This window comes from Marinimicrobium sp. C2-29 (genome assembly GCF_038419845.1).
Taxonomy (GTDB): Bacteria; Pseudomonadota; Gammaproteobacteria; order Pseudomonadales; family Cellvibrionaceae; genus Marinimicrobium.
In genome coordinates this window covers 1-57,671 of the sequence record NZ_JBCAQT010000020.1, presented here as the reverse complement: position 1 = coordinate 57,671, position 57,671 = coordinate 1, and the positions used below count along the sequence as shown (strand labels likewise).

Sequence of the window (57,671 nt, the reverse complement as noted above, 5' to 3'; positions counted from 1 at the left end):
TTCGATGATGATGGTCTGTTTCTGGCGTACGACCTCCTGGTGCTCGGTCGTCCGGAGGTTGCCGGCCTCGTAGGCGCGCTGGCGCAGGTCCTGCACGGTGGCCAGAACGGCGGCCTCGTCATAGAGAAACGCCTCCCCCAGTGACTGGGTCCAGTCCAGGTCTTCGGCCATGCGCTCCAGCAGGTCCGGAAAGGCCACCAGGGCCTTGACGCTCGGATCCCAGTTCTTGTGATCCACCGCGTTGACGGCGTCGTCTCCCTCCCTGTGAGTGTTCTGGCTGGCCCAGCGTTCGGCCTGGACCACTTCCAGCGGGTAGGTGCTGGCGATCAGCAGGTGAGAGAGCACCGTGTCCGGATAGAGTGCGACGGGGGCCAGCATCTGGTTGAGCTCGGCCTGGCTCAGGTTGTCATCGGCCTGAGAGTGGGCCCCCAGTAGCAGGGTCAGGGTGGCCATAATGGCGATCAGTGTTTTCATGGGCGTATCTCCCCGGGATGGCGACCCATTATGGGCCTTTGATCCCGTTATACCCTCGGCCAGCTTAACCGAAGCTGAATACTGAGACCCGGTTGCCGGGCCCGGGTTCAGCTTGCGTGCGCGGAGCCGGTCGCCCCGCCCTTTTAGTATGAGTGTAGATGAATGGTTTTCGGGTTGAGCCTGAACAATTTGCGTGGAAGCGCTGTGGTTGAATGGTGTACAATCCGGGCCTGTTTTTTAACCCCGGCGGGCTGGGTATCGTGGCCTGTCGCCCTTCTCAGGATGTGTTCATGTTTGATAAATCTCAGACGATTGCCGATTTTGACCCCGAAATCTGGGCCTCCATCCAGAACGAAAGCCGTCGCCAGGAAGACCATATAGAGCTGATTGCCTCGGAGAACTACACCAGTCCGCTGGTGATGGCGGCTCAGGGCACAAAGCTGACCAACAAGTACGCCGAAGGTTATCCGGGCAAGCGCTATTATGGTGGCTGTGAGTATGTGGACCAGAGCGAAGATCTGGCCATTGACCGCGCCAAGCAGTTGTTTGGCGCCGATTACGCCAATGTTCAGCCCCACTCCGGCTCCCAGGCCAACTCAGCGGTCTATGCCGCGCTGTGCAAGCCGGGCGACACCATTCTGGGCATGAGCCTGGACGCCGGTGGTCACCTGACCCACGGCGCCAAGCCCAATTTTTCCGGCAAGATCTACAACGCCGTTCAGTACGGTCTGAACAATGAGACCGGCGAGCTGGACTATGACGAAGTGGCCCGCCTGGCGCGCGAGCACAAGCCGCGCATGATCGTGGCGGGTTTCTCGGCCTATTCCCAGATTGTGGATTGGCAGAAGTTTCGCGATATCGCTGACGAAGTGGGCGCTTACTTACTGGTTGACATGGCTCACGTGGCCGGTCTGGTGGCCGCTGGGGTTTACCCGAGCCCGGTCCAGATTGCCGATGTGACCACTTCGACCACCCACAAGACGCTGCGCGGCCCCCGGGGCGGCATCATTCTGGCCAAGGCCAACCCCGAGATCGAGAAGAAGCTCAATTCCGCGGTATTCCCGGGCGGGCAGGGCGGCCCCCTGATGCACGTTATCGCAGCCAAGGCCATCAGCTTCAAAGAGGCCATGAGCCCCGAGTACAAGACCTATCAGCAGCAGGTGGTGAAAAACGCCAAGGCCATGGCCACCACCTTTATTGAGCGGGGCATCAAGATTGTCTCCGGTGGCACCGAAAACCACCTGATGCTGGTGGACCTGATCGGCAAGGAATACACCGGTAAAGAGGCGGATGAAGCCCTGGGTCGCGCCAATATCACCGTGAACAAGAACGCCGTGCCCAACGATCCGCGTTCTCCCTTTATCACCTCCGGCCTGCGGGTGGGCACGCCCGCCATCACCACGCGTGGCTTTGGTGAGGAAGAGAGCCGGCAGCTGGCGCACTGGATGTGCGACATTCTGGAAGCGCTGCAGGACGGCAACGCCGATGCCGTGATCGAAGAAGTGAAAGGCAAGGTATTGGATGTTTGCGGCAAGTTTCCGGTTTATGGTGATTGATGGGGTGACGGCGGATGCGCTTACAGCTTATCCGCCCTACAGATAGCACGGTGCTTCACGTAGGGCGGATAAGCGTCAAGCGCATCCGCCACAAAGATCACCAAACTGTGCAAAAAGCGCGCAATCCGGCTTGCAACCCCCCGCCAAACTCCCTAGAATAGCCGCCCCTAACCGGCCCGAGCCATTTGGCTTGGGCCTCTCCTTGTCTCACCCGGCACCAAACAGGTACTGAGGGAGGCTTTAACCCGTAAGGAGCTACAATGCGTCATTACGAAATTGTTTTCATGGTCCATCCCGACCAGAGCGAACAAGTGCCCGGCATGATCGAGCGCTACACCGCCTCTGTTAAGAACAGCGGTGGCCAGGTTCACCGCCTGGAAGACTGGGGTCGCCGTCAAATGGCTTACTCCATCAACAAAATCCACAAGGCTCACTATGTACTCATGAACGTTGAGTGCACCGATGAAGCCCTGGAAGAGTTGACCACCAACTTCCGCTACAACGATGCGGTTCTGCGTAACCTCGTGCTGCGCGAAGACGAAGCCATCACCGAAGATTCTCCCATCCTCAAGGCGGACAAAGACGCCCGTGAGCGTACGGCCAAGCAGGCTCCGCGCCCCGCACGCCGTGAAGAGGGTGATGCCAAAGACTCCTCAGACGGCGAAAAGTCTGAGAAAGAGTCTGAAGCCAAGGCTGAAACCGAAACCGATAAGCAGGGGGAATAAGAGATGGCACGTTTTTTCCGTCGTCGTAAGTTCTGCCGTTTCACCGCCGAAGGCGTGAAGCGTATTGACTATAAAGATCTGGAAACCCTGAAGGCCTACATTACCGAAACCGGTAAGATTGTGCCCAGCCGCATTACCGGCACCAAGGCCAAGTACCAGCGTCAGCTGTCCACTGCCATCAAGCGTGCGCGCTACCTGGCACTGATTCCGTACACTGACAGCCACGAGTAACATCGGGGTACTGGTCCGTTTGAAGGAGTCCTGACGTGCGGGCGGTGGCTGAGTTTACGATGCGCGGCCGTCTCCAGGCGGCCATCGTTGCCCTGATCGGCAACTGGGTGCCGTTACTCACCCCCGCTGCCGTGGCTCTGGTCACGCTCCGAGCCGGTTGGCACAACGGTGTGTTGATCTCGCTCTGGGGTGTGCTGCCGGCGGTATTGATGCTGGGTTTCAGCCAGATCGACCCGCTGGTTCCCATTGTTGTGGTCAATGGAGTGGTGCTGACATTTCTGTTGGCACTGGTGCTGGGAAGTACCGGTTCCTGGGCCCGCAGCCTGATGGCGGCGGTCGCCCTGGCCACCCTGATGGCACTGGGGCAGTTGAGCTTCATGCCGGAGACGGTGGAGGTTGTAATCGACAACCTCGCGCGCATGACAGAACAAATGCAAACGGACGAGGCAGACAATGCGCTGGCCCCGTTGGGGAAAGCGTTTGCTGTGGGGCTTATAGCCTATGTTATCGCCTTCAGCAGCACCCTGGGTCTGATTGTTGGCCGCTGGTGGCAGGCACTGTTGTACAACCCCGGCGGTTTCGCCGAGGAGTTCCGGACGCTGAAGCTTTCGGCTCCGCAAGCGGTGGTCTGTATGGCCGCCGGGATTTACAGTCTGTTTCAGGGGCCGGATTACAGTATCTGGTCGGCGCTGTTCACTCTGCCATTGTTGTTCGCCGGTCTGGCGATTGTGCACAGAGTGGTCGCGCTAAAGAAATTGGGTGTTCAGTGGCTGGTGCTGTTTTACATCGCACTGTTTGTACTGGACCCCGTCAGCCAGCTGCTGGTGGTGCTGGCATTTTTGGATACATGGCTGGATGTTCGTGGGCGGGTACAACCCAAGGCCTAGAACGGTAGCCCCGCAGAGATTAAACAACTTAGAGGGTAAACGAGATGGACGTAATTCTTCTTGAGAAAGTCGGTAAATTGGGCACTATCGGTGACCAGGTTGCCGTAAAAGCCGGTTTCGGTCGCAACTTCCTGCTGCCCCAGGGCAAGGCCATCCCGGCCACCAAGGAAAACGTTGCCCAGTTTGAAGCGCGTCGCGCGGAGCTTGAAGCCGCCGCCGCCGAGAAACTGGCCGAAGCTGAAGCGCGCGCCGCCAAGCTGGCCGAAGTCAGTGTCACCATCGGCGCCAACGCCGGTGACGAAGGCAAGCTGTTCGGCTCCATTGGCACCCGCGATATCGCCGATGCGATCACCGCGGCTGGCGTGGAAGTGAGCAAGGCTGAAGTGAAGCTGCCCGAAGGCGCTATCCGCGAAGTGGGCGAGTTCGAAATCGACGTGCAGGTGCACGCCGAAGTGACTCAGACCATCAAGCTGAGCGTTGTCGCTGAGTAAGTAGCCTCACCGGCGTTAACCGGCCTCGCCCTCGCGCTGGGCCGGTGACAAGTTCGACGAATTCGGGCACTATCGATCCTTATGGGTACCTCGATAGTGCCCGTTTTTGTGTCTATGGAAGTCGTTAAAGCCGCTGAAGTCGTAAAGAGCCCCTATGCCTGAATTACCCCTGGACGAGCTGCCGGAAGAAACTTCTACCGGCCATATGCCGCCGCCCCACTCGGTCGAGGCCGAGCAGGCGGTGCTGGGCGGCCTGATGCTGGACAACCTGCGCCTGGAAGCGGTGCGGGAAGTGCTGACCGAGCGCGATTTTTTCCGGGACGATCACCGGCAGATCTTCCGCATGATGTGCCACCTCTCGGAAGAATCCGAGCCGCTGGATGTCATCACCCTGTCCGAGGAGCTGCACCGGCACGATGAGCTGGAGCGGGTCGGTGGCCTGGGCTACCTTACCGAACTGGCCGCCAACACCCCGAGCGCCGCCAACATCCTCGCCTACGCCAATATCGTGCGCGAGCGCTCCACCCTGCGCCAGCTCATCAGTGTGGCCCAGGAAATCAGCAAATCCGGTTACAACCCTCTGGGCCTGGATGCCGACGATCTGCTCCAGATTGCCGAGAAGCGGGTGGCGGAAATCGCCGAAGATCGCCCCAAGGAGGGCGGTCTGCTGGAGCTCAATTCGCTGCTCAAGGATACGGTTCAGCGCATTGATGAGCTGTTCCGCTCGGGCAGCGATCTGACCGGTGTCAGCTCGGGTCTGGAGGATCTGGACCAGCGCACCTCCGGCTGGCAGTCGGGCGAGCTGGTGATCCTGGCGGCGCGTCCCTCCATGGGCAAGACCGCTCTGGCGCTCAACTTTGTGGAAGCGTCCATCTTCTCCCAGACCCGTCCCACCCTGGTGTTCAGCATGGAAATGCCCTCGGCCTCGCTCGTGATGCGGATGATGTCCTCGGTGGGGCGCATCGATCAGGGCAAAATCCGCAACGGTAAGCTCACCGAAGAGGACTGGCCCAAGCTCTCGGCCGCGGTCAGCAAGCTCAAAGACAAGCCCCTGTTTATCGACGATACCCCGGGCCTGTCGCCCACCGAGCTGCGGGCGCGTGTGCGCCGCATCGCCCGCGAGCACGGCAACCCCGCCATGATCATGGTCGACTACCTGCAGTTGATGCAGCTGTCCGGCCCGACCGAGGGGCGCACCCAGGAGATCTCCGAGATCTCCCGCTCGCTCAAGGCCCTGGCCAAAGAGTTCGACTGCCCGGTCATCGCCCTGTCCCAGCTCAACCGGGGCGTGGAGCAGCGCCCCAACAAGCGGCCGATGAACTCGGATCTGCGTGAATCGGGCGCGATTGAGCAGGATGCCGACGTCATTTTGTTTATTTACCGGGATGACTACTACAATGAGGACAGCCCGGATAAAGGCGTTGCCGAGCTGATTCTGGGCAAGCAGCGTAACGGCGAGGTGGGCACCTGCCGGGCCGCATTCATCGGTAAATACACCCGCTTTGAGAATCTCGCGCCCGAGTACATGCAGGACAACTATTGATGGTGGCAACGACGACCTCAGGGGCGCGTTGCACAAAGATTGTACATATTTGGGGTGAGCGTGTATTATCCGGGCCCCATTTGGGGTAAAAAGGTAACACTGCGAGCCGAGAGCCAGCCCTGTCATGCATGTTTTTCACCAGATTCATTCGCTGCGCGAAGCGCTGGCCGAGGAGCGCCGGCAGGGCAAACGCATCGGTTTTGTGCCCACCATGGGCAATCTGCACTCGGCGCATCTGGCCCTGGTGGAGCGGGCGCGCGAAGAGTGCGACTGTGTGGTGACCAGCATTTTCGTCAACCCGCTGCAGTTCGGCCTGAACGAAGACTGGGACAAATACCCCCGGACGCTCGCGGCCGACACCGCCAAGCTGGAATCGGTCGACTGTGATTACCTGTTCTGCCCGGATGAGAAGGAAATCTACCCCAACGGCATGGCGGAACAGACCCGGGTGATCGTGCCCAGCATGACCGATGTGCTCTGTGGCGCCAGTCGCCCGGGCCACTTTGAAGGCGTCACCACGGTGGTGACCAAGCTGTTCAACATCGTTCAGCCGGATATGGCGGTATTTGGCGCCAAGGATTTCCAGCAGCTGGCGGTGATCCGGCGCATGGTCGAAGACCTGTGCCTGCCGGTGGAAATACGCGCCGGCGATATCGTGCGCGAACCCGACGGCCTGGCCCTCAGTTCGCGCAACAGTTTTATCGGTGATGATGAGCGCCCGGCGGTGTCCCAGTTATACCGGAGCCTGTGCTGGATCCGGGACGAAATCCAGGCGGGGCACCGTGACTTTCTGGGCCTGGCGAACCAGGCCGCCGAACAGATCCGCGAGGCGGGCTTCCGGGTCGATTACGTGAGCGTGTGCAACAGCCACACGCTGGAGCCCGCCGCGCACGATGACGCTGAAATCACCATCCTGGGGGCCATGTACACCCGGGGCGCGCGTCTGATTGACAATGTATCGCTAGTGTTGGACGCTTGACCCGGCACTGAACACTGGACCCCAGCACTGAACAACCGGGGGAAGCTTATGCTCTCTACCATGCTGAAAGGCAAATTACATATGGCCACCGTCACCCAGGCCGAGCTCTGGTACGACGGCTCCTGCGCCATCGACAGCGACCTGGTGAAACTGGCTGGGTTGCGTGAGTTTGAACAGATCGATATCTACGACGTCAACAACGGCGAGCGTTTCACCACCTATGTGATTCTGGCCGAGGCCGGCTCCGGCACCATCTCCATGAACGGCGCCGCCGCGCGCAAGGTGCAGGTGGGCGACCGGGTGATCATCGCCGCCTATGGCCAACTGACCGAGGCTGAGATGCTCAACCACAAGCCGCGCCTGGTCTATCTGGACCAGCAGAACAACGTCGAACGCACCTCCAATACCATCCCCACACAAGTCGCGTAATACCCCGACTGCTCTCTATTCAGTCTCCGGGACGGCTCTCGTCGTCCCGGAGGCGGCGCTGTTTAGCCAATTCCCCGAACTGCTGTTAAGCTTACTCAACAGAGTCAAGCGCACTGTCTTCATGTTTTCGTTATAAGAACCGGCAGAGACATCAGTAAGAGAGGAATCTTCATGTCAGAGCATCACATCCATCCCGTTCCCGAGGCGTTCAAAAAGCACGCCGCCATTGACGCTGACCGCTACCGGGCGCTCTACAAGCAGTCGGTGGAAGATCCGGACGCTTTCTGGGCCGAGCAGGCCGAGGCCTTTCTCACCTGGGACAAAAAGTGGGACAGCGTGTGCAAAAGCGATCTGCCCAAAGGGGAAGTGGCCTGGTTCTCGGGCGGCAAGCTCAATGTCAGTGCCAACTGTGTGGACCGCCACCTGGAGCAGCGCGCCGATCAGGTCGCCATTATCTGGGAGGGGGACGATCCCGCCGAAGATCAACTAATCACTTATCGGGAGTTGCACGAGGAAGTCTGTCGGCTGGCCAACCTGCTGCGCGAGCGCGGGGTGAAAAAGGGTGACCGGGTGTGCATCTACATGCCCATGATTCCCGAAGCGGCCTACGCCATGCTGGCCTGTGCCCGTGTGGGAGCGGTCCACTCGGTGGTCTTTGGCGGTTTCTCGCCGGGAGCGCTGAAGGACCGTATTCTGGATTCGGACTGCCGGCTGGTGATTACCGCCGACGAAGGCGTGCGCGGCGGCAAAAAAGTCCCGCTGAAAAAGAACACCGATCAGGCCCTGGCCGACTGCCCCGATGTGCACACCTGCCTGGTGGTCAAACGCACCGGCGGCGATATCGGCTGGCAGGAGGATCGCGACCTCTGGTACCGCGAGGCGGTCGAACAGCAGTCCACCGACTGCGAGCCGGAAACGATGGATGCCGAAGACCCGCTGTTCATCCTGTACACCTCCGGTTCAACCGGCAAACCCAAAGGGGTGCTGCATACCAGCGGTGGCTATCTGCTGCAGTGCGCCATGACCCACAAATACGTGTTTGATCACCAGGAAGGGGATATCTACTGGTGCACGGCCGATGTGGGCTGGGTCACTGGGCACAGCTACATTGTCTACGGTCCTCTGGCCAATGGCGCCACCACGGTCATGTTCGAGGGCGTACCCACCTATCCGGACGCTTCCCGCCACTGGCAGGTGGTGGACAAGCACAACGTCAATACCTACTACACCGCCCCCACCGCCATTCGCGCCCTGATGGGTGCCGGTGACGAGTGGGTGACCAAAACCTCCCGCCAGTCGCTCAAACTGTTGGGCACGGTGGGCGAGCCCATCAACCCCGAAGCCTGGGAATGGTATTACCGGGTGGTGGGCGACAGCCGCTGCCCGATCATGGACACCTGGTGGCAGACCGAGACCGGCGCCCACATGCTCACCCCGCTGCCCGGCGCCACCGACCTGAAACCCGGTTCCGCCACTCTGCCGTTTTTCGGGGTACAGCCGGTGTTGCTGGACAACGACGGCAACGAAATTGAAGGCGCCGGCTCCGGCAATCTGGCCATCAAGGCGCCCTGGCCCAGCCAGCTGCGCACTGTCTATGGCGATCATCAGCGCTGCATCAATACCTACTACAGCGCCTATCCCGGCTACTACTTCACCGGTGACGGGGCCCGTCGCGATGAGGACGGCTATTACTGGATTACCGGCCGGGTGGATGATGTGCTCAATGTCTCCGGTCACCGCATGGGCACGGCCGAAGTGGAGAGCGCGCTGGTGCTGCACCCCAAAGTGTCCGAAGCGGCCGTGGTGGGCTATCCCCACGACATCAAGGGTCAGGGTATTTACGCCTATGTGACCCTGATGAAGGGCGAAGAGCCGGATGAGGCGCTCAAGAAGGAGCTGGTCAATCTCTGTGTTCAGGAAATTGGCGCTATTGCCAAACCGGACGTCATCCAGTGGGCCCCGGGGCTGCCCAAAACCCGCTCGGGCAAGATCATGCGCCGGATTCTGCGCAAGATTGCCGCCGATGAGCTGGATAACCTGGGCGATACCTCCACGCTGGCCGACCCCTCCGTGGTGGATGATCTGATCGAAAACCGGGGTGCCTAAACACCCCATTGGTGAGAGAGAGGAAAACACAATGAAAAAATCATTGGCCTTGATGGCCGTATTACTGACGCCGGCTCTGGCTCAGGCCCAATCTTTGGAAAAAGTATGGGAAACCGAAGGGCTGCGCACACCCGAGTCCGTGCTCTACCACGAGGCGGACGGCGAGCGTTATCTACTTGTGTCTGAAATTGAGGGCGATGGCAATAAGGCCGATGGCAAGGGCGGCATTGCCAAGCTGTCGCTCGACGGCGAGATCATCGATCAGGACTGGGCGCGCGGTATGAACGCCCCCAAGGGCATGGCCGTGCTGCGCAACACCCTCTACGTGGCGGACCTGACCGAAGTGCTGGCGGTCAGCCTCAAAACCGGGGACATCCAGGCGCGGATTCCGGTCCCCGATTCGGTATTCCTGAACGACATCACCATCGATGATTCCGGCATTGTGTATGTATCGGACACCCGGACCAACAAGGTCCATCGCATCGAGAATGGGTCCGAACTGTTTCTGGAAGACATTGAAAGCCCCAACGGCCTCAAGGCGATCGGTGAGCACCTCTACATCGGTGCGGGCACCCGGCTGATGAAGGCGGACGCCGAGGGCAACCTCGAGGTGGTGGCCGAAGGCTTTGCCGAGGGCATCGATGGCGTTGAAAAAGTGGGTGAGAATGAGTTCATCATCACCTGCTGGCCGGGTCTGGTCTACCACGTGCAGGACGGTGAACTCACCGAGCTGATGGATACCCGCGACCCGCAGATGAACACCGCCGATCTGGGCTGGAACCCGCAAGACGGCATGATCTACATTCCCACCTTCTTCACCGACTCGGTGATCGCCTACGAGTTGGGCGACTAGTTGTCTTGAGCGCCTCGCCGGCCGGCTTTGCTGTCGGTCGGCCGGGCGCGCCCGATGCCATGACTGTGAACCTCTTTGACAGCCACTGCCATTTCGATTTCGAGGCGTTTGACTCCGATCGATCTCAGGTCTGGGAGCACTGCCGTGCGCAGGGCCTGACGCGCCTGCTGGTCCCGGGTGTGTCGCCCTCCCAGTGGCCCCGCGCCCAAGCCCTGAGCGAACAGATGCCGGGGCTCTGCTGGGCGGCCGGGCTGCACCCCTGGTGGCTTGGCGAGCTGGACGGCATCGACTGGGAAGCGCCGCTGCGCGAGACGCTGACGCAGCCGGGCTGCGTGGCTCTGGGTGAGTGCGGTCTGGACAAGTTGATCGATACCCCCCTGGACGATCAGGAGTCGCTGCTGGAGCGCCAGCTCGAACTCGCGCAGTCGCTGGACCTGCCGGTGATCCTGCACTGCGTCAAAGCCGACAACGAGCTGATCCGCCTGCTGAAGCGGCATTCACTGCCGCGTGGCGGTGTGGTGCACGGGTTCAGTGGCAGCCGCCAGATGGCGGAAACCTACTGGGGCATGGGATTCTATCTGGGCATCGGGGGCACCATCACCTACGAGCGCGCCCGCAAGACGCGCGAGGCGGCGCAAACTCTGCCGCTGGAAGCGCTGCTGCTGGAAACCGACGCTCCGGACATGCCGCTTCAGGGACATCAGGGGGAGCGCAACAGCCCGGAGTATCTGGTGGAAGTGGCCCAGACGCTGGCGACCTTACGGGCAACGTCGTTGGAGGCGGTTGCGCGGCAAACGACCGGGAATGCCAGGCGTCTGTTTCAGGTCTGATCCTGCAGGTACCGGTCCACGGCTTTGGCGGCCGCCACAAAGCCGAAGGTGCCGGTGACCATCACCAGCGAGCCCAATCCGCCTCCGCAGTCCAGCTTCACGCCACTGTCGGGGTCCCGCCCGGCCTTCTGGCCCTGGCAGACCAGGCCATCGCCCTGGGGGAAGGTCATCTGCTCATTGGAGAAGATCGCATCGACCCGAAAGCGTCGCTTGGCGTCCTTGCGAAACCGGTAGTGCCGGTAGAGCAGGTTGCGCACCTTGCGCAGCATGGGGTCGTAGGCGGTGACCGCCAGATCGGCGCTGGTGATTTTCTGCGGGTCGCGCTTGCCGCCGGAGGAGCCCACCGTGACCAGGCGCATCTTCTGCCGGCTGCAGTAGGCCACCAGATGCGCCTTGATGTTGGCCGAATCGATGGCATCGATGACCACGTGATGCTGGGGGCCAATCAGGGACTCGGTGTTGTCCTTGGTCAGAAAGGCCTCCCGGGTGTGAACTTTCAACTCCGGGTTGATGGCCTGCAACCGGTCGGTGATCACCTGGTTCTTGGAGGCCCCGATGTGCCCCTCCATTGCGTGCAACTGGCGATTGGTGTTGGTGACACAGACGCCGTCGAGCTCGATCAGGGTCAGCTCGCCCACGCCGGTGCGGGCCAGCGCTTCCGCGGCCCAGCTGCCCACGCCGCCCAGGCCGACGACGACCATGTGAGCCTGCGCCAGCGCCTCAAGGCCGGCCTGGCCGTAGAGCCGGGCCAGGGCGCCAAAGCGCTCCTGGTAGCCAGGGGTTAGTGCGATTGGGGCAGTCGACATCATGGGCGGAATACAACCTGGTGCAGAGAATGGAGCGCCATTGTAAAAGATTTGGCGCCGACTGCCTAAGTCCCTGGCGATAGGATCAAAGTCTCATAACTGGTAATCTGCCGTATTAGGTCTATTTATTCAGGAGTTTGAATGACGCCTTTGTTACCGCCCCGCATTGAAAATGACGCTGGCGAACCCCGACGGGTGGGAATCGAACTGGAAATGAACGGCCTGACGCTCGATCAACTGGCCCGATGCGTGGCCGATGAGCTCGACCTGGACATTGAAGACCGGGGTCGGTACGAGCGTGTTTTGACCGGCGACCCGGCGGGCGACTGGGGCGTTGAACTGGATTTCGACCTGCTCAAACGCCTGGGCCGGGAGGAGCGCGACAAGGGCACATTGAGCGGGGATCTGGGGGATTCGGCCGAAGACATGCTCAAGTGGCTGGCCGAGACGGTCGTGCCCCTGGAGCTGGTCAGCCCGCCGCTGCCCATGAATCGTCTGGCCCAGGCTGAGGACCTGATTGACCGCATCCGATCGGCGGGTGCCAAGGGCACCTCCGACCGCTGGATCAACGCCTTCGGAATGCAGTTCAACCCGGAGGTGCCCAGTGAGGAAGCTGACAGCATTACCGCCTACCTCAAGGCGTTTGTCTGCCTCTACGATTGGCTATTGGCCCGCGCCAATATTGACTTCTCCCGCCAGGTGACGCCCTATATCGATGCCTACCCCAACCGCTACAACGCGCTTCTGGTGGCCGACGATTACTGGCCGACGCAGGATCAACTGATTGATGACTATCTGAAAGACAACCCGACCCGCAATCGGGCCCTGGATATGTTGCCGCTGTTTGCCCACCTGGATCGCGAGCGCGTGCGTGAGAAGGTGGACGATACGCTGGTGAAGGCGCGCCCGACCTTCCACTATCGCCTGCCCAACTGCGAAATCCATCGGCCCGACTGGGGCCTGTCCCTGGCGTGGAACGACTGGGTTCAGGTGGAGCGCCTGGCCGCCGACCCCTCGCGCCTGGAGGCCTGCTGTCGGGCCTACCAGAAGTTTCTGTCGAACCCGCTCGAGCGCTGGTTCGGTGACTGGCAAAAACAGGTGGAGGCGAAATGGATCGACCGGTAATCGCCGTTACCGGACCCCAGAGGGGGGCCTGGGGGCCCAGAACCTGCGTCGCGATCGCGCTGCGCCTTTACGGCGCCCGACCGGTTCAGGTGCGGCCAAAACAGACGGAGGAACTGCCGGAGTTTGATGGCGTTGTGATCACCGGCGGCCACGATATCCACCCGGTGCTCTACGGGGCCGAACCGGAAGTGCACCCGAATTATGACCCGCAGCGCGATACGCTCGAAAAACGGGTGATCCGGATGGCCCTGGATCGCCGGTTACCCCTGTTGGGCATCTGTCGCGGGGCCCAGCTACTCAACGTCTGTCTGGGCGGGACCCTGTTTCAGGATCTGAACGTTCATCGCAATAAAACCTCAAAGCGACGCACGGTTCTGCCACTGAAGACGTTGCAAGTCGAGCCCGACACCCGGCTCTCGGAGTTGCTCGGTGGGCCCGAGCGCCGCATCAACAGTCTGCACAACCAGGCCATTGACCGGTTGGGCTCCGGATTGCGCATCAGCGGTTATGACCAGGATGCCATCATCCAGGCCGTGGAGTTGCCAGAGAGCACCTTTACCATCGGTGTTCAGTGGCACCCGGAGTTTCTGCTGCTGAGCGCTCGTCAGCGCCAACTGTTCCGCGCTCTGGTTGAGGCCGCACGGCGCTGAACCAACCATGGTATCGCCCTGAATGACCCCGTATAATCGCGGTTTTGGCCGCCCGGGGAGAATCCATGGTTGACCGCACACGCTGCTGCGCAATGACGGCCCTCGGGGTGGTGGCATGAGCCAGCGCCCCGGCGAAACCGATGATTATCTGAGCCTGTTTCTGAACGAGACGCCCATGATCGACACCCGGGCGCCAGTCGAGTTTGCCAAGGGCGCCTTTCCGGGCGCGGTGAATCTGCCACTCATGACCGATGAGGAGCGGGCGGAGGTCGGCACCTGCTACAAGCAACAGGGGCAGGAGGCGGCGATCGAACTGGGCCACCGCCTGGTGCAGGGGGAGGTCAAAGCGGCCCGCGTTCAGGCCTGGCTGGATTTCGCCCGGGACCATCCGGACGGTTACCTCTACTGTTTTCGCGGCGGCTTGCGCTCGCAGATCTGCCAGCAGTGGCTGCACGAGGCCGGCTGTGATTACCCGCGTGTTGTCGGTGGTTACAAGGCCATGCGCGGCTTTCTGATCGACCAGCTCACCACTTTGTGCGAGCAGCATCCACTGCTGATTCTCGCCGGGCAGACCGGGGCGGCCAAAACCGAGCTGCTCAATGACCTGCCTCACAGCGTTGACCTGGAGGGCCGGGCCAATCATCGGGGCAGCTCCTTCGGGCGCCGCGTGGACGGGCAGCCCTCGCAGATTGATTTTGAAAATCGCGTGGCGATCGATCTGCTGCGCTGCCACCATCGCGACCAGGCCCGCCCCATCCTGCTTGAAGATGAGAGCCATCTCATCGGTCGCTGCGTGCTCCCCACCCCGCTCAAAGACGCCATGGCGCGCGCGCCCGTGGTGGTGCTGGACGTGGACATGGAGGCACGGGTCGAGCACTCCTTTACCAATTACATCCTGCGCAAGCAGACCGAGTGGGAAGAGCATGTGGGGCAGGACGAGGGGTTTGAGCCCTTTGCAGAGGATCTGCGCGCCTCGCTCGGGCGGATTCGCAAACGCCTGGGTGGCTTGCGCTACTCTCAGTTGAGCGAGTTGCTTGAGCAGGCGCTGAGCGCGCACCGGCAGGGCGATCCGCACCTGCACCGTCTCTGGATCCGGGCGCTGCTGGAGGAGTACTACGACCCCATGTACGATTATCAGCTCAGTAAAAAAGCTGATCGTATTGTGTTCCGAGGGTCGACCCAGGAAGTGCGGGAGTATCTGACCGACGCCCATCCGCAATAGCGCCCAACGTTCCGACGACCCGCCGGGTGAGGCCGTCAGGGCGCCGGGACTTTCGCCCACGATATAGACCCTGCCCGGGGCGCGATGCAGTCTTCAATCTGTGTCTGCGCGCTTTCCTGAACGTCATCCTGAGAAATTGGACAGAGCTGTGATCCAATGCCGCGGCGGGGGCGTCCTATGTAAGCCGGAGTAATGCAAGAGGGCTTACACTCAATGCGCCATGTCAAATTGATCCTGGGGGATCAACTCAATGCCCGCCACAGCTGGTTTCGGGCCCCCGATGACCGGGTGGTGTTCGTGCTCGCCGAGCTCCGTCAGGAGACCGATTATGTCGTGCACCATCGCCAGAAGGTACTGGCCTTCTTTGCAGCCATGCGCCAGTTTGCCGAGGCGCTGAGTGCGGCGGGGCATCAAGTGCGCTACTTCACCCTGGATGACACCGCCCGTTTTCGGGATCTGCCCGAGTGGTTGCACTCCGTGTTGGCCGAGGAGGGAGCCGATGCCTTCTCCTATCAGCAACCCGACGAATATCGCCTCGATGAGCAGATGCGGGCCTTCTGCAGGACACTGGAAATGGACAGTGATGTTGTCGACAGTGAGCACTTCCTCACCGGGCGGGACGCCTGGAATGAGTACCCGAACAGCCGTCTGGAATACTTTTATCGTGCCCTGCGCAAGCAGTACCAGGTGCTGATGGATGATGAGCAGAAACCGCTCGGTGGCCAGTGGAACTTTGATGCCGACAACCGCGAAGCCCTGCCCAAAGAAGCCGTCTGGCCCGAGCCGCTGCGGTTCGCCACAGATGTGAGCGACATTGACGGGATGCTCCAGCGCCACGGCGTCAAAACCCTGGGGCGGGCGGATCCCCGGGCTCTGCTCTGGCCCACGAGCCGGGAACAGAGCCGGCAGCTGCTGATGCACTTTCTGAAATACAATCTGGCCAGTTTTGGCCGCTATCAGGACGCCATGACCCCCGAGGGTTGGAGCCTGTTTCACAGTCGTCTGGCGTTCAGCCTCAACAGCAAAATGCTGCATCCACTGGAAGTCATCCGGGAGGCCGAAGCCCACTGGCACCGTCACCAGGATGAGATCACTCTGGCGCAGGTCGAGGGCTTCATCCGCCAGATTCTGGGGTGGCGGGAATACGTCCGCGCGCTCTACTGGCAGCACATGCCGGAGTATGGGACGCGCAATCATCTGCGCGCCCGCCGGGCGTTGCCCGCCTACTACTGGACCGGTAAGACGCGCATGGCCTGTATGGCCCATGCGATTGGCCAGTCGCTGGAGTACGCCTACGCCCACCACATCCAGCGCCTGATGGTGACCGGCAACTTCGCGCTGCTGGCCGGTATTGATCCGGACGCAGTGGATGCCTGGTATCTGGGGATCTACATCGATGCGGTGGAGTGGGTGGAGATGCCCAATACCCGGGGAATGAGCCAGTACGCCGACGGCGGCCTGATCGCCAGTAAGCCTTATGCCGCCTCCGGGCAGTACATCCGCAAGATGAGCCATTACTGCCGGCAGTGTGCCTATAAGGTCAACGCCAAGACCGGCCCGGACAGCTGCCCGTTCAACAGCCTCTACTGGCACTTTCTGGCGCGCAATCGCGAGACATTGAAGGGTAACGCGCGGCTGAAGCTGGTCTATGCCAACTGGGATCGCCAGAATCCGGATCAGCGGGAGGCCGTGTTGAATACCGCTGAACACCACCTGAGTCAGATCAACAAATTGTGAATTGACTGGCATATAAATCAACCTAATCTTTTCAATCGGGCCCAGACCGGCTATGGTTACAACAAATGTAACTATAAGAAATAAGGTGCTATGTTCAGCAATAAAGATAACAGCGAGCAGGATTTACCCGCCCCGGCGACTAACGAAGGGAGACGTGGCCGTTTTGGTCTGGAAAAAGGGCTGGCTCTGCTGCTGCTCCTGACGTTGGCCGCCATATTGGGTGAGCGCTGGATCCTGGGAACCAGTATGACGCTGACTGCCAACGACGGCTTTTTGAGTCACTACAGCGATGGTGCGGAAGGAGGTGGCAGTGTCTCAGAGGTTACCGATCCCGATGCCATCGGTGGTCGCTGTCGCCTGGCGGATCAGGCAGAGTATGCATTCTGTGGCTTCGAGCTGATTTTGGGCCCGCGGCGCCAGAATGGCCTGGATTTAACCAATTTTGATCGAATAAAGCTCTTCCTGGACTATGAAGGGCCTACCAAAACCATTCGGCTTTATCTTCGCAACTATGATCCGGCTTACAGTAAGCCGGAGGCCAACGACAGCACCAAGTATAACCAGATCGAGTTTGAGGCCGATATGGTCAAACAGGGGGAGCCCCTGGAGTTTTCCATGGCGGATTTTTTTGTCGCCAACTGGTGGTTTCAACGCTATCGGATTGCTCCGGAACTCACCCACCCGCAATTCGATAACATCGTGGTAATAGAGGTGCAGACCGGCTCTACCCCGGTACCCGGCGAACACCTTATTAAACTCAAGAAAATCGAGCTGACTGGCCAGGTGTTGAGTACCGAACACTGGTATCAGGGGATTCTGGGGGCATGGTTGATCGTGGCGCTGGCGTTTCTGGCCGGCCGAACAGTGACTTTAAAACGTGAGCTTAGCCGCAGAGGCGAGCGTGAACGTGAGCTTGTGGAAATCAACTCTCTGCTGGATAGGCGCGGCCGGGAGCTGGAGGAAAAAGTCAAAACCGACCCGCTGACCGGTGCCTTCAATCGTCAGGGTATTGAGGAGGCGATTGAGCTGGGGCTGGCCGAACGTCGCCAGGGCAAGCCTATGTCGTTGATCATGCTGGATGTGGATCACTTCAAACAGGTGAACGACAGCCATGGCCACCCGACGGGCGACCGGATCCTTTCCGGTTTGTCGCACCTGGTGCAGGAGAATATTCGCGGCAGCGACCTCTTTGCCCGCTGGGGCGGCGAAGAGTTTGTGCTGGTGTGTCGCGATACGGGTCTGAAGGACGCCGCCGGTCTGGCAGAAAAACTGCGCGCCTTGCTGGAGGGGCAGAGCTTCGGCGAACCGGTGACCATTACCGCCAGCTTCGGGGTTGCGACACTCGGGGCCCGGGAGAACCTGGAGCATCTATTTGTGCGGGTGGACGATGCCCTCTATGCCGCTAAAGAGAGGGGGCGCAACCGGGTGGAGGTGGCTTTCTGACGCAGAGGTGGGTGTTACTTGGTTGTAATCGGGCGTGATTCATGTGACTATGGGAACGATTCTCATTATTGGTTGTATTGATGTTCAACCCTTCGCTCGATATCCCACAGGAGTTGTTTCATGACATTGCGTAGATCCCTTTTGGTCTCGGCTTTTTCTCTGTTGGTGGCGGCGCCGGCCCTGGCCGACGACCGGGTAGACCATTTCGAAGGTAAACCCGCTGAAACCCTGGAACAGGCGGTGCGCCATCTGTCCGAATACAGCAAGCAGTTGGAATCGCTGGTAGAGGGCGATCTCAGCAACGCCGATATGGGCGAGATCCACCAGATCACTTACACTCTGGAAAACGCCCTGGCAAAGCTCGACACGGATCTGAACGAACTGGCCGAGACGCTCGAAGAAGTGCACATCGCCTCAGAGACGGCGGACAAGGAAACCGTCAAGCAAAGCGGCAAAACCTACCTGGAAGTGATTGAAACGCTGCAGCAACTGGCCGACTAGGCCAGTGGCGTTACAAACAGCAGACATAAAAAACGGCCCCCTGGAGGGCCGTTTTTTTATGTCTGCTGACAAATGATCATGAGTTGCCATCGACCGTTCTGATCCGGATCTCCCCGGTCAGGGTTTTGTGCACGGGGCATTTGTCGGCAATCTCAAGCAAACGTCGGCGCTGATCCTCGCTGAGCTCACCGTCATAGGTAATGACCCGCTCGATCTCATCGATCCGCCCCTCTTTGGTTTCGCAATCCGCGCAGTCCTGGGCGTGCACCCGTTTGTGATGCAGACGTACCTCGATGTTTTCAATGGGCAGTGACTTGTGATTGGCGTAGAGGCGCAGGGTCATGGACGTGCAGGCGCCCAGCGACATCAGCAGCAGCTCATAGGGGTCGGGGCCCTGATTGCCGCCGCCCCTGGCAACGGGCTCGTCGGCGTGCCACTGGTGCTCCGTAGTGTAGAGTCCCCGGCGAAAATGGTTGTCCTGCTCAGTGATCAGTACTTCACCGGCCTCGACTTCCGGTCGGTCGTGACTTTCGGTATGGGGCGTCGCCAGGTCCAGATAGCGGCTGGCCCAGGCGGTCAGGGTGAGGGCCACATAATCGGCATCGGCCTGACGTGTCAGCAGGTGATCGGCGTTTTCCAGCGAGATGAAGCTCTTCGGGTGTCGGGCGGCCTGGTAAATCTTGGCCGCTTCACTGACATTGACCAGCTGATCAACAGGCGAATGAAAAATCAGCAGGGGCTTGTGCAAGTCCGCCAGGGTTTTCTCCACGGGCCAGAGTTTCAGGTCCTCCAGCAGGTCAGCGCCCAGCTCGAGCTTGCGCCCGCCGATGTTGACCTCGCTGCGGCCCTGTTCCTCGATGATACAGGCCTGATCGGCGAACAGGTGCTGAACGTGCTGCGGCGTGGCGGGGGCGGCGATGGTGGCGACCGCCTCGACGGACTCGATGCGTTTGGCCGCCACCAGCACCGCCGCGCCTCCGAGGCTGTGCCCGACCAACAGCCGTGGCGCCTGGAACTCGCGTGCCAGATACTCGGCCGCCGACTCCAGGTCGGCGACATTGGAAGAGAAGCTGGTGTTGGCAAAGTCCCCGTCACTGCCACCCAGGCCGGTAAAGTCAAAACGCAGCACCCCGATGCCCTGATCCGCCAGCGCCCGGGCAATCCGCGAGGCCGCCACCACATCCTTGCCGCAGGTGAAACAGTGGGCGAACAGAGCCATGGCTTTGGGGTGGCCGCTGTCCGGCAGTTCCAGCGCACCGGCCAGGGTGTGACCGAGGTGGTTGGTAAATTCGACTTTCTGGCGGGCCATACCGGCCTCCTGTTATTCGGTTCAGGTTGATAGTGACAACTATGCCAGCAATGGCCGCTCCGCGATAGCCGAAGCGCGCCTTGATCCCCTACAGTTGGGCGTCAGTCAGTGATCGAAGGGGGGGGCAGCCGGATCTTATGGCTGGCGGGACGAGGTCGCCGGGTCGGCGATGATGAGCTCAACCGGGGTGAGTATGCGCTCGAGCCGTTCCAGGTATAGCCGCTGACGGGTGATCCGGGGCGATTGTTTGTAAGCCTCCCAGTTGGCGAGAAAACGATCCCGGTGGCCGAGGGCTGTCTCCAGGGTTTCGGTGGCTTCAGCGCTCGCCTGTTCGCGGATGCGGCTCACCTCTCCCCGGGCCTGGGCGAGGCGGGTGTTGCGCTCGCCGGCGCTCTCCTGAATCAGTTTCTGTTTTTCCGAGCGGGCGCGGGCAACATCGTCGAAAGCGGGTTTGATCGACGCGGGTGGCTCCAGCCGGCGAATCTGTACCGAGGTGATGCGCAGTCCCAGTTGCCAGTCATCCACGCTGGATTGGAGGTGGTTTTTTAGTTGGTTCTGGAAGCGGGTGCGCCCCACCGTCAGCAGAGGATCAATCGCGCTGGAGCCGACGTAGCCCAGCGTGCCGGCCATCACCAGTTGCTCCAGAATCGCCTCCGGGCTCTTGGCGCTGCTCAGGTAGCGCCCGGGTGCGCTGATGTTGTACTGGACCAGAAGAGCAACATTTACCAGGTCCTCATCTCCGGTGGTCAGCTCCGGTTGCAGCCCGCTGGGTGCTGAGCCGGAAAAATCCACTTCGAGAGTCCGCAGCGCTGTGGTGGGCAGGGTGCGCACCGACTCGATGGGCCAGGGCAGATGGTAGTGCATGCCCGGTAGCACCTGTTCGCGAATGACCTTTCCAAAGCGCATGACCACGCCGCGCTCTTCCGCGCCCACGGAGTAGAAGCCACTGATGCCGTAGAGAAACGGGATGAGAATCAGGATCCCGCCCACCAGGAGCGGGCGCACCTGCCGGTAAATGAGCCGGATATCATCGGTTGCGTTCACTGGCCCTCCGGCGGCGTCAGCAGTAGCCGGAACAGCGGCGAGTCGGCCGACAGCACCAGGCGGGTGTCTTGGCCCAGCATCTGTTCATAAGCCGAGAGACTGCGGGTAAAGCGATAATAGTCCGCATTGGTTTCATAGGCCTCGGCGTAGAGGCGCGACGCCGCCGCCTCGCTTTTACCGATGATGCTCTGGGACTCCCGGGCGGCCTGGGCCTGAAGCTGGCGAACTTCGCGCTGGGTCTCGGCGCGGATTGTGGCGGCCTGCTCCTGGCCCTCGGCCCGGTATTGGCGCGCAATCCGGTCCCGCTCCGACTCCATCCGCTTGTAAATCGCCAGCAGGTTCTGCTTGGGAAAACCAAAACGGTTGGGCTGGATGGCGAGGATCTCAATGCCCAGCTCCCGTTGCGCGACTTGGTTGGCCGAGTCGGTCACTTCCTGAAAAATGCGGCGCAACTGAAAGTCCTGATCGTTCAGGGTAAAGATCTGGGTGATCGGGCGCGCCGCGACGGCCGCCCCGATTTCCGATTGCGCCAGGCTGTCGAGCCGTTGCTCGGCGGTGCTGATGTTGCGCAGGCTGGTCAGGAACGCGGCCGGGTCGGTAATGCGCCATACCATAAAAGCACTGACCACCAGGTTGCGACGGTCCCGTGTGACCAACTCGGTGGGCGCAAGGCTCAGCAGCTGCTGACGCTTGTCGAGCGTGACGGTGGTCTCGATCGGGTCCGGCCATTTGAACGCCAGCCCGGCCTGGTCGATGGCCCGCGTAGGGCGGCCGAGCTGGGTTACCATGACCATCTGGGTTTCGGGCACGATGATGATCGAGCTGGCCGCCACAAAGATCAGGACCAGGGCCAGCGCCAGCGACCAGAGCGTTTTTTTCATGCGTTATTTCCTCGTTTGATCGGTCATCAGGCCTCCCGGGCCCCAGAGGCGCAGGTCGTCGGAATCCAGCGCCGGATCAGTCAGCCACAGGGTTCGCCCGGATAGCGCTTGAGTGGTGGCCTGCAGGTGCTGCTCAAAGCGCAGCGCCTCGCCGTGTTCTCCAAAGGCGGTGGCCAGACCACTGAATCGCTCCGCCTCGCCCTCGGCCCGCAGACGCCGCTCGGCCGCGTCAGCCTCAATGCTCGCTCTCTGCCCGATCCGTTCCGCCTGGGCTATCAGGAGGTCGTGAATGCGCTGGGCTTCGGCCCGGTTCTGATGCTGCTGCTTTTCCTGCTCTGCATTGAGCAGATCCCGGTAGGCCGCCACCACGATGGCCGGGGGCTGCAAAGCCTGCATCTGGACGTCGACCACATGAATATTGACTCCTACTCCTGCCAGGTCGGCCTGCAGGGTTCGGGCAATTGCATCCGGAAACTGGTGGTGGCTCTGGGCCAGCAACAGAGCAAAAGAGCGCTGCGCGGTGGTCTGCCAGAGCGCCGCTTCGGCGTAGCGCTGCACCAGGCCCTCGACGTTACCGATGCTGTGGGCGAGCTCGACCGTGTTGAGCAACCGGTATTGCACCACCAGTTGAATGTCCACCAGGTTTTCATCGCGCGTGGCCAGGTAGAGGCTGTCGTCCTCATGGGCCTGGGTGGCTTTCAGTTCGCGCCAGAGTTTTTTTGACTGTTCGCTTGCGGGCAGGTCGACGCGGCTGCCCACCGTCGTGGATAACACCCGCCCCTCGGGCACCGATGTAATCAGCTCAATCGGGTAGGGCCAGTGGCTGTGCAGGCCGGGGGCGAGCGTGCTCTCGGCGGCCGCGCCGAATCGGCTTTTAATTCCGACCTGCCCCAGCGGGACGACGCTGAATCCGGTACTCAACCATGCCAACACCAGAAACGTCGCCAGGGTTCCCGCCAGTGCCCGCCAGTGGCTTTGAGCAGAACGCCAGGGGCCGAGGAAAAACCGGCTGAACGGGAATCGGGCGGCGCGCTCCAGCAGCGGGTCGAGCAGGGAGACAGGGTCCAGCTCCGCGCCGCGGCGCAGTGCACGGACACCCGAAACCAGCAGCTCGATCCCGGCAACCGCAATCAACAGTGCGATGACCAGTGCGACGATTTCATCTAGGTAGAGCCCGACCAGCGTGCCCACCAGGGACACCAGAACGGCAAGCGAGGAGAAGAGATCGATCTGGCTGTGGTAACCATCCGCTTCCAGGGCGGGGGAATCCGTCTCGCGACCCACATGAGTCTTGAGGCGCGCCATGAAAAACACCAGCGCAACAATAATGACTGTGCCGCCTATACCCAACCAGAGGTAGTCAATGGTTTGCCGAGTGCGCTGCTGGACTTCGGTGAGAATTTCGAAGGGCACATAGAGAATCAGCAGTGCCACCAGAATGGCGAGCACGCATTCAAACTTTCGGGCCCGCTCACTGCTGACCGGGTTGGCTTTGCGCTCCTGCCGGTGACGGATCACCAGGCTCCCCAAAAGCACCAGTGAGACCACCAGATCCGTGCCGGAATGATAGGCGTCGGCGAGCAGGGCCGCGCTGCCGGTGGTCAGCGCGAGGCCCAGCTTCAGGGCCGTGAGAAAAACATCGGCCCCGATGGCAATCAGCGAGGTGCGTATACGTCGATCGGCAAACATGGTGGCGAGAAGCGACCCTCAATAAAATTCGGTTTGGGCCGGGGAGCTGACCAGGCCCAACGCACAGTACCAAGGCTTGTTGACGGATTTGTGACACCCGGGACTCAAATGGTGGGTCAGTGGTATGACCAGCGACTCTCGGTTGCCTCGGGCCAGTCGAGGCGGATGTCCCAGTCGTGACGGTGCTCGGGCCTCAGCGGAGGAACGGCCTGATCAATGGTCTGAAAAACATTGGTGGCCGGTTGTATGACCGTGTCCCGTCCAAAAATATAACTCTGCTCTTCCACAATCGCGCGGTAGGCTTTATTCAGAGCCAACGCCCGTTCGGGCGAGGGCGTGATCAGCTCGTAGATGCTGTCCAGGTTCTGGACTTTTTCGCGCTTGACGCTGCCATCCGCATTGAACCAGCGCTCGAGCATTTCGCGGTTCTGGCGAAACTCATCGCCGCCACCGACGCGCTCCAGATACTGAAGAAACTCACCGTCGAATTCGCCCCGGCTGGGGGCATCCGGTTGCGTGGCCAGGTCGATATAGCCCCAGCCCTCGGCGCCGGCCATTTTTCGGGGAAAGGCAAAAGTATGGTCAATGGTAGTGCCCACACTTTTGTGGCACCCCATACAGAAAAACTGCTCCTCGTGGTTCTGTTTGCGCAGGTCTCCCTGAGCATCCTCGATAAAGCCCCAAAGCAGCCAGCCGAATTTGTTGTTCATGCCACGGTCGCCGTGATCGGAAACACCCGGCAGGTTGCCGAAGTGCTTTTCCTTCGCCTCCTTGTAGTAACTGCTGGCCAGGCTCGTGTCCGGCCGAAAGCGCTCCTTGACCATGTAGCGGACTTCTTTCATACGCGGCGCGTTATAAATACGGCCGCTTTCGTCAACGCCCAGATAGCGCACCGTATGTAAAAAGGCCGTGCCTTCGGGGTAGAGCATGCGGGTGACCGGCACATGACTGGCATCGCCCAGGTAAAAAGCCCGGGCCTGAATGCGGTTGGTGGATACGCTGAGCACGCCGTCACCATTAAGATCGGTGTCGATCGCCGCCTCGTTCAGTGGCGCCGTGGCGATGCTTTGCGCCTCGGTGACGGCCATCTCCAGCAGGCCCAGGTTGGCGTAGTAGACATCCCGGGAGAAGACGCCGTCGATTTCTGAAAAGGCATCGGGCAGACGAATCATGACATCGTCGGTGGAGCCGTTGGTGGGCCAGAAGGTGCTGGGTAGTGGCTTGTAGTTGAACGCCACCCAGCGCGAACCATCTTTGGCCAGCCCGTATTCATCAAAGGCGTCTTCCGCCAGATGCAGGTTCTCGATAATGGCGGGCACACCCTGCCACTGCTCCGAGCGCATCCAGCGCACCAGGTCGGTGTAGTTGTCCTGATTGACGTAGTCGAGTATTTCTTCGTCGGTCACCGACGCTATGTAGTCGCGCCGGTCTTTGAACAGGTTCTGCCAGTGGTTGCGTACGCCGAATTCGGAAAAGGCGTAGCTGCCCTGCAGAAACCCGTCGTTCATCTGATTGGGGCGATCGTCGCCGTAAGTCTGATGGCAGGTATAGCAGGGATTTTTCTTGCCATCGGTTTTGGTATAGCACTGGGAGGGGATCGGGGCCTCCCGGTTGTAGGCTTCACCCGCGTGCAGATAGTCCCGGGCGGTGGCAATTCCTTCACCCGCCGCGTCGGCGGCAAACTCTATGCGGTTTTCAGACGTGTCTGTCTTCTGTGGTGCGGAAGAGTCGCAGCCGGTCAGGGGCATCCACAGTAGTGTCAACACGGGGAACAACGGTGTTGCGATCAGTCGTAGGAGTTTCATAGGAGCGTCTTGAAAAAGAGTTGAGTCCCGGACACACAAAAGAGGCGACGCTTGCGCGCCGCCTCTTTCCTGCCTCTACAATGATGTCAATCAATCATTGATCTTGGGGTCGTACAGCCAGAGGGTGTTGTTGACCTGGAAGCCATCTTCACCGAGGAGAATACGGCCGTCGTCCAGGACGATGACGTTGTCCGGCTGCGACAGGGCGTTGACATCGCAGCGCTGGGCGCCATCCACCGTCGAGCGGTAGGTCGAGCCCATGACCACCGGTTCAATGCGGTCCACGTCGTAGCCGGCATTGAGCTTCATGCGGTAGACACCGCCGCACTCTTTCACGCGGTTGGACAGGCGGATGTCGCCTTCATCGTCAATCATGCCGTTGTCCATATCGGCGATGGCGAAGTACACGTAGGCGTCTTCGACGGTTTCGCCCGGAATCAGATCGGTTCCTTCGACCGCTTCTTCAGCGCGCTTCATGTTGGCCATGATGCCCTCGAACTTGCGCCATTCAGCGGTAGCGCCTTTGGCCCGTGCCGCTTTGCGCGATTCGAGAAAGGCGATCCGGTCGTCCATGGGTTCCCCGGCAGTGACCAGGCCACCGAAGGTGTTGGCGCCCTCGTAACCGGCGTCAACAGCGGGCTGGTAAACCGCATCGTAAGAGGGGTAATTGTCATCGCCGTTGGCCCAGGCAATGGCGTCGGCATCGCTGAGGTAGCTGCTCTTGCCTTCGACATAGTCGTCGGAACCAATGCTGTCGTACTCCGCGATCCAGGTTTCGATCTCGGCGTTGTTGCCGTTAGCCAGCTCAATCCACTCGATGCCAAAACCGGTGGTCAACGGTTCCGTGCTGCCGGCATCCTGGGTCACCTTGGCGCCGTAAAGGGTGCCCGCGCTCAGGTCGCCGGGGTTGTCCGCCACAAACTTGAAGAACACGCCATTGGTGTTGTCCTGGGACAGGTAGACGGTGCGCTCGTCCGGCATGACCACGGAGTTTTCGTGCTCGTAGCGACCCATGGAATAGTGCTTGACGGGCGTGGGGGAAGCGCTGGTGGGATTTTCCAGTTCGGCAATATAGTGATAGCGATAGGTGTTGGGGAACTGGGTCGCGTCATTGGCGGTGTTGACCGTGGGATCGATGTAGCGGGCCAGTTGTGTCTGGCTGGTGCCGTCGCCTGAGCGCTCCGGGTTGTTCCATCGATGGGTGTTGTCGCCTTCGTTGCCCCACTCTTCTGAGGTCAGGGGAGTGCCCCAGGGAGACATGGAACCGAAGCAGTTGGCGATGGTGCCCCAGTCGCCAAAGTCCAACATCATCACATCGTTGTTGTCCACGGACCAGCGACCGGTATTGGCGTCCTTCTCCAGCTTGAGTCGGCTCATGCCGCCGGGGATCGATTCCCAGTTGGTGAATAGATAGCCTTCATTGTCGCCGGTGGCGAGGTAGCCGTTGAAGTCGGGCGTATTACTCTGAACCGCCACGGTGGAATCGTCGGTGGCCAGGACAGTACCCAAGCCCTGGGACAGGGCGCCGCCGTAGTTGTTGCCGGTCTGGCCCAGAACCTGGTATTCGCCGTAAGCCATCTGAACGGTTTCTTTCTCTTCATCGGTGCGGGGGACCGGAACAGAGATCAGATTGCGGGGCAGCTGGTGCATATTCACGCCGGTCACGGCGCCCACAGTGGCCAGGTGGTAGCTGTTGCCGTCTTCATCCACGGCGTCGTTGCTGTCGCTCGGATGCTGCACATTGAAGAACAGGTCGCCGGAATCGGTCACAAAGGCGCCGGTGACCTCCGCGCCCAGGGGTACCGTGCCCAGGCGGGTCAGGCCGGGCGTGACCACGCCGGCGCCGATACCATCACTGCCGTCGGCTCCGTTTTCGCCATCCGCACCGGCCTGGCCGTCTACGCCGTCCTGGCCGTCGCTGCCGGATGAACCATCAGCGCCATCGGACCCATCAGTACCGGGTTCGCCCTGAGGACCCTGCTCGCCCTGGGGGCCCTGCGCTCCGTCTGCGCCGTCATTGCCATCGTCGCCACCGCAGGCGGCCAGGGTGGACGCCATCGCGATCAGGGCGATCAACTGTCCTTTTTTACTCAGCTCAAAATTCATCGTGTGTTCCTCGTTTTGTTAGGCAGAATGGTGCCCGCGCGCCATCCGGTTTAAGGGGCACGTGCAATGGACGAGGGAGATGTTAAGGGCCACATATGACGTTTTTGGAACGAAATAAAGACAGAAGCGTGAAGAGTTTGTTAAAAGAGAAATGAGAATTGATACCGGCAACCGCTTGTCGTCGGCTATCGGCTTCCCGCCGGCGCTCATATGTCCTATGCTCGATCTGTTGAACATCCGGAGGCGACCATGAACGTGGAACAACCAGGGGCCAACGACCCCGATACTTTTTTATCGAGCCGGGAGGGAGAGCGTATCTCTCTGGTGCTGAGCTCCGGCGGTGCCCGGGGACTGGCGCATATCGGTGTGATTCGCGAGCTGGAGGCTCGCGGCTACCGTATCGACACCATCGCGGGTTGCTCCATGGGCTCGTTGGTCGGTGGTCTCTATGCCCTGGGCCGAATGGAAGATTTCGCCGGTTGGGTCTCGAGCCTTGAGCGCAAGGACATTCTCGGACTGCTGGACATCACCAGCAACCGGGGTGGTTTTATCGGCGGTAATAAAATCATGGCCAAGCTGCATGAATGGACCGGGGATGCCCGGATAGAAGATTTGCCCATCAGCTATACGGCGGTCGCGGTGGACCTGGAGCGCGAGCGGGAAGTCTGGATGAACGAGGGATCGCTGTATGAGGCGATTCGGGCTTCGATTTCCATTCCCGGGGTGTTCACCCCGCACCTCTACCGGGACCGGATACTGGTGGACGGCAGCGTGCTCAACCCGATTCCGGTCGCACCGACGCTCCATCGGCTGACCGACAAGATGTTCGTGGTGGATGCCAATGGACCGCCCGCCGATGAGGTGCTCCGCCGCTCGGCCGATCCAGAGGAGGACGAGGATAACAACTGGCTGCGCAAAGTGCTGGGCAGCGTTGGTTGGGGTTCCTCGTCCGAAAAGTCCATTGACCAAAAGCTTGATGTCATCAGTGTGATGATGCGCTCGCTGGACACCATGCAGGCGGCTCTGACTCGACAACACCTGGCGGTCTTTCATCCCGACTGCGTATTCCGTGTGCCGCGCAACCTGTGCATGATCCACGAGTTCCATCGGGCCGAGGAAATCATGGATTTTGGCCGGGCCCAGGCGCGACGGTTACTGGATGACGCTGAGCTCGAGCGCCGTCAATGGCCCTGAACGTTGAGCGGCGCTTGCGGTCGGAAATCGTGATAACCTTGAAATCGTGTATCGCAGAGATGACCTGAAACCATGTTAAAACCGCTAGGTATGGCAAAGCTGATCGGGCTTTGTGTGAGTCTGGGCATGGCTTTTTCGGCCAACGCCCAAAATGAGGAAGAGGGCGAGTCGCCGGCTCGGGCCGACCTGCAGGTGGCCTCAATCAGCGCCATTGTGGCCAAAGTGGGCGAGCAGGAGCCGCTGTTCAGCAAACGCGCCGACTGGGCGCTGCCCATCGCCTCCCTGACCAAAATGATGACCGCTCTGGTGGTGGTTGAATCAGACGCCGATCTGGATGAGTGGCTGACGGTGACCGACCGCCACTTTCCGGCCGCGGCCAATGCCTTTTCGCGCATCCGCCCGGAGTCCGAAGCCCGGCGGGAAGATTTTCTACGGGTCGCTTTGATGTCCTCGGAAAACTACGCCGCCTACCTGCTCGCCCGGCACCACCCGGGTGGCTACGATGCCTTCATCGAGGTGATGAACGCCAAGGCCCGGGCGCTGGGGATGACTCAGACCCGTTTTGTCGATTCTTCAGGGCTCTCGGACGACAACGTGTCCACCGCCGGGGATCTGCTCAAGCTGGTGCAGGCCGCCTATACCAATGAAACGCTGCGCGAGCTCAGTACCGATGGTCGCCACAGTATCCGTTTTCGCAAGCCGGGCTATACTCTTCACTTTGGCAACACCAACCCGCTGGTACACAGCTCCCGTTGGGATGTGGACCTGACCAAAACCGGCTATCTCAACGCGGCCGGCCGCTGCCTGCTGATGGTGGTGGATATCGATGGGGAGCCCACCGCCGTGGTATTGCTCAACTCCTTCGGGACGCGCACACCCCTGGGCGATGCCGGGCGTATCCGCCGTTGGCTGGAGACCGGGCAGGGGGGCTCTGTGGCTCAGGCGGCCAAGCGCTACGAGCAGGAGACGGTGCAGGCGCTGCTGCAGCAGCAGACCGCCGAAGGCGCCAGTACCCACTGACGGGCCACACCAGGCCCGGCTTTCCCCGGTGGGAAAAATATGTTCTTATAGTCAGTTAGACCATGTTTTGACGCGATCCCGATGCTGGTCGGGGCCGCCAGAACAAGCGAATAAACACAACAAACGCTTGGGTAATGCCATGATGCAATCATCGATCTCCGCGCGGCCCGGCGGCCGTGCGTTTGGTTCAATACTGCTGATCAGCCCGCTGCTGATGGGGGTGGGGCTTCTGGCCTGCACTCAGTCGCTGGAACGGGCGGCCACCACTCCTATTGATCGCCAGGCGCTGGTGAACCGACACATCCCGACTCTGACCGAGCCGGACCCGCTGTCGCCGTTCAGTGTGGGTAATGGCGAGTTTGCCTTCACGGTGGATGTGACCGGCCTGCAGAGTTTTCCCGAGTTCTATGAAGACGGAATCCCCCTGGGGACGCTGGCTCAGTGGGGCTGGCACTCGGAGGACAATCCTCGCGGCTACACGCTGGAGCAGACCTTCGAGAACTACGATACCGACGGTCGTCCCGTGCCCTACGCGGCCGGGCAGAATACCGAGGCGGGCGAGTGGCTCCGGGCCAACCCTCACCGGCTGCATCTGGGGCAGGTCGGGCTGGCGATGACCGATTCCGGGGGCGATCCGGTGGCATTGGAGCAGCTGCAGAGCATCGATCAGCGAGCCGATATTGGCCGGGGCGTGATCGACAGCCGGTTTGCGCTGGAGGGGCAGACGGTATCGGTTCAGACGGCGGTGCACCCCGAACTCGATCAGGTGGCCACCCGCATCCAGTCGCCGCTGCTCGCCAGCGATCAGATCGAGCTGAAGCTGGACTTCCCCTACGGCTCCCAGTCCTGGGGCAAGAAGACCGCCGACTGGGATCAGCCGGGGCGTCACTCCACCCTGGTGTACGACCAATCGCCCCGGTCGGTGCTGCTTCGCCGCCGGCTCGATGGCGATACCTACTTTGTGGAGCTTCGCTGGGAAGGTGAGGCCCGCCTCGCCCAGACCGACCGACACGAGTTCCGTCTGAGCACCGCCGAACCGTTGCTTGAGGTGACCGTGAGTTATCTGGAATCCGCACCGGAACCGGAGCCCGTCATTACCTCCGTGGCCGATACCCTGAGCGCGAGCGAGGCGCATTGGGCCTCCTTCTGGCAAACCGGTGGGGCCATCGATTTTTCCGGCACCGCCGACCCGCGCGCGCATGAGCTGGAGCGGCGTATGGTCCTGTCCCGCTACCTGACCGCCATCCAGACCGCCGGCTCCCGCCCGCCGGCCGAAACCGGGCTGACCTACAACAGCTGGTACGGCAAGTTTCACCTGGAAATGCACTGGTGGCACGGTGTGCACTACGTGCTCTGGGACAAACCCGAACTGTTTGAAAAAAGCCTGCCCTGGTACGACCTGGCTCTGGAAAAGGCCCGGGAAAAAGCCCGGCGCCAGGGCTACGAGGGCGCCCGCTGGCCCAAGATGGTGGGCCCGGACGCCGAAGAGAGTCCCTCGACCATCGGGGTGTTTCTGATCTGGCAGCAGCCGCACCCGATCTACTACGCCGAGCTGCTCTACCAGCACCACGGAGAGAATGCCGCGCTACTGGAACGGTACCGGGACATCGTGTTTGAAACGGCGGATTTCATGGCCGACTACGCCATCTACGAGCCGGAGCGGGATCGCTACCGCCTGGGGCCGCCGCTGATTCCCGGGCAGGAAATCTACCCACCCGAGGAGGCCTTCAACCCCACCTTCGAGCTGGCCTACTGGCGCTACGGGTTGAGTGTGGCCCAGCGCTGGCGCGAGCGCCTGGGGCTGGAGCTCGACCCCGACTGGGCCGAGGTGCTGGACAAGCTGGCGGATTACCCGCTGCACAACGGCCGCTACCAGAATTCGGAAAATGCGCTGGGCACCTTCGAGGATGCCAAGCATCGCAATGATCACCCCACCATGCTGGGCGCCTACGGCATGCTGCCGGGCGAGGGCGTGGATGTGACCGCCATGGAGCGCACCCTGGAATCGGTGCTGGCCTCCTGGAACTGGGGGCACACCTGGGGCTGGGACTACCCCATGGTGGCCATGAGTGCCGCCCGACTGAATCGTCCGGAGCTGGCGGTTGATGCCCTGCTGATGGACGTCCAGAAAAACCGCTACCTGAACAACGGCCACAACTATCAGGACGAACGGCTCACCCTGTATCTGCCGGGCAACGGTGGACTCTTGACGGCATTGGCCATGATGGCCGCCGGCTGGGAGGGCGCGCCGGAAGGTCCCGCGCCCGGTTTCCCGGACGACTGGACCGTCCGTTACGAGAACATCCACCCTTTGCCCTGATAGCGACAACCAACAACCACCGTCCGGGAGACGACCATGGTGCCAACGACACTGAAACCGCTTGTGAATGGCTCGCGCCTTGTCGGCTTTTGCGTTTGTCTTTCACTCTGGCTCTCGGCCTGTGTTCACACCGGGCCGACTCCGACGGAGGTGGATTGGCAGGCGGGCGACTACGCCATGACCCTGACCGAGGCCGGTCTGGCAGTGAGTCATCAGGGGGAGCGCTTCGCCCTGATTGAATCCTTTGAGTTCAACTTTGTGCGGGCGGAATTGGCGGACATCGTTTCCGCCGATGAGGACAGCCTGGTGGTGCGCCTGGAGCTGCAGGGCACCGATGGTTACGCCGACGACTTCCCCTCCGAACTTGATCTGGCCATCCGCTACAACGACGGACGCTTTCACTTTGAAGCCGGGCATCCGGCCTTTCACCATGTCAGCATCAACCTGACCGACCGGGACGAACACTATTTCGGCCTGCTCGCCAAGCTCTATCCCGACAATCGCAAAAACCCCGACCTGCGCGGGGAAACCGTGGATGTGGAAGTCTACCATCAGGGCGAGCGGGACTACGCGGAAAACTACGCCTCCGCCTTCTCCGCGTTTTATATCAGCACGGCCGGGTACGGCAGCTTCTTTGATACCTTTGCCAAGGGCCGCTACCGGTTTGCGCAAGACGGTCTGACCAGAATCTATCATCAGACCGACAAGCTGGACTGGTATCTGTTTTACGGCCCGGACGGCAAGAACATTCACCGTCGCTACTACGAGGTGATCGGTGCGCCCAAAAGTATTCCGCTCTGGGCGTTGGGTCCGGTGGTCTGGCGCGACCACAACACGGGCAAAGACGAAATTCTCGATGACCTGTCACGCTTCAGCGACTTGCAGATACCGCTGACCGCCACCTTTGTGGATCGTCCCTACAGCGACGGTGGTCACGAGTGGTCCAAGATGAATTTTGCCGAGCCCTTCGCCAATCCCGAGCAGTGGATCGGCACCATCAACGATGACTTCGGTATGGAGGTGATGAGCTGGGTCGGCCCCATGACCTTTGGTGATGAAGACTTCCCGGGCCTGCTCCCCAATCACCGCACCTACATCGACCTGACCGATCCCGAAGCGCTGGTGGAGTTCGAGCGGCGCATGCAGACCCAGCAATACGAAGTGGGGGTGCGCGGCCACAAGATGGATCGGGCGGATGAGAACTTTCCCTTCACCGCCTTCTGGCACGAGCCGGTGTCTGAATCGGAAACCCGCAATACCTACGTCTATCTGTACTCCAGAGTGATCGATCAGTTTCTGCGCGGCGCCCACGGCGACAACCAGTTCAACTTTGCCCGCGCCGCCTACCACCGCACCCAGCCGTTCCTGAGTGCCGTCTGGGGCGGCGATGTCCGCCCCAACTGGATCGGCATGGCGGGTAACCAGGCCAATGCCATGCGCACCTCCTTCATGGGCTTTCCCGTCTGGGGCAGCGACACCGGCGGCTATCTGGGCGACGGCTACATCGATGAAAAACTCTATGCCCGCTGGTTGCAGTGGGGCGCCTGGAACGGGATGTTCGAGGTCAAACTCGACGGCATCGGTGGGCAGGGCGAAGATCGGGTGCCATGGCGTTATTCCGAGCGCTTGCAGGAAGTTTTTCGCCAGGTCGCCGAGCAGCGCATGCGGATGATCCCCTACAGCTATTCCCTGGCCAACACCTCGGCGGACAACGGCGTGTTGATGAAGCCCATGGCCTATGTGTATCCCGAAGATCCGAACACTCACGATCTGTGGGATCAGTATCTGTTTGGCGATGCCTTTCTGGTGGCCCCCCTGTTCAGCGAAGCGGACGAGCGGGAAATCTATCTGCCCGAAGGTCGCTGGTACGACTTCAATGATCGGTCCCTGGCATTCGACGGCGGGCAGACGCTCACCCGGTCCTACGCCTTTGACGAAACGCCTGTCTTTATCAAAGCCAACAGTCTTCATGTGACCGGCGATATCTATCGCGGCAGTGACCGACGCTGGAACGGGACGCTGGATGGCAAAGGGTCACTGGTCATCCACGCCTTTCCCGGTCGGGAGGGCGAGCAGGCGGGCTTTACCTATGTCGACACCCATCAGGGCCGACAGCACAAGCGGATGACGCTCAACCGCACGGAAACCGCCGCGTTTTTCCGCAGCCCGGCGTTGGAATCGGCGCCAAAACTGCAGATGAAAACCGATAGCGAACCCGCTGGCGTTCAGGTCAATGGGCGCCCGGTCGCGAGTAACTACGACTCGACAGACGGTATGCTGTCCGTGGATTTACCGATGGGCAAAGCCGTTGAGGTTCGGGTAGAATACCCACGCGAATAACACGGTCATCGGTGTCCGGGTAGTCGGTAAGGACGCTTCTGATCAAACGATCGATAAAGGAATTCACCATGCTGAAAAAACTGTTGCTCCCCGCGATTATCGCCGCCATCGGGATAGCGGCGATGGCGTTGTTGGTCATCGCCCAACCCAAGCCTGTCCCCCGGGCGGTGGAAGAGGAACCGGCCCGCATTCAGGTGACAGTCGTGCCGGCCAAACACCAGGTGCTGCATCTGGCGGTTGAAGCCCAGGGCACCGTCCGGCCCAAACGCGAAATCGATCTGGTGGCTCAGGTGTCGGGGCAGGTGGTGGAGGTCGATCCGGCGTTTGTCGACGGCGGTTTCTTTGACGCCGGCCAACCTCTGCTGCGCATCGACGAGCGTGAGTATCGGGCCGCCCTGTCGAGTGCCCGCGCCCGTGTCGCCGACGCCGAACAGCGGCTGGCCGAAGAGCGCGGGCGAAGCCTGCAGGCCGAGCGCGAGTGGCGCGACCTTGGCAATCAGAGTGCCAATGACCTGTTCCTGCGCAAGCCGCAGATGGCCTCCGCCCAGGCCAATCTGGAATCGGCGCGCGGTGATCTGGAAGTGGCCGAACTGAATCTGGAGCGCACCCGTATCAGCGTGCCTTTCAAGGGGCGGGTCCGGCAGACCCGGGCCAACCTGGGCCAGTACGTGACCGCCGGCACGCCTCTGGCGACCGTTTACGATTCCACTCTGGTGGAAGTACGCCTGCCGCTCACCGAAAGTCAGGCCACTCTGATTGACCTGCCCCTCACCCCCGGCGCCACCGAGCGGGTGCCCGTCACCATTACCGGTTCTGTTGCCGGCGAGCCCCACCAATGGCAGGGCGTCCTGGCCCGTACCGACGCTTTTGTCGACCCCGATTCGCGCCTGTACTACGCGGTGGTGGAAGTGGCTGATCCCTTCTCTGTTGACTCGGTTGACCAGGCTTCAGGTAAGCAGGGGGCACCCTTGTTGCCCGGTCTGTTTGTCAGTGCCGAGATTCAGGGGAAGCGGCTGGACGGCGTATTGAAGCTGCCCCGTGCCGCCCTCTTCGAGCGCGACAAGCTTCTGACCCTGGATGAAGAAAACAACATCGCGCAGCACAAAGTTCAGGTGCTGCGTCGCTCGGAGACGCACGTCTGGATCAAGGCCGACATACCTGAAGACACCCTGATCTCTCTGGACAAACATTCGTTGACGCCTGCGGGCACGAGTGTCGAGCCACGCTTTTCCGATGGCACGGCTCCCGGTTCCGGGACTCCCGCCACGGCCGATGCCTCGAGCACGGCCATCAAGTCTGGGGAGTAGATCATGCGCGCATTGATCAAGTGGTTTGTTGCCAACCCCATTGCCGCCAACCTGTTGATGCTGGCCATGCTGGTCGGCGGTTACTCCGGTTCCCAACTGGTGAAAAAGGAAACCTTTCCCACCTATGAAGGGAACGTCATCCTGATCAATATGGCCTATCCCGGTGCCGCTCCCAGTGAGGTGGAGCAGCAGATCGTGGTGCGTATTGAGGAGGCCATTGCCGATCTGCCGGGCATTTACCAGATCACCTCCGAGTCTCGCGAGGGTTCCGGTTCGGTCAACGTCCAGGTCACTGAAGGGTTTGACGTCCGGGTGCTGCTCAACGACATCAAAGGGCGCGTGGACGCCATCAATACCTTTCCGGTCTCGGCCGAACGGCCGGTGATCAACCAGCTGGTGATGCGCCAGTTTCTGATGTACATCGCGCTCTATGGCGACGCCGAGCGACGACAGCTCAAAGACTGGGCCTATCAGATACGCGACGAGATGGCTCTGCTCGAGGGCGTGTCCGAGGTGGAGATCACCGGCCTGAAAAACGATGAAGTCAGTATCGAGATCTCCGAAGAGAACCTTCGCCGTTACAACCTGAGTTTTGCCGAAGTGGCCCAGGCCATTCGCCAGGCATCGATCAATGTCCCGGCGGGCGCCATCAAATCCAAGGATGGCGATGTGCAGATCCAGACCCGGGCCCAGGCGTTCGATTACGACGACTTCGCCCGGATTGTCGTGCGCAGCGGGCGCGAGGGGGGCGAGTTGTTGCTCAGTGACGTGGCGGTCATCCGGGACGGCTTCGCTGAGCAGGATATTGACTTCACCATGAATGGCAAGCCGGGCCTGAACATGGAAGTCAAAATGAGCGATGATCCCCTGCTGATCGAAGGCACGGCCAACGCCCGGCAATATGTGGAGAACTTTCAGAAGCTTCTGCCCGAGGACGTTCACCTCAAGATCAATTTTGAAGCCAAGAGCATTTTTGACAGCCGCTTCAACCTGCTCAAGGACAACGCCCTTAGCGGCCTTGTTCTGGTGTTCCTGATCCTGATGCTGTTTCTGCGACCGCAACTGGCCTTCTGGGTGGTCGCCGGTATCGCGGTCACCTTCTGTGGCGCCATCTGGTTGTTGCCCTACCTGGGGGTCTCCATCAACATGCTGTCCATGTTCGCCTTCCTGATGGTATTGGGCATCGTGGTGGACGATGCCATCATTGTCGGGGAGAGTGTCTACCGACACCAGCAGCGCGGTGAAACCGGTCAGGTGGCGGCGTTTTCCGGCACCAACTCGGTGCTCAAGCCGGTGTTCCTGGCGGTAGCCAGCACCATCATTTTCTTCCTGCCCATGATCGATGTGCCCTCGGAGGTGTTGATTTACACCCGCTCGATTTTCTGGGTTGTGTTTCTGTGCCTGGTGTTCTCCCTGGTGGAGTGCATGCTGGTACTGCCCTCGCATCTGTCGCATATGAAGCCCGAGCAACCCAGCCGCTTTTATCCATTGCGCAAACTGGGCCAGATTCGCCATGTTTTCTCCGACGGCATGGAGCGCTTTGCCCGGGATCGCTATCAACCAGCGCTGCGGGCACTGCTGGCCCGCAAAGGCAGCACCTTTTTGGGGTTCGGTTTCGCGTTTGCCGTGACCGTTACCCTGGTCGCCACCGGCTGGGTGGCCATGAACTTCTTTCCCAATGTGCCCCAGCCCATGGTGATGGTGAATGTGGGTTTTTCCGACGGCACTCCCTTCTCGCGCACCCAGGCGGTAGCGGAGCATATTCGCCAGCAGGTGGAGGTGTTGAGCGAAGACCTGGCGCTACTGGAAAAGAACGATGGCCAGCCCTTCATTCGTGAGGTCAACCGCAACCTCAACGGGACCAATGCCACCGTGTTTGTGGGCCTGACGCCGGATGAGGAGCGGGATGTTTCCTCGGCGGAGGTCGCCGACCGGTTGCGCGAACTGGTGGGGCCGCTGCCCGAGGCGCAGAGTTATTCGCTGAGCGGGGCCATGAGCGGGGACGGGCCGGACATCACCCTGAACCTGACCATGCTAGAGAACCGCCGGGAGATACAGCAGGCGGCCGTAGACGATGTGAGCAAAGCACTGGCCGCCTATCCGGGCGTGTTCAACGTGCGCAGCAACCTCGACTCCGAGCGCACCGAGGTGGAGGTGGCGTTAAAACCGCATGCCCAGAGCCTGGGTATCAGCGTCGATGATGTGGCCCGACAAGTGCGCCAGGGTTTTTACGGCGAAGAGATCCAGCGCATTCCACGGGCCAAAGAGGATGTGCGCGTGATGCTGCGCTACTCCGCGCAGGAGCGGCGTACCCTGGATACCCTTGATAACATCCGTATTCGCACGGCGGATGGCCGCGAAGTGCCCATCAGTGCCGTGGCGGAGGTCAACCTGGTGCCCGGATCGAGCACCATCCGCCGGGTGGACCGGCGCCGCAATATTACCCTGACCGCCGAGGTTGAAGAGGGCCACGATGCCAATCAGATTGCCACCGAGCTGCTCGAGCAGAACCTGGCCCGCTGGAAAACCGAGTATCTCGGTTTCAACCTCTCGACCGATGGCAGCCTGCGCACCCAGGCACAGTTTGGGGACAACTTTGCGAGCAACTTCATCAAGTTTTTCCTGCTGGTATTGGCGCTGTTTGCCATTGCCTTCCGCTCGCTGTTTCAGCCCTTGCTGGTGATGCTGGCGGTGCCTTTCGGTTTTGTGGGGGCGGTTCTGGGGCACTTGATCATGGGGGTCGAATTCAGTCTGTTTTCCGGCTTCGGCTTTCTGGCCTGTTCGGGGGTCGTGGTCAACGACAACCTGGTCTTGCTCGAGCGCATCAACACCCTCAAAGCGCGGGGCGAAGACACCCTGCACGCGGTGCTGCAGGCCGGCCTGGATCGATTCCGCCCGATCGTGCTGACCTCCATCACCACCTTTGTGGGCCTCCTGCCCATTCTGTTCGAGCGCAGCCTCCAGGCCCAGTTCCTCAAGCCCATGGTGATTGCCCTGTCGTTCGGGGTGCTCTTCTCCACCGTAGTCACTCTGTTTCTGGTGCCCTGCGCCTACTATGGCGGCTCGCGCCTGAAAGAACGGATGCGGAAATTTTTCAACCGCAAGGGCCCCTCGGTTGACGCGGGTTCGTCCCTGAATGAGCCCGGACCGCAGACATCTTGAGGGCTTTTCGTTTCAGGGGTAACCGTCAGCGTGCAGTCAGCGGTGTCAGCCGCTGACTCAGCCGGGTCTCGCGGTGCTCGCCCGGCAGGTCCGCCTTGCGCCAGCGTTCGAGCTGCCGAATGATCAGCCGGTCATTTACGGTGTCGTAGTGGTGGGTGGCTTCCTCCCGATATTCACCGCGAATGACAAACAGGAGGCTGCCCTTTGCGTGCATATTCATGCGGCTGGCAAGCGGCGTGCCCTCATCATCCACCCAGATCTCCAGGCTGGAATCGAACTGTTTGACGTATTTTCGCATACGTCCATCGACCACCTGTTTGTCGCGCTCAAACGTCAGGCGTGTGGCCGGCTGGTCATTGTAAGTGTCCTCCTGGGAACTCCTGAATTCCGAGCGCTGGACCTCCCGCCGTAATGTCCGCGCCGTGTCGAGCAGGGGGCGGATTTCGTTCAGATCCAGTTGCCACATGAAATCGCTCGTTTTGGTGATGGCATCGGGGTTCTCCACGAGACTTTCCGATTCACTCTCCAGGCGTTCGAGCAATGGCTTGCCGTAATGCAGCTGGTAACCCTCGGGCCCCGATTGGGCGGTCATCTCGACTGCCACCTCGAACTCTTCCCGGTCGTCACCTTTCCCGTCGGCGCGCCACAGCTCAGAATCCACGCGTACCTTCACCACCTGGTCACCCTCCAGCTGATCCAGTCGGGAGATCAGGGTGGAGACGCTGTCAGCGTGAGCGGGTGCCGCCAGCCAAACAGGAGCCATTAGCCAAATAGGAGCCATCAGCCAAATAGGAGCCATCAGCCAAGCAGAAGCCGTCAGGGAAAACAGCGTCCGCAGCGAGACGCGGGGATTCCAGATTGAATTCATGGTTCGTCCTTTTTTCATAGTCATGGGCCTTTACTCATGGAGCTTCGACTCTGGATGTTCACAATCGATCCCGATTGGCGCGTTTTTAGGCGTTGACGCGGTCCCGGAAGTACCGGACACTGGTTTGTACGTCGTCCGCCTCTATTGTCACGCTCTGAGGCAGTCTCTTGCTACTGACCCGGTGCTTCAGATCACCTTTCATGAGAGATCATTACCATGAGCGAATCACCGGACCCATCTTCTTCAGACCCCTCTTCCCCGGATGTATCCTCCCCGGAGCAAAACAGCGATCCGCTGAGCAGGCACCACACGCCCGCGGGTTTCTCCGACCAGGTCGCGTTTCGTCTGACCAGGCTGTTGCGCTTTTTCGCCGATACCTTCTTCGCCAAACGCTACGGTCACCGGGCCGTGGTGCTGGAAACCGTGGCCGCCGTGCCGGGGATGGTGGGCGGTATGGTGCGCCACATGCGCTCGCTGCGCCGGCTGGAAGACGACCGGGAGTGGATTCACACCCTGCTCGAAGAAGCCGAGAACGAGCGCATGCACCTGATGACGTTTGTCCAGATCGCGCAGCCGACTCTGTTGGAGCGAATTCTGATTCTCCTGGCCCAAGGCTTCTTTTTTACCAGCTTCTTTTTACTCTATGTCATTTCCGGCCGCACCGCCCATCGGCTGGTGGGCTATTTTGAGGAAGAGGCCGTTTACAGTTATACCGAGTACCTGGCCGAAGTCGACAGCGGCCGGCTGGAAAATGTGCCTGCCCCGGAGATCGCGATCGACTACTGGCAGCTGCCCGCCGACGCCACGCTGCGCGATGTGATTATCGTGGTCCGGGACGATGAGGCCGGCCACCGGGATGTCAATCACGGCTTTGCCGACAGTTTTGACCGCTGAACGTACCGGGTGTGTTTGACACAGGTCAATACGGCCCAGGGTCCCTTCCAGTATTCTTGGAGGCTGATCGACTTGATCCGCCAGGGCACAAGCAAACCACTGCCCGCAAGGGGTAGAGCATGAGTACGGAACAGAAGCAGACAAGCACTCTGGCCAGGCTGACGGTGCCGGGCATGGGCTCGGACCATTGCGCCGGTATTGTGAAAACCTCGCTGAAGCGTCTGGAGGGTATGGGGGAGATCCATACCAATATCGCCGCTCACCGCGTGGAAGCGAGCTTTGATCCCGAGAAGCTGAGCCTGGACGATCTCCGCTCCGCCGTGGAAAACGCCGGCTACGACGTGGCCCAGGTTTCCGGCGAGGGCGAGGAGGAAGACCAGGACGCTGAGATCGAGGAAGCTTACCTGACCCAGGCCTGGACGCGACTCTGGATTGCGGCGGTGCCCACGGCGCTGATCATGCTGCTGATGGTGCCGCACATGTTCTGGCAGCCGGTGCCTGGTTATCTGGCCATCATCGCGGTGCTCGCCTTTCCCGTGGTGTTCCTGTTCGGCGGGGCGGCCACCCACAAATCCACCTGGCGCTCGCTGACCAATCGCACCTTCAACATGGATGTATTGATTTCCATGGGCAGCGTGCCGCCTTATATTATCGGGCTGGTGGGATTCTTCTACACCATGACCTCGTTCATCGAAATGGCGGCCACCATCATGACGTTCCACCTGGTGGGGCGGTATCTGGAAGCCAAGGCCAAGGGGCGCGCTTCCCAGGCCATCCGACGACTGCTGACACTGGGCGCCAAAACCGCGCGGGTGGAGCGCGATGGCCAGGAGCAGGAGGTTCCGGTCAAGGAATTACAGTCCGGCGATATCATGGTGGTTCGCCCCGGCGACAAGGTGCCCACCGACGGAGAAGTGATCGATGGCGAAAGTCACGTGGACGAGTCCATTGCCACTGGCGAGTCGGTTCCGGTCTATAAAAGTCAGGGCGATTCTGTGATCGGTGCGACCATCAACAAGGAAGGGCGCCTGCGGGTCAAAGCCACGAAAGTGGGCGGCGATACCTTTCTGTCCCAGGTCATCAAACTGGTGGAGCAGGCCCAGGGCTCGCGCGTGCCCATTCAGGAGTTTGCCGATCGGATGACCGGTCGCTTTGTTCCCGTTGTGCTGTTGATCGCGCTGGGCAGCTTGGTGGTCTGGCTGTTGGCGGCCGACAGCCTGCGTCCGATTCTGGACTGGGGCGCCGGCTTCCTGCCTTGGGTGAGCCCTGATGCGGCCACGCCGGTGCTGGCCATCCTGGCGGCCATCGCCGTGTTGGTCATTGCCTGCCCCTGTGCGCTGGGCCTGGCCACGCCCACGGCCCTGATGGTGGGCTCGGGCATTGGCGCCGAGCGGGGCATATTGATTCGCTCCGGCGAAGCCATCCAGACCTTTAAGGACATCAAAGTCATGGTGCTGGATAAAACCGGCACCATTACCCGGGGCGAACCCAAACTCAGTGAAGTGGTGACCGCCGAGGGCGTCACCGAGCAAGAGCTTCTGCAGTGGGCCGCCACCGTTGAAAACGCCTCCGAGCATCCCATTGCCCGCGCCATCGTGGAGGGCGCCGGCGAGCGCGAGGTGACACCGGGTGAGGTCACGGAGTTTCGCTCCACTGGCGCGCGCGGTGTTTCCGGCAAGGTCGATGGCAGCCTGGTGTTGATTGGCAATCGCAAGTTGTTGGCCGAAGAGGGCGTCACCGGCCTGGAGGCGTTGGACCAGGAGCTGGAAGAACTGGAGGGGCGCGGACGCACCGCCGTGCTGGTGGCGGTTGACGGTCAGGCTCGCGGCATTGTCGCTGTGGCCGATACCATCAAGGAGGAGTCGGTGGCCGCGATTCGCGGCATGCACGAACTGGATCTGCATGTGGTGATGATCACCGGCGACAACGAACGAGCGGCACGGGCCGTGGCCGACGAGGTGGGCATCGACGAAGTGCAGGCGGGTGTGCTTCCCGAAGGGAAAGTGGACGCAATCCGCGACTTACAAAAACGATACGGCAACTTTGTCGCCATGGTGGGCGATGGCATCAACGATGCCCCGGCGCTGAAACAGGCCAACGTCGGCATTGCCATTGGTGCCGGCGCCGATGTGGCCATCGAGGCGGCGGATGTCACCCTGGTCCGCGGGGAGCTGACAGGCGTGGTCGAGGCCATGTACCTCTCCCGCGCCACCTTTGGCAAAATCGTGCAGAACCTCATCTGGGCGAGTGCCTACAATGTGGCCGCCATACCCATCGCGGCCATCGGCCTGTTGCACCCGATGATCGGTGTCGTGGCCATGACCGCGAGCTCGCTGTCGGTGATTGGCAATTCACTCTTGCTCAAGCGGGTGAAACTGAAACCGGATCAGGAAAAGTAGCGTAGTAACTGTTAGCAACTGGTAGTAACTGTCTGTGGGAGCAGGGCAATGCGCCGAGATCAGGCCAGCAAGGCCACGGATTTGATCAGCGCATAGAGTTCCTGCCCCGCCTTCAGCTCGAGTTGTTCCACCGCTCGCGGTGTCACTTCCGCGAGCAACAGTTGACCCTCGGCGGTGCGGCAGGCCACCAGCGTGCGGTGGTTTCTGGGTGGGTGGATACACTCGATGCGGACCTTCAGGTGGTTCTGAATACTGATCTGTTGAGGGTCCACCAGCGACAGGCTCACATCCCGCGCCAGAATGTGCAGTCGCGTGGGGCGGTTCGCCTGCATGGGCACAGCGTTGGGAACCCACAGCCGTGCCTGCGGTGGACCAAAAGCGCTGACGCCATCCTCCCCGGCCTGCCCCAACGTGCCTTCCAGCACCGAGGCCGCGCCGGCATCCTCAAACAGCGGTGAGTCCGGGCGTGCCATGGCCTGCGGCAGGGATTCGATGCATTGAATCCGCCCCTGCTGCATAAACACCACCCGGTCCGCCAGCCGCTCCACCTCGTCCGGGGAATGGCTGACCATGATGATGGGTACGCCCGACTCGGCCGCCATACGCGACAGAAACGGCATGATCTCCCGTTTGGTCTGGGTATCCAGAGCGGCCATGGGTTCATCGAGCAGCAGCAGTTGTGGACTGATCAGCAGCGCCCGTCCCAGTGACACCCGTTGGCGCTGGCCGCCCGATAATTGATCGATGCGTCGCCCGAGCAGATCGTCAATATCCAGCATGGCGGTGACTTCGGGCGGATGCAGGCGTCGCAGATGCTCTGGCGTCCGTTGATAGCCGTAGAGCAGGTTGTCCCGGACCGACAGGTGCGGCAGCAGACTGTGCTCCTGAAACACCAGACCGATGCGCCGTTTATGCAACGGCATGAAATCGCGGCCCTGTTGCCAGGGCTGCTCGCCAAAGTGCACGGCCGCCCCCGGAACCCGTTCCAGCCCGGCGATGATCCGCAGCAGTGTGGTTTTGCCACAGCCGGACCGGCCAAACAGCGCGGTCACTCCCTCAAGCGGAAGCTGATTGTCCAATGTGAGTTCGAACTCATTGCCGTAGCGGAGTTGGGCGCGAAACTTCAGCGTCATAACCGGGCCACCTCAAAGCGGCGGTTGATGCTGTACACCACAAACAGGGTGATAAACGCAAAAATCAGCAGCATCAGCGAGAGGCTGTGGGCGGCGTCGTAGTTCATGGCTTCGGTGTGATCGTAGATCAGCACCGACAACACCCTGGTTTCTCCGGGAATGCTGCCGCCGAGCATCAGAATCACGCCGAACTCCCCCAGCGTATGGGCGAAGGTCAGAGTGGCGGCCACCACAAAGCCGCCGCGCGTCAGCGGAAAAATCACCGTGCGAAAACGATCCACCACTCCGGCGCCCAGGCTGCTGGCCACCTCCACGGGCCGACGTCCCAGATTGCGAAAGGCCTCGGTCAATGGCTGTACCGCAAAGGGCATGGAGTAGAGGACGGAAGCGATCAGAATACCCTCAAAGGAAAACGCCAGGTGATGCAGACCGAGCTCCTCCAGGGTGCTCCCCACTATCCCTCTCGGTCCCAGCGCCACCAGCAGATAAAAGCCCAGGACCGTGGGCGGCAGCACCAGGGGCAGCGCGACGACGGCCTGAACCAGCACCCGGCCGTGGGAGCGTCCCTGTGCCAGCCACCAGGCCAGCGGCGTGGCCAGCACCAGAAGAATGACGGTGGTGTAAAAGCAGAGCCTGAAGGTGACCTGAATCGCCTGCCACTCTGCCGGTCCGAGTTCAAACATAGGGCTCTCGCCAAATAGTCGGGTTGCTTACTCCGGCATCACAAAACCGTAGCGGGTCATAATATCGTGTGCGGCTTCTGTCGTCATAAAATCCGCAAACGCCCGCGCCCCGGATTTGTCGCTTCCCCGCCGGGTGACCACATAACCCTGAGTCAGCGGCTGGTGCAGGGCGTCGTCAATCAGGTAATGATCGTGTTCTGCCATATCGGGGAACCGGGCCAGCGACAGGGCGATGATACCCACCTGCGCCGCCCCGGACTCGGTCATCTGCGCGGTGTGCGCAATGTTCTCGCCGAACACCAGTTTATCCTGCACCGCCTCCCACACGCCCGCAGACTCCATGGCCTCTTTCGCGCGCTGGCCGTAAGGGGCGTGCGCGGGCTGGGCAATGGCGATTCGCCGGATGGAATCCGAGGTCAGGTCTTGCAGTGTGAGGGCGCCAGCATCAATTGTGTTGCTCCAGAGCACGATCCGGCCCAGAGCATAGACCGCCGGCTCGGTGGCAGTCAGGCCCTCTTGCTTGAGTCGCTCAGGGAAGACAATGTCCGCCGAAAAAAACAGATCGTAGGGCGCGCCGTGGATGATCTGGGTGCTCATCTTGCCCGAGGAGCCGTACACCACATCGATACGGGCTTCCGGATGCGCCTGCCGGTACACCTCAACAATGTCGTCCAGGGCATAGCGCAGATCGGACGCCGCCGCAATGCGCAGGGGCTCGCTGGCGTGCAGCGCCGGCGCCAGCAGCACCAGGGCGAGCAAGGTCAGGGCGAGTGTTCGACCCATCTGAGCGAAAAATGCCATCGTTCAACCTCTACTAATAGAGAGATGATTTTGACACAAAGCAGGCAGAGTAACGAGTTTGGCCTGCCGGTGGCTGCCAGCTTCTAGGGGCGAATTGCTCCGCAACCGTCGCGAAATCCCGCGTTTTTGGTATAGAATGGCCGCAAAGCAAGCGGCCAGCGAGCGGAATATGGATAAGAAAAAGCTAAGCGAGACGGACATCATCACCAAATACGTCCTGCCGGCTGTTGAGGGCGCCGGGTGGGACCGGATGAGCCAGCTCCGCCAGGAGGTCAAGCTGCGCGATGGCAAGGTGATCGTGCGCGGCCAGATGGGCATGCGCAAAACCGTTCGCGCTGCCGATATCGTCCTCTACTACAAGCCCAACCTGCCGCTGGCGGTCATCGAAGCCAAAGCCAACAAGCACGAAGTGGGTAAAGGCATACAGCAGGGGCTGGATTACGCCCGCCTGTTGGGGGTGCCCTTCGTATTCGCCAGCAATGGCGACGGTTTTATCTTCCACGACAAAACCAATCCCCAGGCACTGGAAACCGAAATCACCCTGGCGGACTTCCCCTCGCCCGAAATCCTCTGGCAGAAGTTCTGCGCCTGGAGGGGCTATACCGAAGCCCAGCTGCCCATTATCAAGCAGCCCTACCACGACGACGGCAGTGGCAAAGCGCCACGCTACTATCAGCTCCAAGCCATCAACAAAACCATTGAGGCGGTCAGCGCCGGTCAGGACCGGGTGCTGCTGGTCATGGCCACCGGTACCGGCAAAACCTACACCGCCTTCCAGATTATTTGGCGGCTGTGGAAGTCACGCCAGAAAAAACGCATCCTGTTTCTCGCCGACCGCAACGTACTGGTGGACCAGACCCGCATCAACGACTTCCAGCCCTTCGGCGAAGCCATGACCAAGGTCACCGGTCGCACGGTGGACCCGGCTTACGAGATCCACTTGGCGCTCTACCAGGCCCTGACCGGCCCGGAAGAACACCAAAAGGCCTACATGCAGGTAGACCGGGACTTTTTCGATCTGATCGTCGTCGACGAGTGCCATCGCGGCTCCGCCGCCGAAGACAGCGCCTGGCGCGAAGTGCTGGAATACTTCTCCAGCGCCACCCAAATCGGCATGACCGCCACGCCCAAAGAAACCGAAGACGTTTCCAACTCCGACTACTTCGGCGATCCGCTCTATATGTACTCCCTCAAGGAAGGTATTGAAGACGGCTTTCTCGCCCCCTACAAAGTCGTGCGGGTGGACATCGATATCGACGTGGAAGGCTGGCGCCCCACCAAAGGCCAGGTCGACAAAAACGGTGAGCTGATCGAAGACCGCATCTACAACCAGAAAGATTTCGACCGGGTGATGGTGATCGACGAGCGCACCCAGCTGGTGGCCGAAACCATCACCAACTACCTAAAGCGCACCGACCCAATGGCCAAAACCATCGTCTTCTGTAACGACATCGACCATGCCGACCGTATGCGCCGGGCGCTGGTGAATCTCAACCCGGAGCAGGTCGCCAAAAACGAAAAGTACGTGATGAAAATCACCGGCGACGATGCCATCGGCAAAGCGCAGCTGGATAACTTTATTAACCCCAAGCGTCCTTACCCGGTTATCGCCACCACCTCCGAGCTGATGAGCACCGGCGTGGACGCCAAAACCTGCAAACTGGTGGTGCTGGACCAAAACATTCAGTCCATGACCAAGTTCAAGCAGATCATTGGCCGAGGCACCCGCATCGAAGAAAAGTACGGCAAGCTCTGGTTCACCATTCTGGATTTCAAAAAGGCCACCGAGCTGTTTGCTGACGAGCGCTTTGACGGCATACCCGAGAAGATTCTGGTTAAGAAACCAGAGAACATCATTGACTTGGAGGACCCCACCTTCGACGAGGAGATGAATGACGAATACCCGCGCAAGGAAGAATCACTCACGGGTGATGGAGATGAGATCGCTGATCCCGAAACCTATGGCAACGACACGCCCTTTGGTGGCGGTCCTTTAGGCGAAGACGGCGAGCCAAGCGAATACATCAAATACCGCGTAGCCGGCGTCACGGTCAAAAAGCTGGATGAACGGGTTCAATACTACGACGCCGACGGCAAGCTGGTGACCGAATCCTTCAAGGACTACACCCGCAAAGCGGTGAAATCCCAATTCCAGTCCCTGGATGAGTTCGTCAACAAGTGGAACGCCACCGACCGAAAACAAGCGGTGATGGAAGAGCTGGAAGAGCACGGTGTTATCTGGGCGGCCCTCCGCGATGACGTAGGCCGCGAGCTGGACGCCTTCGACCTCATCTGCCATGTGGTTTTCGACCAGCCGCCGCTCACCCGCAAAGAGCGCGCCGATAACGTCAAAAAGCGCAACTACTTTACCAAGTACTCCGGCACCGCCCGCGCCGTACTGGAAGCCTTGCTGGATAAGTACGCCGATTCCGGCATACCTGAAATCGAGAGCATGAACGTACTTAAAGTCCAGCCCATCAGCCAATACGGTTCATCGCTGGAAATCATAAAAAAAAGGTTTTGGCGGCAAGCCTAAATACCAGGCCGCGGTTGCCGATCTGGAGCGCGAGCTCTACGCCGATACCGACCAAACCGCTTAAACCTATCAATCATTTGCCCAATACGGGCACGACTCTATAAGCAGTATGAGACACCTATGAGCATTAGCAACGTCATTAAATCCATTCAAGACATAATGCGCAAAGACGCCGGAGTAGACGGCGACGCCCAGCGCCTCGGCCAGCTGTCCTGGCTATTTTTCTTGAAAATCTTCGACGCCCAGGAAGAACAGCTGGAGCTGGAGCAGGACAACTATCGAGCACCGATCCCAGAGAATTACCTCTGGCGCAACTGGGCCGAAGACAGTCAGGGCATTACCGGCGACGAGCTGATGGAGTTCGTCAACGACGACCTCTTCCCCACGCTGAAAAACCTCGATGCCAACATCAAAACCAACCCGCGCGGCTTTATTGTGCGCGAAGCCTTTAGCGATGCCTACAACTACATGAAAAACGGCACTCTGTTGCGACAGGTGATCAACAAGCTTAACGAGATCGACTTTACCAGCGCCGAAGAGCGCCACCTGTTTGGCGACATTTACGAACAAATCCTGAAAGACCTGCAAAGCGCCGGCAACGCCGGTGAATTCTACACCCCGCGCGCTGTCACTCGCTTTATTGTCGAAATGATCGATCCGCAATTGGGCGAATCGGTATTCGACCCGGCCTGCGGCACTGGCGGTTTTCTGGCCTGCGCAACCGACCATATCCGGACTAAATACGTCAAAACCGCCAAACATTTCCAAACCCTGCAAGGGCAAATCAGTGGGGTAGAGAAAAAGCAGCTACCGCACCTCTTGTGCACCACCAATATGCTGCTTCACGGCATAGAAGTGCCATCGAACATCCGTCACTCCAATACCTTGAACCAGCCCTTGTCGAATTGGGACTCGGACAAAGACATCATCATCACCAACCCGCCCTTCGGCGGCATGGAAGAAGACGGCATCGAGAAAAACTTTCCCTCGGAAATGCAAACCCGAGAAACCGCCGACCTGTTTCTTCAGCTGATTGTTGAAGTGCTCAAAGGCGGAGGCCGCGCCGCTGTAGTCCTGCCGGACGGCACCCTGTTTGGTGAAGGTGTCAAAACCAAAATCAAAGAAATGCTACTCAAAGAGTGTAACCTGCACACCCTGGTGCGCCTGCCCAACTCGGTATTTGCGCCCTACACCAGCATCAAAACCAACATCCTGTTCTTCGACAAAGGCGAACCCACCGAGCACGTCTGGTACTACGAAGTAGCCCTACCCGAAGGCGTCAAAGCCTTCAACAAAACCCGACCTATGAAGCTGGAACACTTCGATGCCTGCCGGGAGTGGTGGGGCAAGCGCGAAACCGGCTTCGCCGAGCGCGAAGAAAACCGCTGGGCCTGGAAAGTCAGCATCGACGATATCAAAGCCCGGAACTACAACTTGGATATAAAAAATCCGCACGTCGAAGAACAGGAAGTGCACGATCCGGATACGTTGCTGAAGAACTACGCTCAGCAGCAGAAAGAAATTCAAGCATTGCGTGACCAGCTGAAAAGCATTCTCGGCGAAGCTCTGGGAGGTAGAGCATGAGCCAGAGCGCCGCCAAAGAACTCAATGCTCAGGATATTTCTGAGCCTCAAGCCGATGCAGAATCCCTAATCACTGAACATTTGGACCTCTGGACCAGCGCCATCACTAGCCGAAATTCTACCGGGCGCGGAAGCAACAAGAAAATTGAACTCTACGGCATCAAAAAGCTGCGTGAGCTGATCTTGGAGTTGGCCGTGCGTGGCAAACTGGTTCCCCAAGATCCGAATAACGAACCAGCTAGTGAGCTTTTGAAACAGGTCGAGGAAGAGAAGGCCCGATTGGTTAGAGAAGAAAAGATAAAGAAGCCAAGAAAGCTGCCTAAAGTTTCAGTTGAGGATAGCCCGTTTTCCCTACCGAACGGTTGGGAGTGGGAGCGGCTTGGGAATATTCTAAACGTATTGAACGGTAGGGCGTACAAGAAGCATGAAATGCTTAAAACTGGAACTCCGCTGTTGAGGGTAGGTAATTTATTCACGTCAAAAGAATGGTACTACTCTGATCTAGAGCTCGAGCCGGAAAAATATATCGACTCGGGTGATCTAATATACGCGTGGTCAGCCTCATTTGGGCCGTTCATATGGAATGGCGGAAAGGCGATTTACCATTACCATATATGGAGGCTGGACATATTTAGGGGCGACCTTACTACCAAGGGATACCTATATAACTATTTGTCAGAGGTCACTGAGAGTATCAAGGCATCAGGTAATGGCATTGCCATGATTCACATGACCAAAGATAAAATGGAGCTGTTGCCTATCCCCGTATGCCCGGTCGAAGAACAATGCCGCATAGTCGCTAAAGTCGATGAACTAATGGCCCTCTGCGACCACCTGGAAAACCAAACCGAGCAAAGCCTGGATGCTCACGCTACCCTGGCCGACACCCTGCTGGACGCCCTAACCCAAGCCCAAAGCGCCGAAGAGCTGGCCGAAAACTGGCAACGCCTGGAGCAGAACTGGGATCTCCTCTTCCCAGCCTCCATCGCCGGCGAACGCGCCATCGACAAACTCAAACAAACCATCCTGCAACTGGCCGTCATGGGAAAACTAGTTCCCCAAGACCCCAACGACGAGCCCGCCAGAGAACTCCTGAAACGTATTAAGGAAGAGAAGGAGCGGCTAATCAAAGAAAAAGTAATCAAGAAGCAAAAACCTTTGCCACCGATTTCCGATGATGAAAAGTCGTTTGAATTGCCAGAGGGATGGGAGTGGTGTCGCACAGATGATTTCTGTGAGGGAATTACATCAGGTTCGACTCCTCCAAAAACGGAGTTTTCCGAAGTCGAGGGCGTGCCGTATTTGAAAGTTTATAATATTAGATCTCAGAACATTGATTTTTATTATCGGCCTCAGTATATAAGTGATGGTTACCACAAGAATAAGCTCTCGAAGTCTCGCTTATTTCCAGGAGACGTCGTTATGAATATTGTTGGTCCACCGCTGGGAAAAGTCGCCATTGTCCCTGACACATTTCCCGAATGGAATTGTAATCAGGCAATTGTATTCTTTAGGCCAATAGAGAAAGCTTTGAATAGATATTTGTACTTGTACATTCAGGCCGGAACGTTCTTAGATTCCATCGAATTAATTGGCACAGCTGGCCAAGACAATATATCCGTGACTAAAAGCCGTTCTATGCTAATCCCTTTGCCTCCATTGCGCGAGCAGGAAGCTATTGCAGAGCGGGTCGACAAACTACTGTCTCTTTGCGATGAACTAAAAGAACGCTTACAAGATGCCCAGAAAGACCAGAAAGACTTCACCACTACGGTGGTTAGGCAAGCCGTCGATTAAACTGCTTAAGGACTGAGAATGAAGCTCATTGAAGAAAAGTACCGGCGTTTGGAACCCACCATTGAATACCTCACTGACGAAGTGGTGATGGCGCAGGCTTGGAAGAAGACGCACGGCTATATCCGGGCCTTCAATTGGTACGCCGATACCTTGGCGCTGGATGTATCTGCTTTGGGTATCGAAGATAATGCTAGGATTTGGGCCAACTCCCTTGAAGAGGGTAAGCCGCTTTATAGGCTAGAGCTTGTTCCCGCCGCAAAAAGTGAGGCTTGGGTGATTGATCAGAAGGGCTGGCATCCTAGTGCGAAAAGCTGGGATAAACGCTCAGTTGGAAAAATTCCTCTTCGACCGCTCGCACACCTTACAATTCGCGATCAAACTTGGGCTAGTGCCGCCATGCTATGTGTGGCGGATGCGGTGGAGTCTGCTCAGGGCGATTGCAGCCACAACAGCGGCGGTGCCGAGGGTGCGTTGGCTCGGCGCGTATACAGCTATGGGAATAGGTTGGTCTGCGACTGGAAAGCACCTGAAAACGCTTGGTTTCGCTGGGGCAACAGCGACACCTACCGTAAGTTCTATACTGATTACCAAAATTTCCTCAAGCGGCCAATCCATACCGGACGAGTTGTCGCTGAACAGCAGGCTGACGAAGATTCCGTGTTCGTCGTAAACCTCGACCTGTCAAAATTCTATAACACCATTAAACGTGAAGTCTTGTTAGATCGCCTCAGGAATGTTTGCTCAAGCTTCGGTCACGAGGACTGCCCAGAGTTTTGGGAAACCTTTGAACGCATCATTGATTGGCAGTGGAGTGACGACGATATCGCTCTGGCAGCGGATTACAAGATGGGTGACATTACGCAAGGGCTCCCTCAGGGTCTTGTTGCAGCTGGATTTTTCGCTAACGCCTACCTCATCAATTTCGATAGGGAATTGGGGAAGTACATTAGTAAGAGCCTGGATAAGAGTAAAGAGCTAGTTCTGCATGATTACTGTCGCTATGTCGACGATCTTCGGATTGTGGTAAGTACTGACGAGCACACCATTAACGAAATATCGGAGCTTGTTAACAAGCGCGTTACTAGGTTGCTAATAAAGTATGGAGGCGAAGAACTTTCAATAAACAAGGACAAAACCAAAGTTACGCCACTATCCGATCTCGACAACATAGGTAGCATGGCCAGCCGAATCGAGTCAGTTCAGGGTGATCTGAGTGGTCCGACCGATCGTGATATGCTGGATTCCGCCACTGGAGTCTTGGAGAGTCTATTAACAGTTGAAGACGGCTTTTTACCTGGCGAGACAAACCCGGAGGATCAGCCACTTTTGCAGATTACGGCGTTTGATCACGACATTCGCTCCGATACTCTAAAGCGGTTCGCGGCAAATCGACTTGAAAGCATTGTGAGAAGCAAAAGGAAGCTGACTCTGGGAATTCATAGCAGCTCTGATTCCAACTTTGAGAATACTGATAACGAAAGTGAGCTTCTTGCTAAAAAGTTGATTCTGGCTTGGATGCGCGACCCCTCTCTGGGATTGGTCCTACGAAAAGCGCTTGAGATATATCCCAGCGCCGACTTATTTGAACCAGTTTTGAAGTCGATTTATCATCGAAGCTCGTTCTCCGAGGAATCTGAAGACCCGCATACCGCGGCGATGATGGATTACCTTCTGGCCGATTTGTTTCGCTGTGCAGGGGACTTCAACGGCTATTTTCAGGTGGTAGAGTACCCTTCTAGCTTGACTCCAACTTCTGTTATCGAGTTGATCAGCCGGTACGCCCAAAAGATCACATCATCGGCTAAAACTAGAGTCTTTGTAAAGCGCCAGGCCTTAATGTTGCTGGCGGTTGTAAATAAACCTGTACAGGAGAAGAGCGGCGAAGGGCTAATTCAGCACCATCAATTTCTGCATCGTCTTTTGGCCGGAAACTTGCCGGATGAGTATCGAGGGCAGTTCAGTGCATTGTTCGAGGTTGCAGGTCAGATTACAGGGAATTTTGATACTTATGCAGCCGATTTTATGGAATATATCCCTGATGTTGATGATAAAAAGTATGCCGCACTTGAGGTGTTTGCCAAACGTAGTGGTCCATTTTGGCTCGCACTGTGGAAGCAGTTAAAGAAACCGGGGCTTCAAAAATCTCTCCGGAATCGTCTCAAATGGGCTGCGCCGCAGGTGAGCTCATCGCCGGCTATTAGGACCCAGCGACTGGCTAAGGTCGTCGCCTCTGACCACAACGGCTTTGAACATGAGAGTGGGCTTATAAAGCTAGGGCTCGGTATCATTAGCTTAATCGAAGGCGATAAGACGCTGGCAGGTGTTTCCCCAGGCTCAATTAATGTGAAACCTGAGCCTGAACGAGGCTCTAGCTGGGATTGGGGGGCGCTTTACCTGCCTGAAGTTAAAAAGATTACTTGCACTCTTATTGGTGGAGCGGCTTTTGATCCTCGTTTTGCAGTTCCCGAATGGTTGGCTGACGACCTTGAAGATACAGATTGTCAAAACGTTTACTGGCTTGGAACGATTCTTAGGGCTTCTGCACTCGGTGGGGCTGATTTCACCGGTAGCCGTTGGAAGAAAGGAAAAACAGTCACCTACAAGGGGCTACGGACTAGCTGGTATAAGCGCCGAATGGGGATGATGCACGCTCCAGAGACACTTGTAGGTGAATACTCCACGCTGAGCACTTGGACTTCTGAACTGTTGATGCGTTGTTTGCAATGGCCAGGTTTCGAGGCATCTCATATTCGCCACGAAGACATCAAGAGAGTTGTCGGGTTAGACACCCTTAAGCAGTGCTTAGCTGCGAGATTGGAGTATCTCAATGAGCTGTACTGCGAATCCTCTAAGCTTCCGCTCATACCAACAGTGGTACAAAGGCCACGACAAGAAATTGATCGATTTCGTGTGGTTACGGTTCAGCAGTTATTACCACGCGATGCTGATTTTAGCCTTGCAGACCCAGAATTGAACAGTCCAGCTATGCGGTCTAGGCATCGCGCCCATCTGCTCGATGTGTGTGCGCTTACAGTGAAGACGCTTGAAGCCAAGTTGAAAGTGGACAGCGAAAATACTAAACCTAAAGCGGATCTTATCGTCTTTCCCGAGGTCGCAGTCCACCCGGACGATCAGGATGTACTTAAACGACTGGCAGATAAGACGCAAGCGATTATTTTTGCTGGGTTAGTGTTTACAGACCATAAAGGCACTCGCATCAATAAAGCGAGATGGTTCATCCCAGATTATCGGGACACCGGGCGGCACTGGATTATCAGAGACCAGGGCAAGGGATTTATGACAGCGGATGAGAAGGCAATGAAGGTCTTTCCTTACAGGCCTTGTCAGCATCTTATTAAGCTGGTTGGCCATCCTGAAGGTCCTTTCACGCTAACTGGAGCGATCTGTTACGACGCTACCGATATTAAGCTGGCTGCAGACTTACGCGATAAGACCGATCTATTCGTTATCGCCGCTCATAACAAAGACATCAATACCTTTGATAGCATGGCTGCAGCCCTTCAGTACCACATGTACCAGCATGTCGTGATCTCAAACATTGGGGAGTATGGCGGTTCAACCATTCAGGCTCCTTACAAGGAGCCCTATGATAAACTTATTGCTCATAGCCATGGCGGCAACCAAATTTCGGTTAGTACAGCTGATATTGATCTGGCGGCTTTTAAGCGGAAGGTTAGGAGCTACAAAAAAGTAAAGACTAAGCCCGCTGGGGTGGAGTAAATCAGAGCGTCCTGCCCACTCAATCAATTGATGCTTGTGGTATATAGCTCCCGGCGCTGGTACTCGGAAGATCAGGCTGGCATATAAAGTAGGTTATGTTGGAGGAGGAGTAAATGTCCAATACCTGGATGATCCGCGCCGGTCGCGGCGGTACTTATATAGAGGACTTTGAAGCCAAAGGCTATGCCGCCATCGGCTGGTCACGGTTGGGCGATCTAAGTCAGTATCCTACCAGGGAGGCTATCCGCGAAGCTTATCTGCGGGAGTTTACTCAGGCAAAGCCTCAGGCGATGGCCAATGCCGTTGCGATGATTATCAAATTTCGCGACCACATCAAGAAAGGCGATACTATCATCAGCTACGACACAGAGACCCGGCAGTACCTGATAGGCGAAGACCAGGGCCAGTATGTTTACAAGCCCGACGAAGTCGGAGACTATCCGCAACTGCGGGTCGTCAGATGGCAAGGCCGGGTGGATCGGGATGCGTTAAGCCAGTCCGCCAAAAACTCGCTCGGCTCCACTCTCACCTTGTTTTCTGTCAGCGACGAGGTCATCTCCGAGATGCGGTCAGCCCTGTCTGGCAAGCCTCGAAAGGTCGAAGACCCGGAAGAAGCTCTGGAGGAGTCCGGCAGCTTCGAGTTGCTAAAAGACGAAGTCGTCGGTAAAAGCCATGAGTTGATCAAGGACAAGCTGGCTTCCCTGCTGCCCGAGGAGATGGAGGAGATGGTCGCCGCCATCCTGCGGGCCATGGGCTACAAGGCCAAAGTGTCCCCCAAAGGCCCAGATCGCGGTGTGGACGTCATTGCCTCCCCGGACGGCCTAGGACTCACCCAGCCCCGGATCAAAGCCGAAGTCAAACACCGCGATGGTGCGATGGGTGCTCCCGCCATACGCGGTTTTATCGGCACTCTCCGCGACGGTGACTCGGGCTTGTTCATCAGCACCGGTGGCTTTAGCAAAGAAGCCCGATACGAGGCCGACCGCTGCACATTCCCGCTAACGTTGGTGGATATGGACGACCTTTCCAATCTGATTGTCGCTCATTACGAGAATTTCGACCTGGAGGGACGAGCATTGTTGCCGCTAATCAGGGTGTTTTGGCCGGCGGAGTAGTGAGGACCATCTTGTCTCACCAGGCTGGTTCTTCGCCAAAAGCATCTCGACGAATATTAAATGTCTGATTTTGATACTTTTCAACGGCGTCAAATGCTTGGATAGAGGCTTGGAGGTATTGCTCTTTCAGCTGTGCCTTTAGTCTTGCCTTCTGTTCTCCCAGCACTGCAAGCATGTCTCCTCGCATTTGTTGGCGGTTAATAGCCTCGTCAATTTCGTTGATTGCTATGTCCATCCCTATCCACGTTGCTGCTGCAAAGGCAGATCCGCAAACGGCTACGAAAGGTCCGCAAAAAGCGCCGGCAGATCCGGAAGCAGTGCCTGCTGCTATGCGTGAGACCAATCGAGCAAACATTTTGGAAATAATGCGTTTGCTGGCCGGCTTGGAGGCTACCCGTGCACCTGTTCCCGTAGTGATCCGCGCTACAGCGCGAGCGGCGGTTGCTCCTGTGACTGGGCCAGCCGCTAAACCAGTGCCAACCAATGACTTACTGACGTAGTCAGACAGTTGTAAGTCGGGTTTAGCCGGAGTGGCACAATCTGCCTGCCTGACTAACTTATCAAGATAGTTGTCGTGGTCCTCATAAGCTTGTTGCATGCGATCATTGAAGGCGGTGCTCAGACGCTCGTTCACTCTGTTTAGCTCTGGACCCAAAGCACCATCAATGTGAACGTCCATTCGCTCGCCGAGGTGCTCCGCAAGCGAACTTTCACCCGCCGCGATGGACCTGCTTAGGAACAATAATTGTGTGTACTGCCCCTTTAAGCTGAAATTCCAATCCAGGAAGTTGTCTACGCCGGTTTCGGCCTCCTCGAAAGCGTGGTCAAGTTGCCGATCGATTTCCAGTTCCATGTGTGTCATTACTTGCTTCTGCTGTACCGTCAACTCGCGTTGGGCTTGCATTGCCAGTTCTTCTTGTTCGATGGGTGCTTGCCTTTGGCATGCGTCGTACACTTGGGTTAAGTGCGGGGACGTTTTAATAGAATTAACTAAGGGTATAACATTAACTTGTGAGACCAGAAGATAAGCTCCGGACACTAGGACCACAGCTGCAGTGAGCGATTTTCTGATGGCGCCGTAGCGGCGACTTTGAGTGTCAGTTTTCTTTTCTTTCCGCAGTAGGTCGAATACCAAGGACGGGATACCTAACAATACCGTCCAGACAGCCCCCAACTTAATGGCGCTGAATATTAGGAACGCTAACCATGACAGAACCTTGGCTAAGGTAGAGCTTTCTGTTTGAGATGTAAGCTGCATTATATGCCAAAGACTGTCTGACAGTGCAGAGTTGACGGAACCTGTCAACCTGATTCGGACAGTTGCTTAGCCAGTTAATGTAGATTTGTTCGCCGTGT

Annotated in this window: 43 protein-coding genes (1 of these 43 running past the window's edge); 30 read left to right on the top strand and 13 right to left on the bottom strand. The window is 59.0% G+C overall.

All coding sequences use genetic code 11. The features are described from left to right. Positions 1–474 carry the start of a DUF3300 domain-containing protein gene (locus AAE484_RS16530; RefSeq protein WP_341939538.1) on the bottom strand. Its footprint begins 885 nt before the window's first position, so only the first 474 of its 1,359 coding nucleotides appear in the window; the start codon lies at positions 472–474; its stop codon lies off the left edge, out of view. Between the two features lie 290 nt (positions 475–764). On the opposite strand from AAE484_RS16530, the gene glyA reads away from it, so the two are divergent. The 11 genes from glyA to AAE484_RS16475 all read left to right on the top strand — a co-directional run bounded on the left by glyA (position 765) and on the right by AAE484_RS16475 (position 11,104). Beyond that, positions 765–2,030: a serine hydroxymethyltransferase gene (glyA, locus tag AAE484_RS16525; RefSeq protein ID WP_341939537.1), complete on the top strand. Its 1,266-nt coding sequence runs from the start codon at positions 765–767 to the stop codon at positions 2,028–2,030. A gap of 260 nt (positions 2,031–2,290) precedes the next feature. Continuing rightward, on the top strand, positions 2,291–2,755 hold the full coding sequence (gene rpsF / locus AAE484_RS16520) for a 30S ribosomal protein S6 (protein ID WP_341939536.1): 465 nt from the start codon (positions 2,291–2,293) through the stop codon (positions 2,753–2,755). 3 nt (positions 2,756–2,758) lie between these two features. Next, positions 2,759–2,986, top strand: a complete 228-nt coding sequence (gene rpsR, locus AAE484_RS16515; protein WP_341939535.1) for a 30S ribosomal protein S18 — start codon at positions 2,759–2,761, stop codon at positions 2,984–2,986. A 44-nt stretch (positions 2,987–3,030) separates the two neighbouring features. Further along, on the top strand, positions 3,031–3,873 hold the full coding sequence (locus tag AAE484_RS16510; RefSeq protein WP_341939534.1) for a hypothetical protein: 843 nt from the start codon (positions 3,031–3,033) through the stop codon (positions 3,871–3,873). A 44-nt stretch (positions 3,874–3,917) separates the two neighbouring features. Next, positions 3,918–4,364, top strand: a complete 447-nt coding sequence (gene rplI, locus AAE484_RS16505; RefSeq protein WP_341939533.1) for a 50S ribosomal protein L9 — start codon at positions 3,918–3,920, stop codon at positions 4,362–4,364. A 154-nt stretch (positions 4,365–4,518) separates the two neighbouring features. Then, a complete protein-coding gene (gene dnaB / locus AAE484_RS16500; RefSeq protein ID WP_341939532.1) occupies positions 4,519–5,907 on the top strand; it encodes a replicative DNA helicase in 1,389 nt (462 codons plus the stop codon). Positions 5,908–6,031: 124 nt separating this feature from the next. After that, complete coding sequence (gene panC, locus AAE484_RS16495; protein ID WP_341939531.1) at positions 6,032–6,886, top strand: pantoate--beta-alanine ligase; 855 nt, start codon at positions 6,032–6,034, stop codon at positions 6,884–6,886. Positions 6,887–6,934: 48 nt separating this feature from the next. After that, positions 6,935–7,315, top strand: coding sequence for an aspartate 1-decarboxylase (panD, locus tag AAE484_RS16490; protein WP_341939530.1), 381 nt, complete (start codon positions 6,935–6,937; stop codon positions 7,313–7,315). 171 nt (positions 7,316–7,486) lie between these two features. After that, positions 7,487–9,421: an acetate--CoA ligase gene (acs, locus tag AAE484_RS16485; protein WP_341939529.1), complete on the top strand. Its 1,935-nt coding sequence runs from the start codon at positions 7,487–7,489 to the stop codon at positions 9,419–9,421. A gap of 31 nt (positions 9,422–9,452) precedes the next feature. Beyond that, complete coding sequence (locus tag AAE484_RS16480) at positions 9,453–10,274, top strand: SMP-30/gluconolactonase/LRE family protein (RefSeq protein ID WP_341939528.1); 822 nt, start codon at positions 9,453–9,455, stop codon at positions 10,272–10,274. 5 nt (positions 10,275–10,279) lie between these two features. Beyond that, the gene (locus AAE484_RS16475) at positions 10,280–11,104 is read left to right on the top strand and encodes a TatD family hydrolase (RefSeq protein WP_341939527.1); all 825 of its coding nucleotides are present in this window, start codon (positions 10,280–10,282) and stop codon (positions 11,102–11,104) included. Here AAE484_RS16475 and AAE484_RS16470 read toward each other — a convergent pair. Then, entirely contained in the window at positions 11,095–11,895 is an 801-nt protein-coding gene (locus AAE484_RS16470; protein ID WP_341939542.1) for a tRNA threonylcarbamoyladenosine dehydratase, read from the bottom strand. The genes AAE484_RS16475 and AAE484_RS16470 overlap by 10 nt on opposite strands. A 156-nt stretch (positions 11,896–12,051) precedes the next feature. On the opposite strand from AAE484_RS16470, the gene AAE484_RS16465 reads away from it, so the two are divergent. From AAE484_RS16465 to AAE484_RS16440, 6 genes are all read left to right on the top strand, one after another. Then, positions 12,052–13,035, top strand: a complete 984-nt coding sequence (locus tag AAE484_RS16465; RefSeq protein ID WP_341939526.1) for an amidoligase family protein — start codon at positions 12,052–12,054, stop codon at positions 13,033–13,035. Continuing rightward, entirely contained in the window at positions 13,020–13,685 is a 666-nt protein-coding gene (locus AAE484_RS16460; RefSeq protein WP_341939525.1) for a gamma-glutamyl-gamma-aminobutyrate hydrolase family protein, read from the top strand. Before AAE484_RS16465 ends, AAE484_RS16460 begins: the two co-directional genes overlap by 16 nt. 115 nt (positions 13,686–13,800) lie before the next feature. Next, a complete protein-coding gene (mnmH, locus tag AAE484_RS16455) occupies positions 13,801–14,907 on the top strand; it encodes a tRNA 2-selenouridine(34) synthase MnmH (protein WP_341939524.1) in 1,107 nt (368 codons plus the stop codon). A gap of 213 nt (positions 14,908–15,120) precedes the next feature. Beyond that, positions 15,121–16,644 carry a cryptochrome/photolyase family protein gene (locus AAE484_RS16450; protein ID WP_341939523.1) on the top strand — a complete coding sequence of 508 codons (1,524 nt, stop codon included), beginning with the start codon at positions 15,121–15,123 and terminating at the stop codon, positions 16,642–16,644. 90 nt (positions 16,645–16,734) lie between these two features. Next, positions 16,735–18,087 carry a GGDEF domain-containing protein gene (locus tag AAE484_RS16445; RefSeq protein ID WP_341939522.1) on the top strand — a complete coding sequence of 451 codons (1,353 nt, stop codon included), beginning with the start codon at positions 16,735–16,737 and terminating at the stop codon, positions 18,085–18,087. Positions 18,088–18,207: 120 nt separating this feature from the next. After that, positions 18,208–18,588, top strand: coding sequence for a DUF6746 family protein (locus AAE484_RS16440; protein WP_341939521.1), 381 nt, complete (start codon positions 18,208–18,210; stop codon positions 18,586–18,588). Positions 18,589–18,664: 76 nt separating this feature from the next. Here AAE484_RS16440 and AAE484_RS16435 read toward each other — a convergent pair whose 3' ends face one another. The 6 genes from AAE484_RS16435 to AAE484_RS16410 form a co-directional block, all read right to left on the bottom strand. Beyond that, positions 18,665–19,897, bottom strand: coding sequence for a bifunctional alpha/beta hydrolase/OsmC family protein (locus AAE484_RS16435; RefSeq protein ID WP_341939520.1), 1,233 nt, complete (start codon positions 19,895–19,897; stop codon positions 18,665–18,667). Positions 19,898–20,032: 135 nt separating this feature from the next. Continuing rightward, positions 20,033–20,941, bottom strand: coding sequence for an FtsH protease activity modulator HflK (gene hflK / locus AAE484_RS16430; RefSeq protein ID WP_341939519.1), 909 nt, complete (start codon positions 20,939–20,941; stop codon positions 20,033–20,035). Then, a complete protein-coding gene (hflC, locus tag AAE484_RS16425) occupies positions 20,938–21,822 on the bottom strand; it encodes a protease modulator HflC (RefSeq protein WP_341939518.1) in 885 nt (294 codons plus the stop codon). The genes hflK and hflC overlap by 4 nt, the downstream gene beginning before the upstream one ends. A 3-nt stretch (positions 21,823–21,825) precedes the next feature. Further along, positions 21,826–23,511, bottom strand: a complete 1,686-nt coding sequence (locus AAE484_RS16420) for a protease modulator HflK family protein (protein WP_341939517.1) — start codon at positions 23,509–23,511, stop codon at positions 21,826–21,828. A gap of 116 nt (positions 23,512–23,627) precedes the next feature. Continuing rightward, positions 23,628–25,316: a hypothetical protein gene (locus tag AAE484_RS16415; RefSeq protein ID WP_341939516.1), complete on the bottom strand. Its 1,689-nt coding sequence runs from the start codon at positions 25,314–25,316 to the stop codon at positions 23,628–23,630. A gap of 90 nt (positions 25,317–25,406) precedes the next feature. Continuing rightward, positions 25,407–27,422, bottom strand: coding sequence for an alkaline phosphatase PhoX (locus tag AAE484_RS16410; protein WP_341939515.1), 2,016 nt, complete (start codon positions 27,420–27,422; stop codon positions 25,407–25,409). Positions 27,423–27,671: 249 nt separating this feature from the next. Between AAE484_RS16410 and AAE484_RS16405 the strand changes: the two genes are divergently transcribed. The 6 genes from AAE484_RS16405 to AAE484_RS16380 all read left to right on the top strand — a co-directional run bounded on the left by AAE484_RS16405 (position 27,672) and on the right by AAE484_RS16380 (position 38,765). After that, positions 27,672–28,616, top strand: a complete 945-nt coding sequence (locus AAE484_RS16405) for a patatin-like phospholipase family protein (protein WP_341939514.1) — start codon at positions 27,672–27,674, stop codon at positions 28,614–28,616. Between the two features lie 72 nt (positions 28,617–28,688). Then, positions 28,689–29,636, top strand: a complete 948-nt coding sequence (gene pbpG, locus AAE484_RS16400; RefSeq protein ID WP_341939513.1) for a D-alanyl-D-alanine endopeptidase — start codon at positions 28,689–28,691, stop codon at positions 29,634–29,636. A gap of 139 nt (positions 29,637–29,775) precedes the next feature. Next, entirely contained in the window at positions 29,776–31,956 is a 2,181-nt protein-coding gene (locus AAE484_RS16395; RefSeq protein WP_341939512.1) for a hypothetical protein, read from the top strand. Between the two features lie 36 nt (positions 31,957–31,992). Beyond that, positions 31,993–34,296 carry a TIM-barrel domain-containing protein gene (locus AAE484_RS16390; RefSeq protein ID WP_341939511.1) on the top strand — a complete coding sequence of 768 codons (2,304 nt, stop codon included), beginning with the start codon at positions 31,993–31,995 and terminating at the stop codon, positions 34,294–34,296. A 68-nt stretch (positions 34,297–34,364) separates the two neighbouring features. Then, positions 34,365–35,603: an efflux RND transporter periplasmic adaptor subunit gene (locus tag AAE484_RS16385; RefSeq protein ID WP_341939510.1), complete on the top strand. Its 1,239-nt coding sequence runs from the start codon at positions 34,365–34,367 to the stop codon at positions 35,601–35,603. A 3-nt stretch (positions 35,604–35,606) separates the two neighbouring features. After that, positions 35,607–38,765, top strand: a complete 3,159-nt coding sequence (locus AAE484_RS16380; RefSeq protein WP_341939509.1) for an efflux RND transporter permease subunit — start codon at positions 35,607–35,609, stop codon at positions 38,763–38,765. Positions 38,766–38,790: 25 nt separating this feature from the next. Here the strand turns inward: AAE484_RS16380 and AAE484_RS16375 are convergent, their stop codons facing one another. Further along, entirely contained in the window at positions 38,791–39,528 is a 738-nt protein-coding gene (locus AAE484_RS16375) for a hypothetical protein (RefSeq protein WP_341939508.1), read from the bottom strand. Between the two features lie 321 nt (positions 39,529–39,849). Between AAE484_RS16375 and AAE484_RS16370 the strand changes: the two genes are divergently transcribed. Continuing rightward, the gene (locus AAE484_RS16370; protein ID WP_341939507.1) at positions 39,850–40,527 is read left to right on the top strand and encodes an alternative oxidase; all 678 of its coding nucleotides are present in this window, start codon (positions 39,850–39,852) and stop codon (positions 40,525–40,527) included. 119 nt (positions 40,528–40,646) lie between these two features. Further along, entirely contained in the window at positions 40,647–42,926 is a 2,280-nt protein-coding gene (locus AAE484_RS16365) for a heavy metal translocating P-type ATPase (protein WP_341939506.1), read from the top strand. Positions 42,927–42,985: 59 nt separating this feature from the next. On the opposite strand, the gene modC is transcribed toward AAE484_RS16365, so the two are convergent. From modC to modA, 3 genes are read right to left on the bottom strand one after another with little or no spacing between them, the layout of a single operon-like run. Next, complete coding sequence (modC, locus tag AAE484_RS16360) at positions 42,986–44,059, bottom strand: molybdenum ABC transporter ATP-binding protein (RefSeq protein WP_341939505.1); 1,074 nt, start codon at positions 44,057–44,059, stop codon at positions 42,986–42,988. Beyond that, a complete protein-coding gene (gene modB, locus AAE484_RS16355) occupies positions 44,056–44,742 on the bottom strand; it encodes a molybdate ABC transporter permease subunit (RefSeq protein ID WP_341939504.1) in 687 nt (228 codons plus the stop codon). Before modB ends, modC begins: the two co-directional genes overlap by 4 nt. A 27-nt stretch (positions 44,743–44,769) precedes the next feature. Next, positions 44,770–45,543, bottom strand: a complete 774-nt coding sequence (gene modA / locus AAE484_RS16350) for a molybdate ABC transporter substrate-binding protein (RefSeq protein ID WP_341939503.1) — start codon at positions 45,541–45,543, stop codon at positions 44,770–44,772. A 169-nt stretch (positions 45,544–45,712) separates the two neighbouring features. Between modA and hsdR the strand changes: the two genes are divergently transcribed. From hsdR to AAE484_RS16325, 5 genes are all read left to right on the top strand, one after another. Then, positions 45,713–48,079 carry an EcoAI/FtnUII family type I restriction enzme subunit R gene (gene hsdR, locus AAE484_RS16345; RefSeq protein WP_341939502.1) on the top strand — a complete coding sequence of 789 codons (2,367 nt, stop codon included), beginning with the start codon at positions 45,713–45,715 and terminating at the stop codon, positions 48,077–48,079. Positions 48,080–48,199: 120 nt separating this feature from the next. Further along, on the top strand, positions 48,200–49,663 hold the full coding sequence (locus AAE484_RS16340; protein ID WP_341939501.1) for a type I restriction-modification system subunit M: 1,464 nt from the start codon (positions 48,200–48,202) through the stop codon (positions 49,661–49,663). Then, a complete protein-coding gene (locus AAE484_RS16335; protein WP_341939500.1) occupies positions 49,660–51,459 on the top strand; it encodes a restriction endonuclease subunit S in 1,800 nt (599 codons plus the stop codon). Before AAE484_RS16340 ends, AAE484_RS16335 begins: the two co-directional genes overlap by 4 nt. 18 nt (positions 51,460–51,477) lie before the next feature. Beyond that, positions 51,478–55,200, top strand: coding sequence for a reverse transcriptase domain-containing protein (locus AAE484_RS16330; RefSeq protein WP_341939499.1), 3,723 nt, complete (start codon positions 51,478–51,480; stop codon positions 55,198–55,200). 113 nt (positions 55,201–55,313) lie between these two features. Continuing rightward, a complete protein-coding gene (locus AAE484_RS16325; protein ID WP_341939498.1) occupies positions 55,314–56,315 on the top strand; it encodes a restriction endonuclease in 1,002 nt (333 codons plus the stop codon). Between the two features lie 16 nt (positions 56,316–56,331). Here the strand turns inward: AAE484_RS16325 and AAE484_RS16320 are convergent, their stop codons facing one another. Beyond that, on the bottom strand, positions 56,332–57,573 hold the full coding sequence (locus AAE484_RS16320) for a hypothetical protein (RefSeq protein WP_341939497.1): 1,242 nt from the start codon (positions 57,571–57,573) through the stop codon (positions 56,332–56,334). Positions 57,574–57,671 lie beyond the last annotated feature (98 nt).

Coding starts and splice junctions, on each gene's coding strand:
- rpsF (WP_341939536.1), top strand. CDS start 2,291: ATGCGTCATTACGAAATTGTTTTCATGGTCCATCCCGACCAGAGCGAA.
- AAE484_RS16415 (WP_341939516.1), bottom strand. CDS start 25,316: ATGAAACTCCTACGACTGATCGCAACACCGTTGTTCCCCGTGTTGACA.
- AAE484_RS16440 (WP_341939521.1), top strand. CDS start 18,208: ATGACATTGCGTAGATCCCTTTTGGTCTCGGCTTTTTCTCTGTTGGTG.
- rpsR (WP_341939535.1), top strand. CDS start 2,759: ATGGCACGTTTTTTCCGTCGTCGTAAGTTCTGCCGTTTCACCGCCGAA.
- modB (WP_341939504.1), bottom strand. CDS start 44,742: ATGTTTGAACTCGGACCGGCAGAGTGGCAGGCGATTCAGGTCACCTTC.
- AAE484_RS16480 (WP_341939528.1), top strand. CDS start 9,453: ATGAAAAAATCATTGGCCTTGATGGCCGTATTACTGACGCCGGCTCTG.
- AAE484_RS16390 (WP_341939511.1), top strand. CDS start 31,993: ATGGTGCCAACGACACTGAAACCGCTTGTGAATGGCTCGCGCCTTGTC.
- AAE484_RS16335 (WP_341939500.1), top strand. CDS start 49,660: ATGAGCCAGAGCGCCGCCAAAGAACTCAATGCTCAGGATATTTCTGAG.
- acs (WP_341939529.1), top strand. CDS start 7,487: ATGTCAGAGCATCACATCCATCCCGTTCCCGAGGCGTTCAAAAAGCAC.
- panD (WP_341939530.1), top strand. CDS start 6,935: ATGCTCTCTACCATGCTGAAAGGCAAATTACATATGGCCACCGTCACC.
- AAE484_RS16320 (WP_341939497.1), bottom strand. CDS start 57,573: ATGCAGCTTACATCTCAAACAGAAAGCTCTACCTTAGCCAAGGTTCTG.
- modA (WP_341939503.1), bottom strand. CDS start 45,543: ATGGCATTTTTCGCTCAGATGGGTCGAACACTCGCCCTGACCTTGCTC.
- dnaB (WP_341939532.1), top strand. CDS start 4,519: ATGCCTGAATTACCCCTGGACGAGCTGCCGGAAGAAACTTCTACCGGC.
- rplI (WP_341939533.1), top strand. CDS start 3,918: ATGGACGTAATTCTTCTTGAGAAAGTCGGTAAATTGGGCACTATCGGT.
- AAE484_RS16385 (WP_341939510.1), top strand. CDS start 34,365: ATGCTGAAAAAACTGTTGCTCCCCGCGATTATCGCCGCCATCGGGATA.
- AAE484_RS16330 (WP_341939499.1), top strand. CDS start 51,478: ATGAAGCTCATTGAAGAAAAGTACCGGCGTTTGGAACCCACCATTGAA.
- AAE484_RS16435 (WP_341939520.1), bottom strand. CDS start 19,897: ATGGCCCGCCAGAAAGTCGAATTTACCAACCACCTCGGTCACACCCTG.
- AAE484_RS16380 (WP_341939509.1), top strand. CDS start 35,607: ATGCGCGCATTGATCAAGTGGTTTGTTGCCAACCCCATTGCCGCCAAC.
- mnmH (WP_341939524.1), top strand. CDS start 13,801: ATGAGCCAGCGCCCCGGCGAAACCGATGATTATCTGAGCCTGTTTCTG.
- modC (WP_341939505.1), bottom strand. CDS start 44,059: ATGACGCTGAAGTTTCGCGCCCAACTCCGCTACGGCAATGAGTTCGAA.
- AAE484_RS16365 (WP_341939506.1), top strand. CDS start 40,647: ATGAGTACGGAACAGAAGCAGACAAGCACTCTGGCCAGGCTGACGGTG.
- AAE484_RS16410 (WP_341939515.1), bottom strand. CDS start 27,422: ATGAATTTTGAGCTGAGTAAAAAAGGACAGTTGATCGCCCTGATCGCG.
- hflC (WP_341939518.1), bottom strand. CDS start 21,822: ATGAAAAAAACGCTCTGGTCGCTGGCGCTGGCCCTGGTCCTGATCTTT.
- glyA (WP_341939537.1), top strand. CDS start 765: ATGTTTGATAAATCTCAGACGATTGCCGATTTTGACCCCGAAATCTGG.
- AAE484_RS16460 (WP_341939525.1), top strand. CDS start 13,020: ATGGATCGACCGGTAATCGCCGTTACCGGACCCCAGAGGGGGGCCTGG.
- AAE484_RS16340 (WP_341939501.1), top strand. CDS start 48,200: ATGAGCATTAGCAACGTCATTAAATCCATTCAAGACATAATGCGCAAA.
- AAE484_RS16325 (WP_341939498.1), top strand. CDS start 55,314: ATGTCCAATACCTGGATGATCCGCGCCGGTCGCGGCGGTACTTATATA.
- AAE484_RS16395 (WP_341939512.1), top strand. CDS start 29,776: ATGATGCAATCATCGATCTCCGCGCGGCCCGGCGGCCGTGCGTTTGGT.
- AAE484_RS16405 (WP_341939514.1), top strand. CDS start 27,672: ATGAACGTGGAACAACCAGGGGCCAACGACCCCGATACTTTTTTATCG.
- panC (WP_341939531.1), top strand. CDS start 6,032: ATGCATGTTTTTCACCAGATTCATTCGCTGCGCGAAGCGCTGGCCGAG.
- AAE484_RS16450 (WP_341939523.1), top strand. CDS start 15,121: ATGCGCCATGTCAAATTGATCCTGGGGGATCAACTCAATGCCCGCCAC.
- AAE484_RS16445 (WP_341939522.1), top strand. CDS start 16,735: ATGTTCAGCAATAAAGATAACAGCGAGCAGGATTTACCCGCCCCGGCG.
- hsdR (WP_341939502.1), top strand. CDS start 45,713: ATGGATAAGAAAAAGCTAAGCGAGACGGACATCATCACCAAATACGTC.
- AAE484_RS16375 (WP_341939508.1), bottom strand. CDS start 39,528: ATGGCTCCTGTTTGGCTGGCGGCACCCGCTCACGCTGACAGCGTCTCC.
- AAE484_RS16420 (WP_341939517.1), bottom strand. CDS start 23,511: ATGTTTGCCGATCGACGTATACGCACCTCGCTGATTGCCATCGGGGCC.
- pbpG (WP_341939513.1), top strand. CDS start 28,689: ATGTTAAAACCGCTAGGTATGGCAAAGCTGATCGGGCTTTGTGTGAGT.
- AAE484_RS16370 (WP_341939507.1), top strand. CDS start 39,850: ATGAGCGAATCACCGGACCCATCTTCTTCAGACCCCTCTTCCCCGGAT.
- AAE484_RS16465 (WP_341939526.1), top strand. CDS start 12,052: ATGACGCCTTTGTTACCGCCCCGCATTGAAAATGACGCTGGCGAACCC.